The organism is Claveliimonas bilis, assembly GCF_030296775.1.
GTDB lineage: Bacteria > Bacillota > Clostridia > Lachnospirales > Lachnospiraceae > Claveliimonas > Claveliimonas bilis.
Genome location: NZ_AP027742.1, coordinates 1,901,375 through 1,959,045 on the forward strand (window position 1 = coordinate 1,901,375; position 57,671 = coordinate 1,959,045).

Sequence of the window (57,671 nt, forward strand, 5' to 3'; positions counted from 1 at the left end):
AGGGTAAGTCCGGAAACTTCAGAAGCTGCCCCGGAAGCTGCTGAAATATTCCCATACTGACGGATATATTCTTCACAGTTCTTGTCATAATTCATCAGCGCACAGTAAGAATAGTAAGAGCGCATCATTTCTTCTGATGAAGGATTGATAATACCCGCACTCAAACCTTTCTGCATTGCCATAGTAAAGAAATTGGAATTAACTGCCGGACGGTAAGGAAGACCGAACGAAATATTGGATACTCCCAGCACTGTACGGACGCCATAGGTTTTTCTCACCAGTTCCAGCGCCTCCAACGTCGTCTTTGCACCTTCCGGATCAGAGCTGATCGTCATGGCAAGTACGTCGATAACGATATTCTTTGCCTCGATTCCGTATTTTTTCGCTTCACGAATAATTTTCCCCGCAATTGCAAGCCGCCCTTCTGCTGTATCCGGTATCCCATTTTCGTCCAGCGTAAGTCCAACGACTACTCCACCGTATTTCTGTATCAGAGGAAATACCTGATCCATTGATTCCTGTTTCCCGTTGACAGAATTGATCATAGGCTTTCCATTATACAGACGCATAGCCGCCTCCATAGCTTCGGCGTTTACAGTGTCGATCTGAAGAGGAAGGCTGGTAATGCTCTGGAGACTGCTTACCACATCCATCATCATTTCTTTCTCATCAATATCAGGAAGTCCCACATTGACATCAAGAATATGCGCGCCCTTATCCTGCTGTGTCACTGCTTCTTTCAAAATATAATCAAGGTCATGCTCTTTCAAAGCCTGACGGAATTTCTTCTTCCCGGTAGGATTGATCCGTTCTCCAATGATAACCGGCTTCTCTCCGATCACAACAGCCTTTCCGTAAGAGGATACGATGGTATCTGTTTTCGGCACAGGTGCTTTTACCGGCAGATCACGGCATCTCTTTGTCATACGGAGGATATGTGCCGGAGTTGTTCCGCAGCAGCCGCCAATGACACAGGCACCTTTTTTTACAATATTTTCCATAGCTTCTGCAAAAGCTTCCGGCTCCACGTCATACCATGTCTTTCCATCCCTCTGCTTCGGGAGTCCGGCATTAGGCTTCACGATCACAGGCAGGGATGTATAGCGCATGATCTCTTCCAATACGGGCATCATCTGCTCCGGTCCCAGACCGCAGTTAATACCCAGTGCATCTACCCTAAGTCCTTCCAGCAATGCTACAACAGATGGAACATCCCCTCCTGTGAGAAGTTTGCCCTTTTCATCAAAAATCATTGTCGCAAAAACAGGCAGAGAAGTATTCTCTTTCGCCGCAAGGACTGCGGCTTTGATCTCGTAGGTGTCACTCATAGTCTCAATGTGGATCAGATCAGCTCCTGCCGCCTCTCCATACACCGCCGCCTCTTTAAAGGCGTCATAAGCTTCCTCAAAACTCAGATCTCCAAGGGGCTTCAAAAGCTTTCCCGTAGGGCCGATATCCAGAGCCACATAAACTTCTCTCCCGTCATGAACACCGAAATTGGCTCCTTCTTTCGCGTTCACTACTGCTGCTGTAATAATGTCCTCCAACTCATACTGGCTGCCGTGAAATTTCAGAGCATTTGCTCCAAAGGTATTGGTAAGGACAATATCGCTGCCCGCCTCAAAATACTGGCGATGGATATCCAATACCTCTTCAGTGTGTTCAATATTCCAGTTTTCCGGCAGTTCTCCCGGTTTTAATCCTTTTTCCTGAAGGAGAGTTCCCATTCCTCCATCAAAAAACAGCAGTTCCTTTCCAAGCCGATCTAATATCATCCTTCGTTCCTCCGATACATACAGTCTCTTTTTTCACATTCCTCGCAGCCTTTTCTGTGGCAAGGTTCCCTGTGGGTACTGACTCCAATCACCGCTGTCACTGATTTTATAGGAGTCAGCATATTCCCCTCTGTCATGGTAAGGCCGATCTTTTTCGGTGCATCCAGCATTCCAAGGATCTGCCCCTGATGCTCAATGGAAAAATCCCCATACCCCGGACTGAACCTGGGGCGCAGGTATTTCCCTTCCTTCAGAAGTTCTTCTGCAATCTGATCTTGTCTCTCATCCAGATACTCCTCCAGCATAGCGGCCGCACAGGCCTGCAGAACCACAGCTTTGGCCATATCAGTCAAAGAAGCCCGGCGCATAAGGATATCCACTCCTGTTCCCAATGTAGCTCCCAGCATAACCGCTTCCTGACACCCCTTCATATTTTTCCCGAGACTTTTGCTTTTTATTTCCATTCCACCAATCTTTAACCGGTCATCTGTTATGTCAGATACAAGAAAAATGCGGTAGACGATCCGGGCGTTTGCTACCTTCTCCAATTCCTGAAAGGAATGTTGGATCAGGTTCAGTGTCGCCTCATCTACCGCATGTCTGCCATAGCCAAGATACCGGACTGCTTCTTTTGTCCTCGTATCCATATATCTCCTCTTACGCCTTTATAATTTCTGACAAGTTTTCCATGATAGCTCCTGCAATTTCCGGCTTATTCATGGAATAAATATGAATATTGCGGATTCCATTGGCAATCAGATCTACAATCTGATCTGTTGCATAGGCAATGCCTGCCTGCTGCATAGCAGCCGGATTGTCTCCAAAGCAGTCTACCACTGCACGGAAGCGCTCCGGAAGAATTGTTCCGGAAAGCTGGCAGATTCTGGCAATCTGCTTTCCATTTGTCACCGGCATAATTCCCGGAAGTACCGGAATTGTAATTCCCTGCTCCCGAATACGGTACAGAAAATTGTAGAAGATATTATTATCAAAAAACATTTGCGTTGTCAGAAAATCTACTCCGCAGTCCACCTTCTTTTTCAGATTCCGGATATCATCTTTCTTATGTTCTGTGTCAACATGTCCCTCCGGGTAGCATGCTGCCCCGATACAAAAATCGCCCTGCTGCTTGATATCTTCAATCAACTCGCTTGCATATTTATAGTGATTCGGAAGAGGGAACTCTGTATCTGCCGGTATATCTCCCCGAAGAGCCAGTATATTTTCTATTCCCTTTTCTTTCAGATTTTCTATCACCGTATGTACTTCTTCTTTAGTAGAAGATACACAGGTCAAGTGTGCCAGGCTTGTTACATGGAAATCATCCTGGATCTGTGAAGCGATACTGGCTGTATTTTTGCTGGTTCCTCCGCCGGCGCCGTATGTCACGCTCATAAATGCCGGTTTCAGCGCTGCGATCTTCTCGGTAGCTCTTAAAACCGATTCATATCCGGCGTCTGTTTTTGGCGGAAATACCTCAAAGGAAATATGTACTTTCTCTTCTTTCAAAATATCTTTTATCTTCATGTCCGTCCTCTCCTAATGCTGTGTAATTTTTCTTTCATTTTTTATTTCATTTTTATGGTTACAGTTCATCATAGAGCTGCTCATACTGTTTCGCTGAACTGTTCCATGAAAAATCTTTTTCCATGCCTCTTTCCACAATCTTATTCCAGTCCCTCTTGCGGTCATAGAAGATCCTTTGTGCATAGCGCACTGTGGCAAGCATTTCATGTGCATTATAATTCATAAAACTGAATCCTGTTCCGGTTTTCTCATATTCGTTATAGGGCTCTACCGTATCTTTCAGTCCACCGGTTTCACGTACGATCGGCACTGTCCCGTATCGAAGGCTCATAAGCTGGCTTAAGCCGCATGGCTCAAACAGCGACGGCATGAGAAAAGCGTCGCAGGAAGCATAAATCTTGTGAGACATAGGCTCGGAATAATAAATATTGGCCGATACTTTTCCCGGGTATTTCCATGCAAAATGGCGGAACATATTCTCATACTGTGCTTCTCCGGTACCGAGAACCACGATCTGTACAGCATCCTGACAAAGCTCGTCCATCACACAGGAAATCAGATCAAATCCTTTCTGATCTGTCAGACGGGAAACAATACCGATCATCATAACATGATGATCCTGTTCCAGGTTCAGTTCCTGCTGCAGAGCCATTTTATTTTTGATCTTTTCTTTACGGAAATTATCTACCGAATAATTTCTTGCAATATGCTTGTCTGTCTCCGGATTGTAATCATCATAATCAATCCCGTTTACAATACCTGACAGACAGTTTGACCTGGCATTCATGAGACCGTCCAGCTTTTCTCCGTAGAACGGCATTTTAATTTCCTCTGCATAGGTATTACTTACAGTTGTAATGCGGTCTGCATAGACAATACCGCCCTTCAGATAATTTGCATCCTTATAGGCTTCCAGCTTGTCCGGTACAAAATAGTAGGGCGGAAGTCCTGTAATATCCTGTACCCTCTTTGTGTCCCATGTACCCTGGAATTTCAGGTTATGTATTGTCATGATGGTCTTGATTCCTCTGTAATATTCGTTCCCATAGCGGAAATTATCCAGATACACCGGCACAAGTCCTGTCTGCCAGTCATGACAGTGGATGATATCCGGACGGAAATCAATCACCGGAAGGGCCGAGAGCACTGCTTTTGAAAAGAATGCAAATTTTTCAATATCAGCATAAATATCTCCATAGGGAGCCCAGCCGCTGAAATAGTATTCATTATCTATAAAATAAAACGTTATCCCTTCATACTCCAACTCCAGAATCCCAACATATTCCGTTCTCCAGTTCAGATCCATGTAAAAATGTGTCCGATACTGCATCTGGTTTCTCCATTCTTCCTTGATGCAAAGATACTTCGGAAGCATCACCCGGACATCATATTTTTCTTTATCAAAATATTTCGGCAAAGAGCCGACTACATCTGCCAGTCCTCCCGTCTTTATAAACGGTACAGATTCTGACGCCGCAAAAAGTATTTTTTTCATGATCAAGATCCTCCCATCCTCACAATATACGCTATAAAAATATTATATCGTATTTTTTTTCAGATGAAAAGAGTTATCTGTTTTTATATTCCAATCTGAGTGTGTCTGCAATAAGCGCAATAAACTCCGAATTGGTCGGTTTTCCCTTTCCATTGCTTACAGTATATCCAAACAGTTCATCCAGGGTATCCAGTTTTCCTCTGCTCCATGCCACCTCGATCGCATGGCGGATGGCTCTTTCTACTCTGCTCGCGGTGGTTTGATGGTGTTTGGCCACAGTGGGATACAATACTTTTGTCACCGCATTGAGCACATCCATATCTTCCACGGCCATCATAATAGCATCTCTAAGATAGTGATATCCTTTGATATGGGCCGGTATACCAATTTCATGGATCATATCAGTCACCCGGGTTTCCAGACTTACCTGCGGATCTTCTTCTTTAGAATGGCCGGCTTCGCTGATATGAGAAAATGCATTTGTCCCTTTCTGCCCCACCTGCTTGATCCTATCCAGTATCATCTCATTATTAAAAGGCTTCATCACATAGTACACTGCCCCTTTATTAAATGCATCTTCCGTAATTCTTTCCTGCCCCACAGCTGTTACTACAATAAAATTCGGTCTCTTTTTCAAGGTTTTGTCATGATTCACATGGTCCATCACACTTAGACCATCCATCTTTGGCATGATCAGATCAAGAAGGACAACATCCGGCTCCTTTTCCCTTATGACACTGCACATGTCTTCCCCGTTATTTGCCTTTCCCACCAGATTTAACTCCCGGTCGCTGTTTATAATTTCGCCAAGCAGTTCCAGGATTCTTTCATTGTCGTCGGCGATCGCTACGCGAATCTCTCCCATTCCATAATCCTCCTATCTTTTTCTTGAAAAACTGTCAAGGAAAATTATAGAATCCACAAGTCGCGAAATCAAGAAATTAAGGTCGTAAAATCTCGACAGGGTTCTTCCATTTTCAGATTATTCGATATGTTTCAACATATCCTGTATAAAAATTCCGTATCCTTCTTTGGGGTTATTTACAAACACGTGCGTCACCGCTCCAACGATCTTATTGTCCTGAATGATGGGACTTCCACTCATCCCCTGCACAATTCCTCCAGTCAGCTCCAAAAGCTCTTTATCTGTCACTTCAATCTGCAGTTTTTTATTGGATTCTTTGGCGTTTTCGTCGACTTTTGTAATACGAATCTCATAATCTTTTACGCTGCCGCTTACTGCGCAGTGTACCACGGCTTCTCCTTCTTTCACCTCTGACTCGTCAAGAACCGGTTCCATGGGCGTGGTATCCGTAAAAAGCGTATCTACCCGGTCAAGTTTTCCGTATATTCCCTCACTTGTATTCTCCTGTATCGTCCCCAGAATATTATAATTATTGTACACGATAATTCCTTCCATGCCACCCGGTGTTCCATTTTCTCCTTTCTGTATATCTTTGATGCTTGTGGTATACAAAAGACCGTCTGCTGCATTCAGAAGCTGCCCTGTATCTGTGTCGCGAATACCGTGTCCCAGAGCGCCGAACTGACTGTCGGCATTTAAAAATGTCACTGTGCCAAGTCCCTGTGCATTGTCTCTTACCCATATCCCGAGCTTATATTCGTTCCTTTCACACCGCACGGCTTTCATACGAATATCAATCTTTTGATTATTCCGCAGTACAGTCAGAACAATATCATCGCTTTCCAGAGCTGCCACCGCCTCGATCAGCTGGGATTTATTTTTAATCTCCTCGTCATCCAGGGCAATAATATAATCACCCTCTTTTACAAGATGAGCGGCCGGTTCATGTTCCTCTCCATCTTCACCGGTTACTCCTTCTGTTCCCAATACAAGAGCTCCTTCCGTTTCCAGGTAAATCCCCACCGGCATTCCTCCGGGAATCAAAAGCTCATTGGAAGTATCGGCCCCCACCTCTTTCTCCAAAGCTTTCTGATTTGTTCGGATCACATACCAGCTGCCTCCTACAGAAAAGGCAAATACCAGTATCATCACAATCATTCGTCTGTACCAAAATCTTCTCATACTGTCTCTCCACTATCCATCTGTCTTTTTTCATCGTATAGAAAAGTTCATTTCCTATGTTAGTATGCGAAGAAGGAAAACTTTTACACTGGTAAAAACTGGTATCCCCTCACTTTATATATCATATGTTACATCTCTTTCAGGATTTCCTCTGCAATTTCTATTTTCCGGACACAGCGGTCCATTGCCTTTCTTTCAATGTATCTGTGGGCGTCGGGTTCGCTCATTTTCCTTTGATCCACCAGGATCCATTTTGCACGGTCAATGGTGCGAAGCTCCTGCATCTTTTCTTTCAGCCGTCTGGATTCCTTTTCCATCCTCTTTATTTTCATCTGCAGAGCGCTTAGCATTTTAACCGCTATATACAGGTTCTGTTTTGTCGTCGGCTTGGGAAGCGCTATAATTCCATAATCTTCCACCTGACAGACAACCTGCTCGTACATTTCATTTTTTACAAGCAGAAGAATCCCCATATTGTGATGCTGCTCTGACAGATCAATTGCTGTGCGCACGCCAAAATCATCGGCCAGAGGTGTGTTTATAATAAGAATATCGTACATATGGCTGACACAGAGACGTTTGGCATCTCCGGCAGCCGCCGTGCATGATACATCCTTATATTGCGGCCCCGGAAATGTCTCTTTAAAGAGGTCAGCCATTTTTTCTGCCCTGGACACGATCAATATGCGGTATCTTTCTTTTTCTGTGAGCATGTCCTCTCTCCTTTTCTGATCGTTCTAGGCTTTCAAAGGTTTCTTGTATACTTCCAGGTAAGCTTCCGGTAAAACTTCTTTTATAAGCGGACTTGCACTTGCCGCATCCCATGCTTCACCTCTGCTCTCCGGCAGCTTTTTCAGATGGTCGGTTACTTCATTTCCGGCTCTGTAAAGGTTAACGTTCGCCGGCTCCATCAAAGGAAGATCATTCTCTATTCCATCCAGACCTGCATAGATCAAAAGGGCAAATGCCAGATATGGATTGGCTGTCGGATCCGGTGAGCGCAGCTCGATTCGTTTGCGGCCGTTTTTTACAGCCGGAATCCGGATTAACTGCGACCGGTTTTCCGGCGACCAGGTAATATATTTGGGTGCTTTCTTTTCCCCAAGTCTCATATAAGAATCTTCAGACGGATTTAAAAACAGAGTGATTTCCCGGATATGCTCCAAAATTCCGCTCATAAACTGCCTGTTATAATCCTCACCATCTTCGCTTTGTACCGACATGTTAATATGCATCCCGTTTCCTGCATATTCTTTCACCGGTTTTGGCGAAAAATCAGCGCTAAGCCCATTCCCCATTGCCGCTGTTCGCACGATCCATTTAAAAGAAGATGTGTTGTCAGCAGCGCTCAGAGCATCGCTGTACTGAAAATCAATCTCATTTTGCCCCGGTCCTTCCTCATGGTGAGAAGCTTCCGGCTCGATTCCCATATCAATCAGTGTAAAACAGATCTCCCGCCGTATATTTTCCCCTTTATCCTCCGGCGCAATATCCATATATCCTGCATGATCAAATGGAATCCTGGTAGGTCTGCCCTTTTCGTCTGTCTCAAACAGATAAAACTCTACTTCTGTACCAAAGTAAACTGTCAGTCCTTTCTCTTTTGCCTTCTCTACAGCCTTTTTCAAAATATACCTGCTGTCTTTCTCGTACAAAGTACCGTCCGGATACCGGATGTCACAATACATCCTGGCCACTCTTCCCACAGACGGTCTCCACGGAAGAATGGAAAATGTAGATGGATCAGGATGGAGGAAAAGGTCGCTTTTCACTTCATCTCCAAAACCTTCCACCGCTGATGCATCAAAAGAAATCCCCTCCCGGAACGCTCTCTCCAGCTGTCCCGGCATAATGGAAATATTTTTCTGTATTCCGAATACATCAAAAAAGGCAAGTCGGATAAATTTCACATCCTCCTCGTCCACAAAATCCATGACCTTTTCATATTCATATGCACTCATAAAACCCTTCCTTTCACGGATAAAATAAAAAGGTATTCGTCCACAGGGCAAGCTGACCCCTTTTTGCCATCTTCCCCCGTGAAGAACACCTTTGCCCTTACTCTTTTTATTATAGGTGAAATATAACGGATTTCCTGTTATTTGTCAACTTTTGTCTGCCTCCGGCTAAAGATTGTATGGAAATAAATACATAGAAATCATTTGACAAACTTGCTTTTGAGCAGTATAGTCATAGGCATAGAAACGGCAAAGGCGCTGTTTTCCCTTCATGTAAGGGAAGGCGGCGCTTTTGTCGTTTCTGTTCTTTTACAGAAAAGTCTAAAGACTTTCTTCGTTTAATAACGTTAATAAAATGAAAAAGGAGATGCAGAGTATATGAGTACAGTTACAGAAAAATTCGGTTCCATGGTTTTCGATGAATCTGTCATGAAAGAGCGGCTTCCAAAAGAAACATTCCGCCAGCTGCAAAGAACAATGAAAGACGGAAGAAGCCTGGACATCAATATTGCAAATGTAGTTGCAAACGCCATGAAGGACTGGGCCATCGAAAAAGGCGTAACCCATTATACCCACTGGTTCCAGCCTATGACAGGAAGAACCGCTGAAAAGCATGACAGTTTTATTTCGCCTGACCAGGATGGAAAAGTGATCATGGAGTTCTCCGGCAAAGAACTGGTACAGGGCGAACCGGATGCTTCTTCCTTCCCTTCCGGAGGACTTCGGGCAACCTTTGAGGCCCGCGGGTATACTGCCTGGGATCCCACTGCTTATGCGTTCATTAAAAACGGCGTGCTTTGCATCCCCACTGCTTTCTGCTCCTACAGCGGCCATGCTCTTGACAAAAAGACCCCTCTTCTTCGCAGTATGCAGGCAATCAACCGCCAGGCTATGCGTGTAATCCGTCTGTTTGGGAACGAGGATGTAACTTCCGTCAAGACAACCGTAGGACCTGAGCAGGAATATTTCCTGGTAGATAAAAAATTTTACGAAAAACGAAAAGATCTCATCTACACAGGAAGAACACTTTTTGGCGCTCCTGCTCCAAAGGGGCAGGAACTGGAGGATCATTATTTCGGCACTATCAAATCCCGCGTCCAGGCCTATATGAAAGAACTCAATGAAGAATTATGGAAACTGGGTATTCTTGCCAAAACAGAACACAATGAGGTGGCTCCCGCTCAGCATGAACTGGCCCCCATTTTTACTACTACCAACATTGCGACCGACCATAACCAGCTGACTATGGAGCTGATGCAAAGGATTGCGAAAAAGCACGATCTTGTCTGTCTTCTTCACGAAAAGCCATTTGAAGGAATCAACGGAAGCGGAAAACACAACAACTGGTCTATTTCTACAGATACCGGCATGAACCTTCTGGAACCCGGAGACACTCCGTCTGAAAATGCCCAGTTTCTTCTGTTCCTGTGTGCAGTCATCAAAGCAGTAGATGAATATCAGGATCTTCTTCGTTTATCTGCCGCTTCCGCCGGAAACGACCACAGGCTGGGCGCAAATGAGGCTCCACCTGCCATCATTTCCATGTTCCTTGGCTCTGAACTGACTGATGTCCTTAATGCTATTGAAAAGGAAGAATCTTATGACGGACGGGAAAAAGAACTGATGCGGGTCGGCGTACATGTGCTTCCTAAATTCCCGAAAGATGCAACTGACCGGAACCGTACTTCTCCTTTTGCATTTACAGGAAATAAGTTCGAGTTCCGCATGCTGGGATCTTCTGAATCCATCTCCGGTCCCAACATCATCCTGAACACTGCAGTGGCGGAAGAACTGAAAGAATTTGCAGATATTCTGGAAGGTGCCGACGATTTTGACCTCACACTCCATGATCTGATCCGCAAGACAATCCGGGATCACAAACGCATCATTTTCAATGGAAACGGTTATGATGATGCGTGGATCAAAGAAGCTGAAAAACGGGGACTTTTAAACTTGCGTACAACTCCAGATGCCCTGCCCCGCTTTTTGGATGAGAAAAATATCCGGCTTTTTACCTCTCACAAAGTATTCAGCAAAGAAGAAATGGAAGCACGGTATGAAATTTTAATGGAAAACTATGTCAAAGTTCTGCATATTGAAGCCCTTACTATGGCAGATATGGCAGAAAAGGATATTCTTCCTGCTGTGTCCGTTTACTGTCATTCCATGACAGATGCGGTCCTCGCCAAACAATCGTTCGGCGCTGACATAGATTGCAGCTATGAGTATACATCCGTTAAAAAGCTTTCTAGTCTGACTGCTTCTGCCTACATGAAACTGGAGAGTTTGAAAACTGTATTGGAAGAAGCAGAAGGAATCTCTGATTTTGAGAAAGAGGCCTTCCATTACCGCGATTTTGTTATTCCGGCAATGGAAAAACTCCGGACAGATATCGATGCGCTGGAATCTATGACTGCATCTTCCGCATGGCCATTCCCGTCTTACGGGGAGCTTTTGTTCGGCATTTTATAAAAATAAGTTCCTGGAGGTTACTGTTATGTGTTCAATTATGGGCTATTGTACAGCCGATGCTGATTATGATTTGTTTAAGGAGGGATTTGACCGTACGATTTCCCGTGGTCCTGACGACAGCAGGATCACAGATACCGGCTTTGGACTTCTTGGTTTTCACAGACTTGCAATTATGGGACTTACGGGAGAAGGGATGCAGCCCTTCTCCCTTTCCCGCCATTATCTTGTATGCAACGGGGAGATTTACGGCTTCCGTTCTTTAAAGAAAAAACTGGAAACAAAAGGATACACATTTAAAAGTGACAGCGATTGTGAAATCCTTCTTCCCCTTTATGAGGAGTACGGCACTGATATGTTTCGCATGCTGGACGCCGAGTATGCCCTCGTCCTTTTTGATGGAAACACGCGCTCCTATCTGGCTGCAAGGGATCCTATCGGTATACGTCCCCTCTATTACGGGTATGATAAAAAGGGCGCCATTGTTTTTGCCAGTGAGCCCAAAAATCTTATAGGAATCGCAGACCACATCCTTCCGTTTCCTCCCGGTCATTATTATAAAGACGGCAAATTTGTCTGTTACCGTGACATGACAAAAGTCCCTTCCGTCTGTATGGATGACACAGAAACTGTCTGCCGGAATATTCATGACAAATTAACGGAAGGAATCCGGAAAAGACTGGATTCGGACGCACCTCTCGGCTTTCTGTTGAGCGGAGGACTGGATTCTTCCCTGGTCTGCGCCATTTCCGCCCGCATACTGGATCGTCCTATCCGCACCTTTGCCATCGGCATGAGCGAGGACGCTATTGATCTGAAATATGCAAAAGAAGTGGCCGACCACATTGGAAGCGAGCATACGGAAATCATCATCACAAAAGAGGATGTTATCTCTTCTCTGCCTGATGTGATCCAGGCTCTTGGCACATTTGACATTACAACGATCCGCGCATCTGTCGGCATGTATCTGATCTGCAAGGCAATCCATGAAACTACCGATATCCGTGTCCTGATGACCGGAGAAATATCCGATGAGCTGTTCGGCTATAAATATACGGATTTTGCCCCTTCCAAAGAGGCCTTTCAGGAGGAGTCCGCAAAAAGAATAAGGGAACTTCATATGTACGATGTCTTAAGAGCTGACCGCTGCATCAGCGTCAACTCTATGGAAGCAAGGGTTCCCTTCGGCGATCTGGACTTTGTTTCCTATGTAATGTCTGTCGATCCCGCTAAAAAGATGAATATCTATCAGAAAGGAAAATATCTTCTCCGCCATGCTTTTGAAGGCGACTATCTTCCCTATGATATTCTCATGCGTGAAAAGGCTGCATTCTCAGACGCTGTCGGTCATTCCCTGGTAGATTATCTGAAAGAATATGCCGAAAACTCTTATACAGATGACGAGTTTGAAAAAAAATGCAAAACATTTACACATGCTGCGCCTTTCACCAAGGAATCTCTTCTGTACCGGGAGATTTTCGAACAATTCTATCCCGGTCAGGGCGAAATGATCAAAGATTTCTGGATGCCCAACCGTTCCTGGAAAGGCTGTGATGTGGATGATCCCTCCGCAAGGGTACTTTCCAATTATGGTGCCAGCGGTATATAAAAATAAAAGGAGTTTACTATGAAACAAAATCAATCAACCCTCTATCAAGATCGTTTTGAACACGATGCCTGTGGTATCGGTGCCGTTGTCAGTATTGACGGTATTCAAGAACATAAAGTCCTGGATGATGCTCTTACGATTGTAGAGAAATTGGAGCACCGTGCCGGGAAAGACGCAACGGGTCAAGTCGGTGACGGAGTGGGAATACTCACACAGATTTCCCACTCCTTTTTTAAAAAAGCTGCTTCTTCGCTGGGAATCAGTCTTGGAAAAGCCGGTGATTACGGAGTCGGCATGTTCTTTTTTCCGCAGGATACGTTAAAACGCAATTTTTCGCGCAAAATGTTTGAAGTCATATTGCAAAAAAACAGCCTGCATTTACTTGGCTGGAGAAAGGTTCCTGTCCATCCGGAAATCCTGGGAGATTATGCAAGAGAGAGAATGCCCTATATCACACAGTGTTTTATTGAGCGCCCGAAAAACTGCCCGGCCGGACTGCCCTTCGACCGCCTTCTATACATTGCGAGACGGGAATTTGAACAAAGCTGTGAGGATACCTATGTGGCTTCTTTATCCTCCCGGACAATCGTATATAAGGGCATGTTCCTTGTAGGCCAGCTTCGCCGCTTCTATGACGATATGCAGGATCCCTGCTATCAGACGGCCATCGCTATGGTCCACTCACGTTTTTCAACCAATACAACCCCCAGCTGGGAGCGGGCTCATCCTAACCGGCTGATCCTCCATAACGGGGAGATCAATACCATACGGGGCAATGCGGACCGTATGCTGGCAAGGGAAGAAACCATGCATTCTCCCGTGATCTCTGACAACATTGACAAAGTGCTCCCTGTGATCAACAGCAGCGGTTCCGACTCTGCCATGCTGGACAATACCTTAGAGTTTCTCTACATGAACGGCATGGAACTTCCTCTGGCTGTCATGATCACGATTCCGGAACCGTGGAAGCATGACCGGTATATGGATTCCTCCAAAAAAAATTTCTATCATTATTATGCCACCATGATGGAACCCTGGGACGGACCGGCTGCTATCCTTTTCTCTGACGGTGACATTATGGGCGCTGTACTGGATCGGAACGGTCTTCGTCCCTCCCGCTATTATATTACAGACGACCGCCATCTGATCCTTTCTTCCGAGGTTGGCGTACTGGATATTCCATCCGAGCATATTGTGGAAAAATCCAGGCTTCAGCCCGGACGAATCCTCCTGGTGGACACGAAACAGAAACGGGTCATCTCTGACGAGGAATGCAAAAACTATTATGCCTCCCGCCAGCCTTACGGGGAATGGCTGGATCTGAACCTTTTATATCTGAAAGATATTCCCACTCCTAACAAGAAGGTTCCTACCTATGATCAGCACAGACGGGATCAGCTCTATAAAGTATTTGGCTACACTTATGAAGATATCAAAAACGTGCTTCTTCCCATGGCTCAAAATGCTTCTGAAGCGATCGCATCTATGGGAACGGACATTCCTCTTGCCGTGCTTTCCAGGAAACACCCTCCTCTTTCCCACTATTTTAAGCAGCTGTTTGCACAGGTAACAAATCCTCCTATCGATTCTCTTCGAGAAGAAATCGTTACCGATACCACTGTTTATATCGGATCGGACGGTAACTTATTGGAAGAATCCAGCGAAAACTGTACAGTTCTGGAGGTACAAAATCCTATCCTGACCGGCGTTGACCTGATGAAGATCAAATCTCTGGATCGCCCCGGCTTTAAAAGCGCTGTCATTTCTCTTTTATACTTTAAAAACACATCGCTGGATCGGGCTTTGGATCAGCTTTTTGTCAGCTGTGACCGGGCCTATACAAAGGGGGCAAATATTCTCATTCTCTCTGACCGTGGCGTGGATGAAAATCATGTAGCCATTCCTTCTTTACTGGCTGTCTCTGCCATGGAGCAGCATCTTGTGCGCACAAAGAAAAGGACAGCTGTTTCCATCATTCTGGAAAGCGCTGAACCAAGAGATGTGCATCAGTTTGCAGCAATCCTGGGCTACGGCGCAAGAGCAGTACACCCCTATCTGGCTCACGAATGTATTTCAGAAATGATCGACAAAGGTGTGCTGGACAAAGACTACCACACAGCCATCCACGATTACAATGAAGCTATCCTTCACGGCATTGTCAAAATCGCGGCGAAAATGGGAATTTCCACCCTTCAGTCTTATCAGTCTGCCCAGATTTTTGAAGCCGTGGGAATCAGCCGGGAGGTCATTGACCGCTATTTCACCAACACTGTAAGCCGTGTGGGCGGAATCGGCCTGAAGGAAATCAATGAGGATGTCATTGCACGGCACAACCATGCCTTTGACCCCCTGGGTCTGGGTGTGGATACCACTTTGGACAGTACCGGCTTCCACCGTTTAAGAACCGGCGATGACAAAGAAGATCACCTCTATAATCCGGCTGTTATCGTCGCTCTGCAGCAGGCAGTCCAAACTGGAGATTACAAACGCTTCAAGGAATATACTGCCATGGTAGATGATGAAAATAAACCGCATACACTCCGAGGACTTCTTAAATTTCAGTATCCGGAAAACGGCGGGATTCCCATTGAAGAGGTGGAGCCTGCATCCGAAATTGTAAAACATTTTAAAACCGGAGCAATGTCCTACGGCTCTATCTCCGAAGAAGCCCACGAATGTCTGGCAATCGCCATGAACCGCCTGGGCGGAAAATCTAACTCCGGTGAAGGCGGCGAAAAACCGGAACGGCTGGGCACAGAAAAAAACAGCGCCATCAAGCAGGTCGCTTCAGGACGATTTGGAGTCACCAGCGAATATCTGGTCAGCGCCAAAGAAATTCAGATCAAAATGGCACAGGGCGCAAAGCCCGGCGAAGGCGGACATCTGCCCGGTAAAAAGGTGTATCCGTGGATTGCCAAGACCAGGCACTCTACCCCCGGCGTATCCCTGATCTCGCCTCCGCCTCATCACGATATTTATTCCATTGAAGATCTGGCGCAGCTCATTTATGATCTGAAAAATGCAAACCGGAAAGCACGTATTGCAGTAAAACTTGTCTCTGAAGCAGGCGTCGGTACCATTGCATCCGGTGTTGCAAAGGCAGGCGCACAGGTTGTTCTTATCTCCGGTCACGACGGAGGAACGGGCGCCGCTCCCCAAAGTTCCATCCATCACGCCGGACTTCCCTGGGAACTGGGACTGGCCGAAACTCATCAGACGCTGATCCGAAACCATTTAAGAAGCCGTGTCATCCTTGAAACGGACGGCAAACTCATGAGCGGCCGGGATGTTGCCATCGCATCTCTTCTTGGTGCAGAGGAATTTGGATTTGCCACCGCACCCCTTGTTACACTGGGCTGCATGATGATGCGCGTCTGCAATCTGGACACCTGTCCTGTCGGTGTGGCTACACAGAATGAATGTCTGCGGAAGCGTTTCCGCGGGAAACCGGAATATGTCATGAATTTTATGCTGTTTATTGCAGAGGAATTACGAGAGATCATGGCAAAACTTGGCTTTGCAACTCTCGCTGAAATGACAGGTCATACAGAATGCCTGACTATGCGTCATGAACCGGACGGTTCCTCCCGCCGCGGCATTGATCTGTCCCGCATTCTCTCCTCCTTCCCAGAAGAAAGTGCGATCCATTTTCATCCGGAAGATGTTTATAACTTTGAACTGGAAAAAACCATTGATGAATCCATCTTACTGCCCCGCTTTGCAAAGGCACTGAAAACAGGCAAAAAGCACAGTGAATCCATCCAGGTGAACAGTGTAAACCGTACTGTCGGCACGATTCTCGGTTCTGTCATTACAGAAAACTTCCAGGATACGCTGAAAGAAGACACCTTCACTGTACACTGTCAGGGCGGAGGCGGACAGTCCTTTGGCGCTTTTATCCCAAAAGGCCTGACCCTTACTTTGGAGGGTGACGCCAATGATTATTTCGGCAAGGGACTCTCCGGCGGAAAACTGGTTGTCTATCCGCCCAAGGGAAGCACCTTTTCTGCTTCTGAAAATATTATTATCGGAAATGTTGCTCTCTACGGGGCCACTTCCGGGAAAGCTTATGTATGCGGCGTAGCCGGAGAACGTTTCTGTGTCCGCAACTCAGGGGCCACAGCAGTATCCGAAGGCTGCGGCGACCACGGTCTGGAATATATGACCGGCGGATGTGCAGTGATCCTGGGACCAACCGGGAAAAACTTTGCCGCCGGAATGAGCGGGGGCATTGCCTATGTCCTGGATCTTGAACATCAGCTTTATAAGAAACTGAACAAAGAAATGGTTACCATGTCCGAAGTGACAGAAAAACATGATATTGCAGAATTAAAAAATATTTTGAAGGATTATGAAAAAGAGACTTCCTCTCTTCTTGCCAGAGATATCCTGGAACACTTTGACGCTTATCTTCCGGGATTTAAGAAAATCCTTCCCAATGATTATCAAAAGATGCTTCATGCGATCAGCAAATATGAAGAAAAAGGGCTCTCACACGAGGATGCCGCACTGGAAGCATTCTATGAAATCCAGAAATAAGCCGAAGGAGGAACTGATCTTATGGGAAAACCAACTGGTTTTTTAGAATATCAACGAACAGAAAATCCATCCTCTGCTCCAAAAGAGCGGATTCAGGATTATCATGAATTTCATCCGCCCCTTTCCGCAGAGGAACGGCAAAAACAGGGGGCGCGCTGTATGAACTGTGGCGTTCCCTTCTGCCAGTCCGCCCTTGTCCTTAAGGGAATGGTTACAGGTTGTCCTCTTCACAACCTGATCCCGGAATGGAACGATGAAGTCTATCATGGAAATTTTTCACAGGCTCTTTGGCGCCTTAGAAAAACAAACAATTTCCCGGAATTTACCGGACGCGTATGTCCTGCACTCTGCGAAAAAGCCTGCATATGCGGTCTGAATGATGATCCGGTTACCATTAAAGACAATGAACTTTTCATCATCGAAACCGGCTTTGCATCAGGAAATATGCAGCCTGTCATTCCGCCCGTACGCACCGGAAAAACCGTAGCTGTCATCGGCAGCGGTCCTGCAGGGCTTGCCGTTGCTGATCAGCTGAATCAACGTGGGCATCAGGTTACTGTATTCGAACGGGAAGACCGTCCCGGCGGACTTCTTATGTACGGCATTCCAAATATGAAGCTGGATAAATCCATCGTGCTCCGTCGTCTCTCTCTTATGGAGACAGAAGGGATCCGCTTTGTTACAAATGCAGATGTAGGGAAAAATATAGACGCAAAAAAAATCCTGAAAGATTATGATGCCGTGGTTCTTTGCTGCGGCTCCAAAAAGCCGCGGGATCTGGTCGGTGAAAACCGCCAGGTAAAAGGGATTTATTTCGCCGTGGACTTCCTGACTGCCGCCACCAAACATCTGATGGATCAGACATCTCCCATCTCTGCCAAAGGGAAAAAGGTAGTCATTGTAGGAGGCGGTGATACCGGGAACGACTGTGTCGGCACCTGCATCCGCCAGGGCTGCACCTCTGTCACCCAGATTGAAATGATGCCGAAACTTCCGGATGAACGCCTGGCATCCAATCCATGGCCTGAATGGCCCAGGATCTGTAAGACAGATTACGGTCAGGAAGAAGCCTGTGCTCTCTTCGGACATGATCCCCGTATATATGAGACAACAGTCAAAGAATTTTTATCCGACGAAAAAGGCCATCTGACAGGCATTCGCACAGTCAAAGTCCGGTTTGAAAACGGTAAGATGACAGAAGTAAAAGACAGTGAACAAATCATAGAAGCTGATCTTCTGCTCATTGCAACCGGCTTTACCGGATGTGAGGATTATATCACTGACGCATTTCAACTGGAGCGCACAGCCCGTGGTACGATTTCCACTGCCCCCTCCTCTTTTGCAGCCGGCAAAGAAAAAGTATTCACAGCCGGGGATGTGCGCCGCGGCCAGTCACTCGTCGTCTGGGCCATCGCCGAAGGCCGGCAGTGCGCCCGTGAGGTGGATCAGTATCTGATGGGATATACGAATATGTAGATTATAGTAAACAACTCCGGCTCACAAAGAGCTGGAGTTGTTTTTGCCTCACCTGTTATACAGCTGTCTTGCCTTCGGAAATCCACTTCTGAACCATACCAATGCTCTCTTTTACTACCGCTGCGATCTGCTCCACCGGCATGCCCAAATTAGCCATAGATAAAACAGTTTCCTGTTTCATTTCCATTTTTCCTTTCTCCAGTCCTCTCTCAATTCCAATCTCAATTCCTTCATTGTAAATCTCGTCCATCTCACGACACATACTGTCCACTCCTTCCGGCGTTTCCTTTAACTCTCTGACACGCTCTGCCAGAATCTCGCTAAACATTTCGTCTGCAGTTCTGCATTGCAGATCATACATCAAGCGCCCCAATGCTGTCTCTTTATCCTTGATTTTTGCATTCACATAGATAATGTGAGCATCGTCTTGGAAATCCTCCCGCACTTCTTCAACCTTTTTAGTAATATGATAAATGGGAAGTCCATAGCCAAGCACATCGTTTCTCGCAATAAAAATCACATAACTCTCTGGTAGCTCCTCAAAAGTCTGTCCTTCCTTCAACTCGTTTACATCTAGCAGGCTACTGTGATATCTCGCTCTTTTTACGGAAGCCCCTTCGTTTTCCTGCTGAATTTCTACATTATACCGTTTCTCTTCCATATCACAAACAACGCTGTCAAGAATGGCTGATCTTCCCTGCAGATTCTTATAATCCTTCTGCAGCATCTGCTCCTTCACTTCCAAATCTTCTCTGTCCATAATGATTCGCAAAATATACTCTGTGCATTCCCGCTTTTTCAAGACATTCCGCATGAAAATATCACTCATGATCGTAAGTCCTTCAAGGATTCGCTTGTACTTTTCATATCGGTTCTCAAGCTCATGCTCTTCCGTCGATTCATTAATTCTTCTGACGTCTTGTGTCGCTTTTTCCATAGGCAGCCTCCTTTTCTTGATCATATGAAGAGGCTCTTTCTCCCTCTGGTTCTGTTTGTCCTGCCTTATTCTATTTTCCATACCATCCAGGAAAGAACCTCTTTACTGTATATAAATCAGTCGTAAAAGCATTGAGATATCTTTCCTGATGTGTATTTAGAAAATAAGATACAGGAAACAAGTCTAAGATGCTTACAATTTCCTGCAGAAGACACAAAAGATTGTGAAGATATAATGCTTTAGATATATGTTAACATATGTATGGCGGTTTGTCTATATATTTGACATAATTTTTATTTTTTCTAAAAACCTTTCAAATGGCGCTTTCTTACTGCTGTCTCCCCACAGAAAAGCGACCCCTTTGCTGTGTAAATAGTTACAAAAGCATTGAAGTCCCTTTCCTGATGTGCATTTAGAAATTGAACTATAAAGAGCCGCTGCTGGAATATTGCCGATTCCTACTTTTCCCTTTTCTTCCTCTCATCGATCATCTGATGAAGCTTCTTCAATGCGTCGCTTAGACCGCCCACTTCATCGATCAGCCCTTCCCGGACGGCATCTTCCCCTTCCAGCAAAGTTCCCACATCTTTGACAAGCTGTGTTGAGTTCAGCATCAGCTTTTCAATCCGCTCCTGTTTCATATGGGAATGTCTTGCCAGAAAACCTGTGATGCGGTCCTGAGTTTTCTCTATATTACGAAAACTCTGCATTACGCCAATGAACATACCATTGGAACGCACCGGATGAATGATCATCGTACCACTTGGAACAATAAAGGAATAGTCTGCAGATACTGCCAGAGGGCCGCCGATGGAATGACTTCCTCCCAGCACAAGAGACACCGTCGGTTTACTTAAGGATGCAATCAGTTCTGCTATAGAAAGACCTGCTTCCACATCTCCTCCAAGGGTATTTAAAAGGATCAAAAGTCCGTCTATCTCCTGATTGTCCTCGATTTCCGCAAGCATAGGGAGAAGATGCTCGTATTTCGTCGCCTTTGTACTGCCGGACACAGACTCATGCCCCTCAATCTCTCCAATAATCGTAATCAGCTTAATCCTGTGGCAGGAAGAATCTTCCTGAAGATCCAGGCTTCCCATTTCCTTGATCTGTTCATTCTTTTGTTCTGTCTCATTTCCTGTACTGTTTTCTATACGATCGCTTATGTTATTTTGCTTCCCGTTACTTTCGTTCACATTTTCCACGACAAAAAACACCTCCATACTGCTTTCCCATCAATGTACAGAAGCATTTTCCCATGTACACCGATGTTATTAGTATGGAGGTGGCTTTTCTTTTTATACTTGAAGTTTTATCCGATTTTTCCAGAAAACAGCAAGCAGTTATATCTGCTTATACCTGCGCCAGCGCCTGCTCCAGGTCAGCGATGATATCGTCTGCGTTCTCGATACCGACGCTGAAACGGATCAGATCCGGCTGAACGCCAGCTTCCAGAAGCTCCTGATCGTTCATCTGGCGGTGGGTATGGCTCGCCGGATGAAGGACGCATGTTCTGGCGTCTGCCACATGAGTTACGATTGCTGCCAGCTTCAGGCTGTCCATCATTTTTACAGAAGCTTCTCTTCCGCCTTTCAGACCGAATGTGATAACGCCGCATGTTCCGTTTGGCATATATTTCTTTGCAAGGTCATAGTAAGGATCTCCTTCCAGAGACGGGCAGTGTACCCATGCAACCTTTTCATGACCCTTCAGGTAAGAAGCAACTTTTACGGCATTTTCACAATGTCTCGGCACTCTAAGATGGAGTGTCTCCAGCCCGATATTCAAAAGGAATGCATTCTGCGGAGACTGAATGGAACCAAGATCTCTCATAAGCTGTGCAGTTGCCTTGGTGATGTAAGCGCCTTTTCCAAACTTCTGGGTATAGACAATTCCGTGATATGTCTCATCCGGTGTGGTAAGGCCCGGGAATTTTTCTTTATGAGCTTCCCAGTCAAAATTTCCGCTGTCAACAATTGCCCCGCCCACTGCAGATGCATGTCCGTCCATATACTTTGTTGTAGAATGAGTCACGATATCAGCCCCCCATTCAAAAGGACGGCAATTGATGGGAGTTGCAAATGTATTGTCAACGATCAACGGTACGCCGTGATCATGAGCCGCTTTTGCAAATTTTTCGATATCCAGCACCACCAGCGCCGGGTTGGCGATCGTCTCACCGAATACTGCCTTTGTATTTTCCTTAAATGCAGCATTGAGTTCTTCCTCACTGCAGTCCGGATCTACAAAAGTAGCTTCCACACCCATTTTCCGAATGGTATGCGCATAAAGGTTATAAGTTCCTCCGTAAACCGCAGAAGCGCATACGATGTGATCCCCCGCTTCTACAATATTCATAATGGCGTAAAAGCTTGCTGCCTGTCCGGATGAAGTCAGCATTGCTGCAACTCCGCCTTCCAGATCGCAAATTTTCGCTGCAACCGCGTCGTTCGTCGGATTTTGCAGACGTGTATAGAAATATCCGGAATCTTCCAGATCAAAAAGACGTCCCATCTGCTCGCTTGTATCGTATTTAAACGTAGTGCTCTGATAGATGGGAACCACTCTTGGTTCGCCTGTTTTCGGTGTGTACCCGGACTGGATACATTTTGTCTCTATTTTGTAATTGCTCAATTTGACTCCTCCTTCTATGAAAATAAGTATTTTTTCTCCAGCTCTTCTACCATTTCAGCATAAATCTCTCCGCATTTTTCCATCCTCCCTGTTTCGATCAGATGGACGCACTTCTGAAGATATTCCTGATAAATGTTCTCGTAAATTTCACCGGCATTTTCCTCTTTGTTAATACGGTTTACGATAGTGGGCGCCACATTGTAATACTCCTCGATCAACGCCTCTCCTTTTCTGTCTGCCGCAAGATATCTGTCCCGATAATCTCTCAAAAGATTCAGTTCATAACAGTCATCCCTCTGATTTCTGCTTGCGCACACAGCAGTTGTGATATAACACAGGCGAGATTTGAAACCGTTTTTCATCTTCTCATATTCTGACTTCTGGATTCTCATTGTCATAGGCTTGACATTCCACTTTTTGATCATGAGATCGATCAGCCTGTCGCAGGATTCGTTCCTGCTGTAGCCAAGAATCGGTATAACAAATGTCACCATGGACATATTGTAATCTACCATGAGGCCTTCCTTTTTACCTCTATTTTTCTGGACATTGATCTGACTATGAGCATACTCTGGAATTGCGCCGGACAATTCTTCTAAGACAGCGTCCTTGTCCTCGGCTTTCTCACAGACCTCAATGATCTTGGCAAGCATCTCTCTATGATTTTCGTAACATTTCTGAAATGCTTCTTCATAAAGTTTTCTTTTAAAATACTGGCGGTATTCCTGCATCTCTATGAAAAAGTCGACCAATTCTTTTTTTAATTCTCCGATATATTCCAGTTCCATAAAAGCCACCTATGCGTCCCAGTTATGGTAAACGTCCTGTACATCGTCATCGTCATCCAGAAGGTCCAGGGTTTTCTGAATATTCTGGATATCCTTTTCCTCTGTCAATTCCACCCATGTCTGCGGTATCATTGTCACTTCCGCCTGGGCCATGACAATCCCTGCTTCCTCCAGAGTAAGACGCACTGCACTGAAATCATCCGGTGCTGTCAGGATTTCATAACTGTCTTCCTCTTCTGCAAAATCTTCTGCTCCGGCATCCAGCGCCTGCATCATCAGATCATCTGCATCTCCATCGTAATCTTCCTTTGCTACAATGATCTGTCCCTTTTTGTCAAACATAAAGGAAACACATCCCGGAGTACCTACGTTTCCGCTTCCCTTTGTAAAGGCGCTCTTTACGTTGGACGCTGTACGATTCTTATTGTCTGTCAGCGCTTCTACAATAATCGCCGTTCCCCCCGGTCCATATCCTTCATATGTAATATGTTCATAATTGGCAGAGTTTGCATCTCCATCTGCTTTCTTGATATTTCTTTCGATCGTGTCATTAGGCATATTATTCGCTTTCGCCTTTGCAATGACATCCCGAAGTCTGCTGTTATTCGCCGGATCGGCGCTTCCGCCCTCTTTAACGGCTACCGCCAGCTCCTTACCGATTTTTGTAAAAATCTTTCCTTTTGCCGCATCGTTTTTTTCTTTTTTATGTTTAATATTGGCAAACTTTGAATGTCCTGACATGTTTTTCTCTCTCCTTGCATTTATCCTTTTTATTCACACTTTTTCTATTTTATCACTCCTTGGATATTTTTTCAATCTTAACTGTCTGAATTGCATTGTTGTCTACAGAAAGAACTGTGAAACAATATCCTTCATACTCTATCACACAGTGCTCATCTTCTGCCGGTATACGATCCAGCTGATCGATGAGAAAACCATTCAAAGTCTCATACTCCTCTTTATCAAAGCTGATTTTTAAACTTTCTTCCAGATCTTCCAGGTCCATAAATCCCTTTGCCAGCATAGAACCATCGGGACTTAAGGTCAGCATTTCCTCTTCCTCATCATATTCATCTAAAATATTTCCCACGATCTCTTCCAGAATATCTTCCATGGCAACAAGTCCTGCTGTCTGTCCGTATTCATCCAGTACAATTACCACATGCTGTTTTCCGGCCTGCATTTCTTTAAACAGTGTGTCAATACTCTTTGTCTCCGGGATAAATGTAACCGGGCGTATGTAATCCTTCAGTTCTTTCACTGACTTTTGCCGCTGTTCTTCATTAAAGTAGCATCTCATCGCTTCTCTAAGATGCATGGTACCTATGATCCCGTCAATATCTTCCTGATAGATTGGAAACCTGGAATGGCTCTCTTCCAGCATAAATTTCAGTGCCTCTTCCAGCGTTTCTTCTCCGTCTATTGCAACAATGTCACGCCTGTGGGTCATGATATCTCTTGCATCCTTATCCATATACCGGAAAATGTTCCGTATCAGCTCTGCCGCCTCCTGGCCCAAAGCTTCTTTTTCTTCATCATCTCCTTGAAAAATCTGTTTCATTCTCTGAAACAAACTGCCTTCTTCCATAGCTTTTCTTCTCCTGCTCCTTTGTTATTATGTATGAAGCTCAAAACTGATCTTCAGCGCTTCATCAACTTTATTCATTAGTTCTTTGTCCAGATGGCATACCATATCTTTCAGCCTTCTTTTATCAATCGTCCTGATTTGTTCCAGTAAGATCACTGAATTTTTGACAATCTGATATTTACCTGCATCAATTTCCACATGCGTAGGCAGTTTTGCCTTATTCATGCGGGAAGTAATGGCCGCACATATCACAGTAGGACTGTGTCTATTTCCAATATTATTCTGTATGATCAGTACTGGCCGGACTCCTCCCTGCTCTGATCCCACCACCGGACTTAGATCTGCATAATAAATGTCTCCTCGCTTTACCTGCACCTTTGTTCACACTCCGATTTGCTTAAGATATTTCTAGTATTGCCAGCTTTTTCGGATGTATTCCAAAGTATGCATCACCTGAATTCTATGCAAAATAATCCATCTGTTCCACAACTTTACCGTTCCGGATAAATTCTCTTGGTATTCGTTTTCCAAGATCACATACAAACTCATAATTGAATCTGCCGGAAAGATCACTTAACACTTCCACGGGGAGATCCTCTCCTCCGTCCGTCCCTACCAAAGTTACCCTGTCTTGGAAGGTTACCGCATCTATGTCTGTGACATCAACCATAAACTGATCCATACATACCCGTCCCAGAATGGGCGCTTTCTTTCCACGGATCAGGACATATCCTTTATTGGACAGACTCCTTGGATAACCGTCTCCGTAACCTACAGGTATGGTCGCAATGCGTGTTTTCCTTTTTGTCACGTATGTGCATCCATAGCTTACAGGCGTTCCGCTCTCCACCCATTTTACATGAGCCACATGACTGATCAGCTGAAGCGCCGGCTTCAGGGGAACATTCTTCTTTTCCACTTCATTGGAAGGATAAAGCCCATAAGTGGAAATTCCCGCACGGACAAGATCCATATTGGCTTCCTTTACATCAATAATACCCGCACTGTTTGAGCAGTGATAATAAGGAAATGTGACCTTCCGTTTCTCCAGCTTCTCTTTCATCCACAGATAGCGCTCTAACTGCTTTTTTGTAAATGTCTTATCTGCTTCATCTGCTGTGGCAAAATGAGAGTACATGCCCTCCAATACCAGATTCGGCAAAGAAGCAATCCGGCAGATCTCTTCCACACTCTCCTCTGTAATCTGAAAGCCCAGCCTGGACATTCCTGTATCCAGTTTAATGTGGATATATGCCTTTTGATTCAATTTTTGTGCCCTCTTGGAAATATCTTCTGCCATTTCCAATGTATAGCAGGTCATACGTACTTCCTGCTCTATCATAATATCCCGCTGATCCGGGAAAATACAGCCCAGAACCAAAACCGGCTTCTTCACCTGATTTTTCTTCAATAGAACAGCCTCATCCAGAGTGGCAACTGCATATCCCCATATATAATCTTTTTCTTCCATTACATATCTGGCAATCTGCACGGCGCCATGGCCATATCCGTCCGTCTTGATCACGCCGATCATCTTCGTTTCTTCTTTGATGTTTTGCTTCATCATATCCAGATTATATTCCACTGCGTCCAAATCTATTCTGGCGCAGACTCTGCTGTATTTTTTCATACGATCATTCCTCCAGTCTTTTCAGAACAGTCCCGATATTTTCCGCCAGGTCTCTTGCAAGCACACTGTAGCTTCCCTTCTCCCTTTTTGCCTCATCTCCTGCCAGTCCGTGAAGGTAAACACCCAGGACCGCTGCATCAAAACAGGACATTTTCTGTGCAAGAAGACCTGTGATCACACCTGCAAGAACATCTCCGCTTCCTGCCTTTGCCATAGCCGCATTTCCTGACAAATTCACAAAAGGATGCTCCCCGGGACTGAAAATACACGTGCGCGCATCTTTCAGTACACATGTAACATCATATTCTCCGGCAAACTGCTTTAATATTTCCATTCGGCTGTTTCGAAGTTCTTCCACTGATTTCCTTGTTATCCTGGACATTTCTTTCATATGGGGAGTAAAAATAAACTGACCACGGACAAGATTTTTCATATAGCGGCTGTGCGCAGATAAAAGATTCAATCCGTCCGCATCCACAACACAGGGAACCTCTACATTTTCCAGTGTTGCCTGTAAAATCCTCCGTGATTTGTCGCTGGTTCCAAGCCCGGAACCAATACTCACCACATCCGCCCATTTCAGCAGCTGCAAAAGTTCCCGTTCGTCAAAGAAATCATAACAGCGAACGATTGCCTCCGGAAGAAGCGTCTGCAGTACAGCCCGGTTATCCTCTGACGTATAGATCTGTACCAGACCTGCCCCCGTCTTATAGGCCGCCAGTGCGCCCAGATAAGCTGCTCCGGCCATTCCTTTGCTTCCGGCGATAATAAGAACCTTTCCATAAGTCCCTTTATGAGAATCCTCTCTGCGCTTCGGCAGCATTTTCGCCGCATCCTCCTGCTCCAGCGCATAGGCTACATCTCTGTCCCCCGGCATCTCTGAGACATCGACTCCTATATCCGTTACCTTTACTTCTCCGGCAAACTCCTTCCCCGGATAAAGTACACAGCCAAGTTTTTCACACTGAAAACTGACTGTCAGCTCTGCCCGGAAAGCGTCGGTTACAACCTCTCCGGTAGATGTGGAAACTCCGGAGGGTACATCTACTGCCACTTTTTTCCCCTCAGACCGGTTCATCGCCTGAATACATTCCAGGTAATGCCCTTCCACACGCCTGCTAAGCCCTGCCCCGAATATGGCATCGATAAGCAGGCTGCATTTTCTCTCCGTAAAACCTTCCTCTATGGTTCCTCCTGCCTCCCGGAAAAGCTGAATCTGCCTCTTTGTCTCTTCGGTACAATGATCAGGGTTTCCCACCATACAGGCTGATACTCCCGCTCCTCTTTCCAGAAGAAGTCTGGCGATAGCAAATCCATCTCCGCCATTATTTCCGGATCCGCATACAACACATACATCTGACAGATCTGCATCTGTTTCACATACCGTTTCTACAAAAGTTCTTGCCGCCCTTTCCATCAGGATAAGAGACGGCATTTTTTTCTCCCGTATCGTATACCCATCCGCTGCCTTCATTTGTCTTCCATCCGGCAAATATCTCATACTGTCAACCCCCTTTTTATTTATATAGAACAAAGAATCCGCAACAGGAAACGAAGTTTTCTATTGAAAAAGCGTGTAAAGAAAGCCTGTCCTTTCGCACACGCTTACTTCACACGCTGTCATATCCCCGCTATTTTTCAGCCCTATGTTCCTCGTTGTAACGGCTGATATTATAGGATAATCTCATCAGACTTTCCGATAAGTGTACATTTTCCACGATCACGTTATCCGGCAAATTCAGATCTGTATGAGCAAAGTTCCAAATCGCCTTTATCCCATAGTCCACCAGCTGATTTGCCACTTCAATTGCCTTTGCCTTAGGTATGGTGAGGATTCCGATCTCAATATCACTGTTCTTCATAAAATCTTCCAGCTCATCCATCATATAAATAGGCACTCCACGAATTGTCATTCCCTTTAAAGTAGGATTAACATCAAAAATGCCTTTTAATACAAATCCCCGCTTTTCAAATCCTGCATGATTCGCCAGAGCATGACCCAGATTTCCTGCCCCGATGATGATCATTCCATGTTCTTCCTCCAAACCGAGGATCTTTCCTATCTCTGTATAAAGATATTTCACATTATATCCATATCCCTGCTGGCCAAATCCGCCGAAATTATTTAAATCCTGCCGAATCTGGGATGCAGTTACCTGCATTCTCTTACTCAGATCATTTGAAGAGATACGTTCCACCCCATTTTCAAGCAGTTCTCCTAAATACCTGTAATATCTTGGGAGCCTCCGTATGACTGCCTGCGAAATTTCTCTGCTTTCCACTCTTTTCACCTTCCCAATCTTTTTCTGTCTACATTATATAGAATTGTTTGTTCAAAGTCAAATTTTTGTTCGGAAAACTTTGGAATATTAGATTTTATATAAAGAATTGCAGAAAATTGACACCTTCACAAATCACCGATATAATAGTCCCGGAGGTATATATTTATGATACTAGCATGTCATTCAATTGAAAAAGCATTTGGTGAGGATGTCATTGTAAAAAACGGCTCCTTTCACATAGAAGAATATGAAAAAGCAGCACTTGTTGGGATCAACGGGGCTGGAAAATCAACAATACTGAAAATGATTGTGGGAGAACTGCCACTTGACGGCGGCAGCATTACTTTATCGAAAGGAAAATCTCTTGGCTATCTTTCCCAGCACCAGAATCTCTCCGGAGGAAACACTATTTACGAAGAAGTACGCACTGCCAAAGCGGAGATCATATCACTGGAAAAAGAGATCCGCCGAATTGAACAGGAAATTCCCAACCTTGCGGGTGAACAACTTACTGAGCGTCTGAATACTTATCACCGTCTGTCTGACCGGTTTGAACGTGAAAATGGCTATGCCTACGAAAGTGAAATTGTGGGAGTACTCAAGGGGCTTGGTTTTGACGAAGAAGAATTCTCCAAACCGGTAGACGCTCTTTCCGGTGGTCAAAAAACACGTGTAGCATTAGGCAAACTTCTTCTTACAAAGCCGGATGTCCTTCTTTTAGATGAGCCTACCAACCATCTGGATCTTAATTCGATCTCCTGGCTGGAAACTTATCTTCTGAATTATTCCGGTGCCGTGCTTATCGTCTCCCATGACCGCTATTTTCTCAATAGAGTGGTAACAAAGGTCATTGAAATTGAACAGGGTTCCATTATGACCTACCTTGGCAATTACACAGATTACTCCCGTAAAAAGCAGCAAATCCGTGAAGCAAGGATGAAAGAGTATCTCAATCAGCAGCAGGAGATCCGCCATCAGGAAGCCGTGATCGAAAAGCTCCGCTCTTTTAACAGGGAAAAGTCAATCAAGCGTGCAGAAAGCCGGGAAAAAATGCTGGAAAAAATGGAACGCATAGAAAAGCCTGCGGAGCAAAGAACAGATATCCATCTGGTGCTGGAACCTTCCTGTGTCAGCGGAAATGATGTTCTTTCCGTAGATCACTTAAGCAAATCTTTTCCGTCCCAGCCCCTTTTTGAAAATGTCAGCTTTGAAATCAAAAGAGGCGAACATGTAGCGGTAATCGGAGATAACGGAACCGGCAAGACAACCCTCCTTAAAATCCTGAACCGGGTTTTGCCTGCTGACAGCGGAAGCTTTACACTTGGGACAAACGTACATATCGGATACTATGACCAGGAACATCATGTTCTTCATATGGAAAAAACTATATTTGAAGAAATTTCAGATGCATATCCTTCTCTTACAAACACGGAAATCCGCAATATGCTGGCTGCTTTCCTCTTCACGGGGGATGATGTTTTTAAGCTTATCGGAGATTTAAGCGGCGGAGAGAGGGGACGTGTTTCCCTGGCAAAGCTTATGCTTTCGGAAGCAAATTTCCTCATTCTTGATGAGCCTACCAACCATCTGGATATCGCCTCCAAAGAAATTCTGGAAAACGCTCTGAATAATTACAAAGGCACCGTCCTCTATGTGTCCCATGACCGATATTTCATTAACCAAACGGCCACCAGGATCCTGGAACTTGTAAACAAAACATTTGTCAACTATATCGGCAATTATGACTATTATCTGGAAAAGCGGGAGGAATTGACTGCCGCATACGCGTCAGTTCCATCCTGTGATAATGCCCCGGCTGCCGAAGCAGCCTCCGAAGCCAAGTTAAGCTGGCAGGAGCAAAAAGAAGAAAAGGCACGGGAACGGAAACGACAGAATGATCTGAAGAAGACAGAGGAACGCATAACTTCTCTGGAGGAACGAGACGGACAGATTGATGAGCTGATGGCGCTGGAGGAAGTATATACCAATTCTATACGCTGTCAGGAACTTGCAAAAGAAAAAGCCGACATCGCTGCTGAATTGGAGGAACTGTATGAAAAATGGGAGGCTCTCGCCTCCCAGGAATAAAATCAGAGAATTTTTTTCTTTTTAAAGATTAAAATACAGACAACAATAACGATCAAACTTAGTGCAATAACGCCGGGATATCCGTTTTTCAGCTCCGGCATATTTTCAAAATTCATACCGTACCATCCGGTAATTAAGGTGAGGGGGAAGAAAATGGTGGACAACACAGTCAGAAACTGCATATTACTATTCTGTTTTGCATCCACCTGTGCCTGATACAGATCTCGCACCTGCTGTGCGTATTCCAGCAAATGGGCAGTCCTCCCCATCAGCCGGTCTGCCCGATTGGAAAGTGTCCCGAAATATTTGAGCTGTTTCTTGGCGAAAAATCCATTTTCATTTTCCTCTAGCTCTGTTCCCATATCCATCATTTCATCATAATAGCCGCGAAGTGTCAGAAGTTTTCTTCGTATCGGCATCAGTTCCCTCTGGAAATTTTCAATTTTCCCCTGCATGACGTCTTCTTCCATGCGCATAAGGATTTTCTCATACTGCATCAAAATTTCCTGATCTCTGCTCATAAATTCAGCAATAAAATTATATATGAACCGTTCCTTTGTTTCTCCTTGATGGGTCTTTTTTCTTTTGATCCTTCGGATCAGCCTCATAGAAAAATCTTCATCATCTACAAGTACAACATGATCTTGATTCACAAAAAAGTAAATGCGGTATCTGCTTCCAAGCACGTCCAAAAGCCTGGGGATACAAAGTGTACCCGCCAGGCATTCCTGCTGTGTTTCCAGTTTACAAAATCCTATCTTGTTGGTCTGTATTTCATTTTCATACTGTATACCTGCCAATTCCAAATCCCGGCGGGCATTTTTGGAATCAGTGAGAAATACAGCCGGAGGCCTTGTCTCCTTCCATGTTTCTGTCTCAATCTGCTCCAGCCTCTCTCCGAGTTTCCATATCATTCTACCACCACTCTTATCTTACATTTGTCCTGCCTTTTCGTAAGCCTCCTCATAAAAGTATTCCTGTGAGTTTACTTTAACTGTGTCAGGATCCTCGATGCGAACAAAAAGGTAACTGCCGTCAGCCGTTTCGTGCCGGGCCTTCTGATTGTCCCTCAACATAAGATCAAACATAGCCTGAAGTCGTTCTTTCAGATTCTGCTGCTGCACAGGCGCCGCCACTTCTACCCGGCGCACAGTATTCCGAGTCATAAAATCTGCAGAGGCAATGTAATATCTGGCCCGCTCACCGCATCCGAAAATATAGATTCTGGAGTGTTCCAGAAATCTTCCGACAATACTGATGACACGGATATTTTCTGTTTTTCCCTCTACCTGTGGAACCAGACAGCAGATACCGCGAATCACCATATCGATCTTCACTCCTGCTTCCGACGCTTCTATCAGTTTATCAATAATTTTTTTATCTGTCAAAGAATTTAACTTTAATCCGATATAAGCCGGCTGTCCTTCTTTTGCCTGCCTTATCTCTTCGTCCATCATTTCCAGGACCCGGGACTGAAGGCATTTTGGCGCTACTAAGAGGTGACCGGAACTTTCCACAGTCTCACCTTTTGACAACGCCTGGAATACAGCTGATGCTTCCATGCCAATATCCGGATCTGCCGTCATAAGAGAAAGGTCTGTATACAGTCTGGAGGTCTTTTCATTGTAATTTCCTGTTCCGATTTGAGTGATATATTCAATCTTTCCTTCATTTTTTCTCGTGATGAGACAGAGTTTGGAGTGCACCTTATAGCCTTCCAGACCATAGATCACCTGACAGCCTGCCTCTTCCAGACGTCTTGACCATTCGATGTTATTTTCCTCATCAAATCTGGCACGCAGCTCTACCAAAACAACAACTTCTTTTCCGTTTTCCGCTGCTTCCACCAATGCCTCAACAACCTTACTTTGTTTTGCCAGACGATAGAGTGTCATTTTAATGGAAATCACGTTTTCATCCTCTGCCGCCTCATTTAGCATCCGGAGGAACGGACGAATGGATTCATAGGGATAGGAAAGCATTTTATCCGACTCTCTTATCTGCTCTATAATTCCTCTTCCATCTTCAAAAGAGGAAGATTTCTGTGGCGTGCGCTTTTCAAAAAACAATTCCGGGTTCTTTCTTAGCATATCCTGGATTTTAGAAGAAAAAGACAGATCAAGGGGTGTGCTTTGACGAAATACTCTGGCTTCCTCTAAATCAAGGTATTTACAGAGAATACCTACGATATCTCCGTCCATCTCCCTGGACAGTTCCAGCCGGACCGGAGAAAGTTTTTTTCTTTTTTTAATTAAATCTGCCATAAATTCCCTATAATCCAAATCTTCATCATATAAGGCGTCAGCATCTATATCTGCATTTCTCGTTACGCGGATCAAGGATTTGGCCCTGATCTGATAGCCTTTAAAAACTCTCGGCATGTAATGCAGAATCAGTTCTTCAGCCAGCATATATGTTCCTGACCTGTCCGGAACTGCAATCAGCCTTTCTACCATGCTATTTGTACAGGGAATGATACCGATCCTCTGCTTCTTACTCTTTGTTTCCAAAACAGCTACCGCGTAAATTTCTTTATTTCTAAGAAACGGAAATGGCTGACGCTTTCCTACTACGGTAGGTGATATTAAAGGCTCAATCTCCATGGCAAAATATCTTTCCATATACTCACTTTCGCTTTTTTCCATACTTCTGAAATCTGTAAGGGAAAATCCCCACTCTTTCAGACGTGACATCAGTTCTTCATAAACTTTGTCACGGCGTTCATTTAATATATGAACTCTTCTCAAAATTTCCTCAATCTGCTCCTTTGCAGTCATATTGGTCTTATTATCTTTGATTTTTTTGCCAAGAAGGCTTTGGTCCTGCAAAGAACCAACCCGGACCATAAAAAATTCATCCAGATTAGTCTGATAGATAGACGCAAAAGAGAGCCTTTCACACAAAGGGACCTCTTTATTCTCCGCTTCCTCCAGCACTCTTTCATTAAATTTCAGCCAAGATAACTCTCGATTCATATATACATTATCCATTTCTCTTCATCCTCTATTCTTGTGTATTTTCCCATTTACTGATCTTCCCAGTGTAAATTTTCTCCACTGTATCCATTGAAATATCTTCTGTCGGATTTTCTTCATTTACGATTACACGGATCCCGTCTTTTGCAACTGCTTCTGCTTCTAATACTTCTGTCTCATATTGATACAGCTGCCGGGATACCATAGCAATATCACATTTTCCTGTCAGTACATCTGTAATTCCTTTTGAAGAATCTGATACTTCCACCTCAATCTGTGCATTGGAATTTTCTTTCTCATAGTCATCTGCCAACTGCTCTATCACCGGTGCCAGAGTTGTGGAGCCGTGTATTTTTAAAGTACCGGATGCCTGATTAGATAAAAAGACTTCTTTACCTCCTATGGGCACAAAAAACTCTGATACGGTTTCCTGTCCCTTCCCCGTCACATAGTTTATAAAATCTGTTTCCAGATCCTTGTCTTCACTTGTGTGGGCAAGATAAAGCGTTCGTGTAAGCGGATAGCTGTCTTCTTCAATAGTTTCATCCTCTGCTTTTTGTCCATCTATCGTAATTTCTTTTGCTCCATCCCCTTCCTGAAGATCCGTACTGTAAGTGACATAGCCGATACCATTCTTTTCTCCTGCAACAGCACGGAGCATATCTTCTCCGGATGTCTCTGTCTGCGCAGATTCTGTGATCTCATCCTGGTCATCTACCCCTTCTATATTCAGACCAAGTGCCTCTGCAAAGCTGCTTCTGGTACCTGATCCATTCTCCCTCGTTATCGGAATCACTTCGCCCATTTCCTGCCATTTTGACGAATCAGATGAACCGGATCCAGACGTACTTCCACATCCTCCTATCACTCCGGCAATGCAGGCAGCCGCCAAAAAGTATACTACATTCTTTCGTTTCATGATTTCCCTGTCCTTCTTTACTTATATTCCATTTTATTATAAAGGAGTTATGTAAAAATAGTTTTCATCTTTTTGTTAAATTTATGTAAAAATACCCGGGGTTTTGCGCAGTTTTACCCACCACTAAAAGCAATCTGGGACGTAACAAAGTTAAACTTTGTTACGTCCCAGATTGCTTTTATGCCAGCTTCTCGGCAATTGCTTTAATGAAGTTTTCGCTGTTGAGTACAGTCGGATTTTCTATTGTTGTAATGAGTGCCAGGTCTTTTGTCATTTTGCCTTCCTCGATCGTATCGATAGTGGCTTTTTCCAATTTATCTGCAAAATCCTGAAGTTCTTTATTTCCGTCCAGTTCACCTCTCTTGCGAAGCGCTCCTGTCCATGCAAAGATAGTTGCCACAGAATTTGTAGAAGTTTCCTCACCTTTCAGGTGCTTATAGTAATGACGCTGTACTGTTCCATGTGCTGCCTCGTACTCATAATAGCCTTCCGGGGATACGAGAACAGAGGTCATCATAGCAAGGGAACCAAATGCAGAAGATACCATATCGCTCATGACATCACCGTCATAGTTTTTGCAGGCCCAGATATAGCCGCCTTCTGATTTCATTACACGTGCCACAGCATCATCGATCAGAGTGTAGAAATATTCAATGCCTTCTTCCTTGAATTTTGATTCAAATTCTTTCTCATAAATTTCCTGAAAAATATCTTTAAATGTATGGTCATATTTTTTGGAAATTGTATCTTTTGTCGCAAACCAGAGATCCTGATGAGTGTCCAGCGCATAACTAAAACAGCTCCTTGCAAAACTTGCGATAGAATCATCGATATTGTGCATTCCCTGTACAATACCTGCACCGGTAAAGTTATGTACAAGCTCTCTTGTCTCGCTTCCATCTTCTGCTGTATACACAAGCTCTACTTTTCCGGCTCCCGGAATCTTCATCTCTGCCCCTTTATAGACGTCACCATAAGCATGTCTTGCGATGGTGATCGGTTTCTTCCAATTTTTCACACAGGGTTCAATCCCCTTTACAACAATAGGTGCTCTGAATACAGTGCCGTCCAGGATTGCACGAATGGTTCCGTTAGGACTTTTCCACATTTCCTTCAGATCATATTCCTTCATACGCGCTGCATTAGGTGTGATTGTCGCACACTTTACGGCAACTTTATATTTTTTTGTCGCGTTGGCAGAATCCACAGTCACCTGATCATTTGTTTCATTGCGGTGCTCAAGACCCAGATCATAATACTCGGTGTTCAGTTCAATAAATGGTTCCAAAAGATTCTCCTTGATCATTTTCCAGAGAATCCTTGTCATCTCATCTCCATCCATCTCTACAATAGGGGTGGTCATTTTGATTTTTTCCATTTTTTGTATTCTCCTTTTCTTCTTTCTGGTTTACATTTGCTTTCCCATCTCCACTGCTCTTCTGTCAGCTATTCTTCAATATGAAGATTTTCCATCGCTTTCATTACATGAGCATTGGCAAGTCTTTCTGCCTGATCTTCGTCTTTCCCTTTGATGGCTTCCAGAATGGCCCTGTGCTCCTCGATAGATTTTTCTGCACGTTCCCTGGATTCCACGGAATGTGTACGGGCCATTTGTACATATTTGTGAAAATCAGATAATACATGTTCCAGTATACGACTATTGGAAGCCTCATACAAGACCTTGTGAAATTTTCCGTCCAGTTCAGATACCTGCACTGCCTTCTCTTCATTTTTCCGTTTCAAATGAAATTCTGACAGAAGGATAACTTCTTCCAGCTCTCCAATCTGTTCCGGCGTAATATATCTTGTCGCCCACCTGGCACACATCCCTTCCAGCATGGAACGGATCTTATAAATATCATGCACATCTTTTTTGGAAATCCCTGTCACATAAGCACCTTTATTTGGAACAATCGTTACAAGTCCTTCCAGTTCCAGCTGGCGGAGCGCCTCCCGGACCGGAGTTCTGCTGACCCCCAGCTCTTCGCCTATGGTAGTCTCGCGCAGCTCATCGTGTTCCTTGTAAACTCCTGATAAAATGTCATTTCTAAGCCTTCGGAACACTCTCCCCCTAAGAGACTGATCCTGATATTCCTCCATCTTTATTCCTCCTGTGCAGTCAGAGTAGTTCCTGTCTTCCGGCATGCATCATCAATTACCTTCAAAAGTTCTTCGTCTGTCAATACAGTAACACGGCCGCTTTCATATTCCTGATCCACCCATGTTTTTACCATAGCCACAACTTCTGAATTTTTATCTACCTGCTTTGCCTCCGGCAAGTGGAAATATGTATTGATCCAGTGGGCGATTCCTGCCAGTCCGGATGTATTGGATACTGCCACAAGAGGCGGACGGTTCAGGAATTTATCTGTATCAAACACATTATAGATCTCTTCATTTTTCAGAAGTCCGTCTGCATGGATCCCGGCTCGGGTTACATTAAAATTTTTCCCTACAAAAGGTGTTCGGGAAGGAATGTGGTAACCGATTTCCTTCTCATAATATTCAGCAAGCTCAGTGATCACTGTCGTGTCCATACCATCCAGTGTTCCTCTAAGCTGGGCATATTCAAATACCATTGCCTCCAGAGGCGTATTGCCGGTTCTCTCCCCGATTCCAAAGAGAGAACAGTTGACTGCACTTGCTCCGTACAGCCACGCTGTAGAAGAATTGCTGACTGCCTTATAAAAGTCATTGTGCCCGTGAAATTCAATCAGTTCACTGGGTACCCCTGCATGAACTCTAAGTCCGTAGATAATGCCCGGGATCGATCTTGGAATCACAGCCCCCGGGTAATTCACTCCATATCCCATGGTATCACAGACTCTGATCTTGACCGGAATCTGATACTCTTCCATCAGATTCATAAGTTCCAGACAAAACGGGATCACAAATCCATAAATGTCTGATCTGGTAATGTCCTCTAAATGGCACCTGGGACTGACTCCTGTCTCCAGACATTCTCTTATGACAGAAAGATAGTGCTCCATCGCCTGCTTTCTTGTCATTTTCAGCTTGTAAAAAATGTGATAATCCGAACAGCTTACAAGGATTCCCGTTTCTTTCATGCCGATTTCCTTTACCAGCTCAAAATCTTTCTTACTGGCCCGGATCCAGCTTGTGATCTCCGGAAATTTGTATCCTTTTTCCATACACTGATACACGGCATCTCTGTCCTTCTTACTGTACAAAAAGAACTCACACTGCCGGATCTTTCCGTTTGGGCCTCCCAGTCTGTGAAAATAATCGTAAATATCTACAATCTGTTTTGTACTGTAAGGCGCCCGGGACTGCTGTCCGTCCCGGAAGGTTGTATCTGTGATCCAGATCTCTTCCGGCATACTGTGGGGCACAATCCTGTCATTAAATGCAATTTTCGGTATCTCATCATAATGGAACAGATTTCTGAACACATTGGGTTTCTCCACATCTACAAGGGGATACATGTGCTCTTCCAGCTGTAGCAAATTCGTATGTCTGTCCAAATAAACCTTCCTGTCTTCCATTTTTCATCTCTCCTCCAGAATATTCTTGTATAATTGTATACAATCATACATTTAAAGTCAAGCAAAAACACTCTGAAGTAACAAAATCTTCCTGATTTCTTGTCACTTCAGAGTGCTCTCTTATATGCTGCGGCCTGGATGTAGGCTCCTGCACCCAGGCTTTTGCCACTTAATATAATTTTGCTCCAATCTCCTTCGGACTGTATCCTACATCTTCCAGCGCTTTGATAATCTCACGCTTATGTTCTGTACCAAAAGCCTCTAATGTGATACGAAGTTCTACTGCGGCATTACGGTTTGTGCTGACAAACTGATTATGCTCCAATTTAATAACATTTCCCTGGGCATTTGCAACGGCTGTCGCCACATTCACCAGTTCTCCCGGCTTATCCGGAAGCAGAACAGAGATAGAGAAAATTCTGTCTCTCTGGATAAGTCCATGCTGGACGATAGAGGACATAGTAATCACATCCATGTTACCGCCGCTCAAAACAGACACCGCCTTTTTGTTCTTAAGATCCATTTTCTTTAAGGCTGCAACTGTGAGCAGGCCGGAATTTTCCACGATCATCTTATGATTTTCCACCATATCGAGAAATGCGCCGATCAGCTCATCGTCCTCTACTGTAATGATGTCATCTACATTTTCCTGTATATATGGAAATACTTTTTCTCCCACACGCTTAACAGCCGTGCCATCTGCAATAGTATTAGCGCTTGGCAGCGTTACCGGCTCACCTGCTTCCAGCGCCGCCTTCAGGCTTGCTGCAGCTGCAGGCTCAACGCCGATCACTTTGATCTTGGGATTCAGCATTTTTGCAAGAGTAGATACACCAGTGATGAGTCCGCCCCCGCCTACAGGTACCAGAATATAATCTACTGTAGGAAGTTCCTGGATGATCTCCATAGCAATCGTCCCCTGTCCTGTTGCTACTTCAAGATCATCGAACGGATGAACGAATGTCAGTCCTTCTTCCTCTGCCAACTTCAGTGCATATGCGCAGGCATCATCATAGACATCCCCATGGAGTACCACCTCTGCGCCATAACTCTTGGTCCGGTTTACCTTGATAAGCGGCGTTACTGTCGGCATTACAATGGTTGCCCTGCAGCCGAATTTCTGTGCTGCAAAAGCAACACCCTGTGCGTGATTTCCGGCAGAAGCTGTAATCAGGCCCCTCTCTCTTTCCTCTTCCGACATTGTACTGATCTTATAATAAGCACCTCTCACTTTATAAGCCCCGGTATACTGCATATTTTCCGGCTTCAGGTAAATCCTGCCGCCTGTCTGCCGGCTTAAATACTCGCTGTACACCAGCTCTGTAGGAAGAGTTACCTTTTTTACCAGTTCGCTTGCCTGCTCAAAATTTTCCAGTGTCAGTTTTTCCATTTTTCTCTCCTGCCTTTCTTTATTCATTGTCATTTGGTGATGCAAAAAGCGCGTCTACAAAAGTATCAGCGTCAAATTTCTGAAGATCCTCAATCGTTTCTCCCACTCCGATATATTTTACAGGGATACCAAGCTCCGCCTGAATAGCCACTGCAATGCCGCCTTTGGCAGTGCCGTCCATTTTTGTGAGAATAATTCCGGTAATATCAGCTACTTCTTTGAACTCTCTGGCCTGCTGAAGTGCATTCTGTCCGGTCGTGGCGTCCAGAACCACCAAAGTCTCACGAAATGCTTCCGGATATTCCCGATCTACAATGCGGTTCATCTTGCGCAGCTCTTCCATCAGATTTTTCTTGTTGTGAAGCCGTCCTGCCGTATCGCAAAGAAGCACATCCGCATGTCTTGCCTTCGCTGCCTGAACAGCGTCATAGACAACTGCCGCCGGATCAGATCCTTCCTGGCCTCCGATCAGCTCTGCCTGGGCACGGTTTGCCCATTCTTTCAGCTGTTCTCCAGCCGCTGCACGAAAAGTATCGGCGGCAGCCAGCACAACTTTCTTATTCTGTGCCCGGAGCTTTCCTGCCAGTTTTCCTATGGTAGTGGTCTTTCCCACTCCATTAACTCCTACCACCATAACTACGGAAGTCTTTTCCTCAAACTCATAGGCAGTCTCTCCTACATCCATCTGTTCCTTAATACTGTCAATTAAAATCTGTCGGCATTCCTGCGGTTCTTTAATGTGGCGCTCTTTAACTTTGGCTCGCAGATCATCCAGAATTTCTTCTGTGGCCTGTACGCCCAGATCACCCATAATCAGAACTTCCTCTAATTCTTCATAGAAATCCTCATCAATATGGGAAAAGCCATGAAATATACTGTCCATCCCGGATACGATATTTTCTCTTGTCTTGGCAAGCCCGGATACCAGCCGTTTAAAAAATCCCTTTTCCTCTGCCATTTCTTTCCTCCTTTTCCCTTTTATCCCGCCTTATGCTGTTTCTCCATCTCTGCCAGCTCATTTTCAAGAAGACTGACTGAAACCATAGTAGAGACGCCCTTTTCCTGCATGGTGATTCCATACAGACGGTCCGCTGCTGTCATTGTTCCACGGCGGTGGGTAATCACAATAAACTGTGTATTCTTTGTCAGCTTATGAAGATATTTTGCAAATCGGGTCACGTTAGAATCATCCAGCGCTGCTTCAATTTCATCCAACAGGCAGAAGGGTGACGGTTTCAGATTCTGTATTGCAAACAGAAGCGAAATTGCCGTCAGAGCCTTTTCCCCTCCCGATAACTGCATCATATTTTGCAGCTTCTTGCCCGGCGGTTGTGCAATGATCTTAATTCCCGCCTCCAGAATATCTTCATCTTCCATCAATTCCAGCGTACCTTTCCCTCCGCCAAACAGCTCTTTAAATACTTTATCAAACTCTGCGGCAATCCTGCCGAACTGTTCGGTAAACTGTCTGCGCATTGCCTCATCCAGCTCTGCAATGATCTTTTCTAAGGTTGCTTCTGCTGTCGTCAGATCATCGTGCTGGCCTTTGAGAAATTCGTACCGCTCTGATACATTTTTGTAATCCTCGATCGCGTTGACATTAACAGAACCAAGTGCACGGATCTCATTTTTCAGCGTCTGTATCCTCTTTTTCATAAAGGCAAGATCTGTCAGATTCTTATCTCTAAGTTCCAGTGCATGATTGTAGGTGATTTCATATTCTTCCCACATATAATTGATCTGTCTCTCTGAAGACTGTTCATAATCTTCCTTTCGGCTTTCCAGACGGAAAATTTCTTTATCCAGGTCTGACATATGTCTGGAAAGTTCTTCCCTTTTGCTAAGAAAGGTCTTATGCTGTCTGTTCAGCTCATCCCTTTGGAGGACATCCGCTCGTATCTGTTCTTCAATTTCTTCAAAAAGTTCTTTGGAATCTTCTATTGTTTTACGGATATCTGCAATCTGCTCTTCCTTTTCCCGAATTTCTCTGGACGTATCTTCCTTACTCTCGCCAAGTCCGCTTTTCTCTTCTTCGAACTTTGCAATTTCCTCCTGAATACGTTCAATATTTTCCAGTATAAATGTATTTTTCTGTTCCAGAGAGGCATATGCCAGATGTACTTCCTCCGAGATTTTCTGGCACCTTGTCTCTTCTTCCTTTACTGCTTCAAGCTGTTCCTGTGCTTTTTCCGTTTTTCTTGTAAGCTCCTCTTCCAGACTGGTAGACGTATCCAGTTCTACCGTAATAGACTCCTGATTATTGCTGATATCTGTAATCTGCTGATCCAGTTCGTCTGTTTCCCGCCGGACGCTCTCCGAAGTCTCTCTAAGTATCCGGATTCGGTTTTCTGCCTGATCCAGATTCATCTTTTCTGTATTTTCAATCACATAAGCCTTCTGAAGCTTCTGCTGGATTTCATCTACAGCTGCATAACAGACTGCTCTTTCTTTTCGCAGTGCCTCGCAGTACTGTTCCATTTCCTCCATTTCCTTTTTCAGCTGCTTCACGGTTTTTTCAAATTCTTCAATCTCCCGGCGCCTGCTCAAAAGATTGCTGGAATTCCGGAACGCCCCTCCTGTCATGGACCCTCCCGGACTTAAAAGTTCCCCTTCTGTCGTAACAAGCCTAAGACTCTGATGATATTTTCTTGCAATGGCGATCCCATGATCAATAGTATCCACCACGATAGTCCTTCCAAGCAGATGGTCTGCAATTCCCCGGTACTTTTCTTCCACCTGTACAAGGCTGCTGGCAAGTCCGATCACTCCCGGTTCTTTCAATGCCTCAGGCCGTGAAAATCTCTGTCCTGAACTGACGCTGGTCAGAGGGAGGAATGTTGCCCGTCCAAACCGGTTTTTCTTTAAAAAGGCAATCATTTTCTTGGCAGTTTCCTCACTGTCAGTGACAATATTCTGAATACTGCCTCCAAGTGCAGTCTCAACCGCCACTTCATATGCCTTTTCTACTTTAATAATATCCGCTACCACCCCAAGAAGTCCCTGTTCCTGTTCCTTATGCTCCATAACCTTGCGGATGCTGTTTCCATACCCATCATACCGCTCGGTAATATTTTTCAGAGATTCCAGGCGTGACTCCTCACGGTGATAGGCGGTCTGCCCGATCCGGAGTTTCTCTGTCTGCCCGGCAAGCTCTTTTTGCAGTATTTCAATCCGCTGCTCATGTCCCCTGCTCTCTTCCTCAAGAGTCCTGATATGGTCGGAGATTTCTTTTAACTTCTCTTCATGCTCCTTCTTATTCTGTATCTGGAGCGCCGCTTCGCTTTCTGATGAGATGAGCCGCTTGTGCATCTGGGATTTCTGCACCTGGATCTGTTCCATCATCGTATCATAGCGCTGTATTTTCGCCCGGGTTGAAGCGCGGTTATTCAGAATCTCTATAATATCGTTTTTATTCTTTTCAATTTCATCGGTAAGAGCGGCAATCCTGCTCTGTACATGTATCAGTGCTTGCCCTGCCTCTTCCTCTGATTTTCTTTTTTCCTTCAGCTCTCCGGAAATTGCGTCCTTTTCCCGCTGAAACTCTTCCAGCTGGCGGGTTCTTTCCCCTATTTCAATCTGAATAGCATGAAAACGCTGGCCGTAATGTTCATCTGACATTTTTGCACTGTTGATCTGTTCTTTCAGAAGCTCGATCTGGTTTTCCAGCTGCTGTTTCAGAAGATTTGTTTCATTCAGCTGGCCTTTTGATTTTTCAATCGCCGCATCAATCTCATCTACCTGCTTTTCAATCGCCTCGTATTCCTCTTTCATATCATCGTACGAAGTTCCGGCCACCTTAAGCTCTTCTTTTGCAGTGTCTAAATTTTGCTGGATCTGCTGAATCTGCTCTTTCAGTCGTTCTGTCTCCAGCAGAAACATGTTGATATCAAATGTTTTCAGCTCTTCCTTTTTATTCAGATATTCCCTGGCTGTTTCCGACTGACGCTTCAAAGGTCCGATCTGCTTTTCCAATTCCGCAAGAATATCATTCACCCGGAGAAGGTTTGCCCTTTCATCCTCCAGCTTTTTGACCGACATATTTTTCCGCCTTTTAAATTTGACAATCCCGGCCGCTTCATCAAAAAGTTCTCTTCGCTCCTCCGGTTTTCCGCTTAAGATCTTGTCAATCTGTCCCTGTCCGATAATGGAATAGCCTTCTTTTCCAATCCCGGTATCATAAAAAAGCTCATTGATATCTTTCAGCCGGCATGTCGATCCGTTCAGAAGATATTCGCTTTCTCCGGAACGATACAGTTTTCTTGTAACCGTCACTTCCTCAAAATCAACAGCAAGCTGATGATCTGAATTATCTAAAGTGATGGCAACTGAAGCATAGCTTAGCGGTTTACGGTTCTCTGTCCCGGAAAAGATCACATCCTGCATGTTTCCGCCACGCAGCTGCTTTACGCGCTGCTCGCCAAGCACCCAGCGCACTGCGTCAGCCACATTGCTCTTTCCGCTGCCGTTTGGCCCTACAATACCTGTAATCCCATTATGAAAATCGAATACAATCTTATTGGCAAAGGACTTAAATCCCTGCACTTCAATGCTCTTTAAATACATGTAACACCTACTTTATATTCTTCTTATGCAGCATAAGGATCGTCTGGTAGGCCGCCTCCTGTTCCGCCGCCTTCTTGGCCCTTCCTTTTCCCTGGCCGAATGCCTGCTCTCCTATATACACCATGACCCGGAATGATTTATCATGATCCGGACCTTCTTCTCCCAGCAATCGGTATTCCACAGGATCCTGAAAATTAGCCTGCACGATTTCCTGCAGGATAGTCTTGCTATCATAAAAGAGTTTTTTATGCTCCAGATCATTTAAAACAACCCGATGGATAAACTCTTTTGCATTAGCAAAACCACCATCCATATAAATTGCGCCTATAAGAGCCTCCAGAGCATCCGATGTAATCGAATCTCTCTTCCTTCCTCCGGTGGCGTCCTCTCCTTTGCCCAGCAAAAGATAATCTCCCAGACCGATCTGACGTGCGCAGAACGCCAGAGCCTGTTCACAGACCATGCTGGCTCTTGTTTTAGTCAGCTCGCCTTCCGGCATCTTCTTATCCTCATGAAACAAAAATTCACTTGATACAAGTTCCAGGACCGCATCACCCAGAAATTCCAGCCTCTCGTTACACTCATATTTCTGAAGATGATTTTCATTGGCATAGGAGCTATGTATCATTGCCTGCCGAAGGATCTGCGGATCTTGAAAATGGTATTTAATTTTTTCCTGCAATTCTTTCAATTCTTTTACTTTATGATTCATATTTTTCCTCATAAAAGGAAAAAGCCCAAACCTGGGCTTTTCCTTTTTCCGCCTAGTTAGTTGCGTTTTTAATCTGCTCTACTGCATCCCCTACAGTTACGATCTTCTCTGCATCATCGTTGTCGATCTCGATATCAAATGCTTCTTCAATTCCCATAATAATCTGGAAAATATCCAGGGAATCCGCTCCCAGATCATCTACAAAGGTAGACTCCATTGTAATTTCATCTTTGTTTACGTTCAGAACATCTGAAACGATTTCCTGTAATTTTTCAAATTCCATAGCTTTCATCTCCTTTTTGTTGCTTAATATCTATTCATCGGACCCCTGATCCGCCTGAATACACTCCTGAATCTTTTCGTTGATTCGCTGTTCCTTGAAGGTAAGGCATTGAATGATCGAATTGGAAACCTCTTTTGCCGTAGAACTTCCATGTGTCTTCACCACAAGACCTTTCAGCCCAAGCAGTGGCGCCCCGCCATATTCGCTTGTATCAAATCCTTTCAACGTCTCTTTCAGAGCCGGTTTTACAAGCAGCGCGCCGATCTTGCTTCTCAGACTTGTCATCATCCCCTCTTTTACCTTGCTGATGAGCACTGCGCCTACTCCTTCAAAAAGCTTCAGAATAATATTCCCTGCAAATGCTTCACATACAATGACATCTGCCTGTCCATGAGGAATTTCCCTTGCCTCAATACTTCCGGTAAAGTTAATCCCATCTGCCTCTTTCAGAAGCGGAAATGTTTCTTTGACAAGTGCATTTCCCTTCTCTTCCTCAGCTCCAATGTTCACAATTGCCACTTTGGGATTTCTTACTCCCATAACGTGTTCCATATAAATAGAACCCATCTTGGCAAACTGTACCAGATGTGAGGGTCTTGCATCTACATTGGCTCCACAGTCAATCAGAAGAGACACCCCTTTCTCTGTAGGGATCAACGGCGCCAGCGGAGGTCTTTCCACTCCTTTGATCCTGCCGACAATGGTCTGTCCTCCTACAAGCACAGCACCGGAGCTTCCTGCAGAAACAAAGGCGTCTGCCTCTCCGTTTTTTACCATCTTCATTCCCACTACGATTGAGGAATCTTTCTTTTTGCGGATCGCGTTCACCGGCGGTTCCGCAGTCTCTATCACTTCTGAAGCATGGACAATTTCTATCTGCTGAGAACTGTAAGTATATTTTTCCAGCTCTTTCTTTATGACATCTTCCTGTCCTACCAGAAATACTTTGATAGATTTTTCTCTTCCAACTGCATCAACTGCACCTTTTACCATTTCTTCCGGGGCATTATCCCCTCCCATGGCATCCAGTGCTATTTTTGTCAATTCTGCCATTTTTATCTCCTCCAACGCTACTAGAATCATTCTACTAGACATTGTAATAAAAATCAATATTGTTTTTCTTCTCTTCCGTCAAAGCACCTCGCCTTTGTCCTCTGACAATTTTCCGGGATTTCACATTTGCGCCACACTTTTTCTGTATAATATCAGCAGAAAAAACAAAGGAGTACTACAGACATGAAAAAAGAAAACCGGAAAATGGCTCAGGAACGAAGAGCCCGCGAACGTGCAAGAAAAGCCCACAGGGCACGTGTAAAAAATATTCTCAAAATCGCTGTCCCCATACTGGCCATTGTGATTTTGGCCGCTGTCATCATATGGGATGCGCTCCGGTCAGAAAATGATGATTCTTCTTCAGATACCCAGCAGTCAGAAAACCAGCAGACCGAAGAGCAGTCTGAAACTTACCAGACGGATACTTCTTTGACTGTTGAAGATGGGGACACTGTCAATATTGACTACGTCGGCACTGTGGACGGCGTTGAATTTGAAGGGGGAAGCACAGACGGAAACGGAACAGATCTGGTGATCGGTTCCGGCGACTATATTGACGATTTTGAAGATCAGCTGATCGGCTCCCATCCCGGGGATACGGTAGAAGTACAGGTAACCTTCCCGGATGATTACGGCAATGAGGAGCTAAATGGAAAAGACGCCGTTTTTACTGTTACAGTAAACGGAATCTATGAATAACGCTCTCTCGGCGCCGGCCATCAGGCCGGCGTCATTTCTTTTGCAGGAAGGGCGTAAATTTCTTCTTTTTTTGCCAGCCAGCTTGTAAAAGCGGTCGCGCTTCCGGCAGCAACGCCCAGTTCAAGCGCTTTTTCATAATCTCCTGTCTGCAGATACCCTGCCAGAAATCCGGCAACCATGGAATCTCCGGCGCCAACAGAGTTTACCACTCTTCCCTTCGGGGCGTTCCTCTGATAAATCTCTCCTGATCCTGTCGCCAGAACTGCCCCCTCTGCATCCATAGAAACCAGTACATTGACCGCCCCCATTTCCTGGAGCAATCTGGCATGTCTAATAATTTCTTCCTGTGTTTTCAGTTCTTTTCCAAACATTTCTTCCAGTTCGTGATGATTTGGCTTTATAAGAAATGGCTTATATTTCAGAACATCCATCAAAAGCTCTTTTTCTGCATCCACAATACAATGGACACCCTTTTTGTACAGTCTTTCTATGATCCTCTCATACACATCACGGGGCACTGATCCTGGAATGCTGCCGGCAAGGACCAGCCAGTCTCCCCTCTGAAGAATATCCAGTTTTTGGTAGAGCTTTTCCATATCCTGACCTGTGATCGTCGGACCCTGTCCGTTAATCTCTGTCTCTTCCCCGGCATTCAGCTTTACATTGATTCTTGTCTGTCCCTCTTTCACCTCTATGAAGTCCGGAGGACAGCCGTGATACTTCAGCATATCCTGCAGGCTTCTCCCGGTAAATCCCGCTGAAAATCCCAGGATCCGGCTCTCGTATCCCAAGTGGGAAAGCATAACCGAAACATTGATTCCTTTTCCTCCCGGATAAATATGCTCGCTGGCTGCCCGGTTCACCGTCCCCGGGATAAATTTGTCCAATCCGACCACATAATCCAGGGAAGGATTAAATGTCACCGTATAAATCATCTCTCTTACCTCCTTAAGGAACTCCCGCGCCGAGCGCGGTCGCTTTAGCGGCAAATTTCCATTTGCGCGAGTGCGCATCCCGCGGAGCGTTTTATTTAACAGGAAACTTCGTTTCCTGTTAAATGAAAAAGGAGATCCTGAAACAACAGAATCTCCTTACTTCCAATTTCTCCAATTAATCCTGAGCAATGATCTCCTTCTTATTGTAAGATCCGCATGCTTTGCACACTCTATGAGGCATCATCAGTTCGCCGCATTTGCTGCATTTTACCAGATTTGGTGCGCTCATTTTCCAGTTTGCTCTTCTTTTATCTCTTCTAGCTTTGGATGATTTATTCTTTGGACAGATGGACATACTTTACACCTCCTTAAACTTGCTGAATATATCGCTAAAGGCTGCCATTCGCGGGTCTAATACCTGTCTGTCACAGCCACATTCACCATGATTCAGATTAGCACCACAATTGCTGCAGATTCCTTTACAGTCCTCTTGGCACAGCACTCGAATCGGCCAGTTGATCAGAAGCTCGTTTTGTATCAGCGTGTCTGTATTGATGCACATTTCTTCCAGGAAATTGTATTCCTCATCTGATCCCTTCCGCTCTTCTTCCGTAAGCTTCATATCCGCTTCCCGCTCAAAATTGAGTTCGAACACATAGGGGACATCTTCCAGACATCTGTCACATGGAATGATAGTTCTCACTTTTGCACTTCCTGTAATCCGGATTACTTTCTTTCCCAGATTCGTGATTTCCAATTGTATCGGCTCCAATTCCTGAAGCTTATACGGATTCCCGAATATTCGGATATCTTCCAGTTCAAGATGCGCTTCCCGGCGAATGGTCTTCCCATCCTGTTCCAGGAGTTTCGTTAATTCTATCAGCATGACGTTCTCCTAACCACACTTTTTAAAGTATATCTTTTCTGTTCTTATTTGTCAAGGCTTTTCTGTACGAGTTCTACTGTTTCTTCACAGATCGCAATTTCCTCATTTGTAGGAATGACACAAGCCATAATCTTGGATTCCGGTTTGGTAATGATCATTTCCTTGCCGCGGCAGTTATTTGCCTCATCATCAAATACCAGTCCCATATATCCGAAAGCTTCACAGATTGTCTTACGCAGCGGAATTGCGTTTTCTCCCAGACCTGCTGTAAATGTGATCACATCTACTCCGCCCATAGCTGCAATATAGGAGCCGATATATTTGATAATACGGTAAGCATATGCTTCCAGACAGTTGATGGCATCCTGATTTCCTTCTTCTGCAGCTGCAGCCACGTCACGATAATCGCTGGAGATTCCTGTCATTCCAAGCATACCGGATTTCTTATTTAAAATGTTCAGTACTTCGGATACGGAAAGGTTTTCCTTGTTGCAAAGGTACTCAACAAAAGCAGGATCAATATCTCCGGAACGTGTTCCCATGATCACACCTTCCAAAGGTGTCAGTCCCATGGATGTATCCACACATTTGCCGTCTTTTACTGCGGACAAAGATGCTCCGTTGCCCATGTGGCATACGATGATCTTAAGATCCTTGATATCTTTTCCAAGAAAATCTGCTGTTCTCTTGGAAACATATTTGTGAGAAGTTCCATGGAAGCCGTATTTACGGATCGCATATTTCTCATAATATTCTTTCGGGATTCCATACATATAAGCTTTTGGCGGCATTGTCTGATGAAATGCGGTGTCAAATACAGCCACATTAGGAACGCCCGACATCAGCTTCATACATGCATTGATTCCCATAAGGTTTGCAGGATTGTGAAGAGGTCCAAGATCCGCGCACTCTTCAATAACCTTGATCACTTCCTCGTCGATAATAACAGAATTTGTGATCTTCATTCCTCCGTGAAGTACACGGTGACCGATGGCATCAATTTCACTTAATGATTTTACAACGCCGGATTTTTCATTTACAAGAGCGTCCAGCACCATCTGGATCGCTGTTGTATGATCCGGCATTGCTGCCTCTGTTACTTCTTTTTCTCCTCCCTTTGGCTCATACACAAGGCGTCCGTCAATTCCGATACGTTCGCAGATTCCTTTTGCCATAACATCTCTGTTATCATAGTTAATAAGCTGAAATTTCAGAGAAGAACTTCCACAGTTTACTACTAATACATTCATTTCTTTTTCCTCCGGAATTATTATTTTTATCCTGTTTTCCTCGTCTTATTGATTCTGTGCCTGTACTGCTGTAATCGCAACCACACCCACAATATCATCAGCAGAGCATCCGCGGGAAAGGTCATTAACCGGCGCTGCAATTCCCTGTGTCATTGGTCCGTATGCTTCTGCCTTTGCAAGTCTCTGCACTAATTTATAGCCGATATTTCCGGCATCAAGATCAGGGAAGATCAATACGTTGGCATGTCCTGCCACTTTGCTGCCCGGAGCTTTGGATTCTCCTACACTCGGAACAATTGCAGCATCCAGCTGAAGTTCTCCGTCAAGCTCAAGATCCGGATTTGCCTCTTTTGCGATTCGCACTGCCTCTGTCACCTTATCAACATCTGCATGTTTTGCGCTTCCTTTGGAAGAATGACTAAGGAGTGCAACTTTTGGCTCTTTTCCCACCAGCATGCGGAAAGATTCTGCAGAAGACTCTGCAATAGCAGCCAGCTCTTCCGGCGTTGGATTCTGGTTCAGCCCGCAGTCACCGAATACAAATACTCCGTCCTCTCCAAACTCACAGTCCGGAACGCACATAACAAAGAAAGCAGATACCAGCTTTGTTCCCGGTTTTGTTTTAAGAATCTGCAGACACGGCCGCAGGGTATCTGCTGTAGAATGGCATGCTCCGGAAACCATTCCGTCTGCATCCTGCATTTTTACCATCATAACGCCGTAGTACAGATAATTTGTCAGAAGGATTTCTCTTGCCTGTTCCTCTGTCATTCCTTTTTTCTGACGAAGTTCTACAAGTTTTGCAATATAGCTTTCTGTTTTCTCACTTTTTGCAGGATCTACGATCTTTGCTCCGCTGATATCGAAGTTTCCTTTATTCTTTGCAACTTCCTCTTCGCTCCCGACAATGACAACATCTGCAATTCCCTCTTTTAATACAGCCTGTGCAGCTTCATAAGTACGGATATCCTCGGATTCCGGAAGCACAATTGTCTTTTTGTCGGCTTTTGCCTTTGCTTTGATTTCATCTATAAATCCCATGATTTAAAGACTCCTTTCCATTTTTTCTCACTATTTTTATTATAATACAAAGAGACCTTACAAACAAGGTCTCTTTTGGGAATCAAATGTCTCTTTTTCCGTACAATTTCAGCCTTTTGCAGCTGTCTGGCAGCTATATTTTAAACACAGCGCTGACAATAGCAAAATAAACAGTAACTGTGCTGATATCCACCAGCGTGGAGATCAGAGGCGTCGCCATGATCGCCGGATCCAGACCGACTTTTTTTGCCACAAGCGGTAACGTACAACCGACAATTTTAGCTAAAATAATCGTGCACGCCATCGTCATACCAATAGTAAGCGCCACCAGGATATCTCCCTGCCCCATAATAAGAATGCGTATGCCGTTTACCGTAGATAAGATCAAACTGATCAAAACTGCAACACGAACTTCTTTAAAGATCACTTTAAACAGATCTCCGAACTCGATTTCTCCTACAGCCAGTCCTCGTATCATCAAAGTTGAACTCTGTGATCCGCAGTTTCCACCAGTTCCCATCAGCATAGGAATGAAGCCTGCCAACTGCGGCATCACAGCCAGGGCGCTCTCATAGTGATTCATGATCATCTGCGTCACCGTTGCAGAAAGCATCAGGAACAAAAGCCAGGGGAGACGGCTTTTCACATGCTCCAGTACTGTTGTACCGAAATAGGACTCATCATTGGGACTGACACCGGCCATGATGCTGATGTCCTCTGTCGTTTCCTCCTGCAGGACTTCCATTGCGTCGTCTACTGTTACAATACCAACCATGCACATCTCATGATCTACGATTGGAAGGGCAATCAGTCCGTATTTCGTAATGATGTTGGCAACATCTTCCTGGTCGTCTGTAGTATGGGCGTAGAGCATATTAGTATCCATGATCTCTTCAATCGTCTTGGACTCACTGGTCGTCAAAAGTTCCTTGACATCCACAACACCGATCAGCTTTCTTTTTTCTGTGACATAGCAAGTGTATATCGTCTCTTTATTCAATCCCACCTGCCGTATCTTCAAAATGGACTCTGCCACCGTCATCTCTCTTCTAAGCGCAATATACTCTACATTCATTACGCTTCCGGCACTGTCCTCCGGATATTGAAGAAGCTGGTTGATCTGCTGACGCTTCTCTTCATCTGTTGCCATCAAAAGACGGTCTACTACATTGGCCGGCATCTCCTCCAGGACGTCAACGGTATCATCCAGATACATTTCTTCCATAACTTCTTCCAGCTCGGAATCTGTCAGGCCATTGATAAGCATTTCTCTTAAGTCGCTGTCCATATAGGTAAAAGTTTCTGCCGCCTCTTCCTTGGCCAGAAGCCGGAATACCATCACCAGCTGTTTCTGGTTGAAATCTTCCATCAGATCCGCCAGATCCACCGGATACATATTATTTTCCAGCTCTTCTTTAAGCTCCTTAAACCGACGCTCCTCCAGCATTTCGAGGATACGTTCTTCTGTCAGCTCTTCCCGCTCTTCGTATTCCTTTTCATACATTTCTTTTTCTTCCATTGAAACGTACCCTCCTTTCCTCTTTTGTCCGTTGCCGGAAATATTCTAATATAGTATAATCAATTCCAGAAAGATATACAAGGAGATTTTCATGAAAATTGTCGGATTAATCACAGAATATAACCCCTTTCACAATGGACATTTGTACCATCTGCAAAAGACAAAAGAAATTACCGGAGCCGACGCTGTTATTGCCGTTATGAGCGGAAATTATGTGCAAAGAGGTGCACCGGCCATTATGCCGAAACATATCCGAGCCGAGGTTGCTCTGGAAGCAGGCGTCCCCCTTGTTTTGGAACTCCCGGTATGTTATGCCTGCGGCAGTGCAGAATATTTTGCTGAAGGCGCTATCTCCATTTTGGAAAAACTGGGCTGCATTGATGCCATCTGCTTCGGAAGCGAGTGTGGTGATCTCAACATTCTGGAGAGGATTGCTTCCATTACCGCTGACGAACCTGCCGAATACCGCGCCTTTCTTCAGGAGGAATTGAAAAATGGGCTTTCTTATCCCAAAGCCAGACAAAATGCCCTGAAACGTTATACAAAAGATGAAGAAATTGATCTTATCCTGTCTGAACCCAACAATATCCTTGGCATTGAATACATCAAAGCGCTGATGCGCCGCAAAAGCGGTATGGCGGTTTATACCATCAAACGCCGCGTATCCGGCTATCACGATGAGGAGCTTTCTGAAAATTACAGCTCCGCCTCCGCTATCCGCCGGCTTTTGTGGCACGCCAGCAACGCCATCCATCTGGAAGGAGAACGGCTGTATGATGAGCCCCCTCTTTCCGATGCCCTGACCCGCCTGGAAGGCCAGGTCCCTTCCGCCTGTATTCGCATGCTGGAGGAAACACATCGGACAAGATATCCTGTATACGCCAATGATTTTTCTCTTCTTTTGAAGTATCAGCTGATGTGTGAAACAAAAGAAAGCCTGACACAGTATGCAGATGTCACCCCGGATCTTGCCAACCGGATCTTAAACAGACTGAATGATTTTGTCACTTTCGATCAATTCTGTGATCTTCTCAAAACAAGAGAGGTCACTTATACAAGAATCAGCAGAGCCCTGTTCCACATTCTTCTTCATATAAAAAAGGAAGATATGGAACTGTACCGGCACCATGACGACTGCGGCTATGCCCGCATTCTTGGCTTCCGCAAAGACGCTGCTCCTCTTCTGAAACATTTAAAAAGACATACCGAGATCCCCCTCATCACAAAGCTGACGCAGCAGGAAAATCTTGATATGTCCGCAAAAAAAATGCTGGAAAATGAAATTTTCGCATCTAATCTTTACGAATCTGTCATAACCGAAAAATTCCGTCTTCCATTTATTCATGAATATCAGCAGCAGCTTGTTCTCATATAAGCTGCTGCTTTTTACATTTGCCCGTAAAATACTCTCTTCCTGGTTATCGTTCTACCACTCTGGTGCAGGCAACAGCCAAAGATCCGGGACCGATATGGCAGGATACACTCAGCGACAGAGCATCCATGTGGATGTCGTATCCCGGAAAATGCTCTTCCAACTCTCTTTTCCATTGCTCTGCCACTTCCGCTTCACAGGTGTGAGCTGCCTGCAGGCAGACTTTATGCCCTTTAAATCTTTCTGTAATATCTTTTTCCATGGCTTTCATCATAACCTTTTTTGCAGCCTTCATTCCTCTGACTTTGGAAAAAGCATCCAGTTTTTCTCCCTGGATCGTAAGTACCGGCTTTAAGTTGAGCACTGTGCCAAGAGCCGCTGCCGCCGGAGTGATCCTTCCGCCCTTTTTCAGATATTTCAGTGTATCCACTGTAATATAAATGCTGGCTTCCAGCTTTTCCCGCATAAGAACATCATAGATCTCTTTTCCGCTCATTCCGTCCGCCGCCATCTCTAATGCATCCAGAACTGACTGTCTCTGTGTAATAGAAATACGCTGGTTATTTACCACAAAAACTTTTCCATCAAAATCTTACGCCAGCATCATTGCCGTCTGGCAAGAACCGGAAAGACCGCTGGACATAGGAATATATATCACCTCATCCGCTTCCTGCAGGGCTTCCTCCCATAATTCCATCACATCAGCCGGCGCCGGCTGTGAAGTGGAAATATCTGCATCATCTGTCAGCCTCTCATAAAATTCTTTCTGTGTCAGAGTAATATCTTCATAATAGACCTCACCGTCAATATAAAACGGCATAGGAAGTACTCTGATCCCCAGTTCTTTTGCTTCTTTTTGTGTAATACCGCTGTTGCTGTCTGTAATTACCGCCACTTTTCCCATATCATTTTATTCCTCTCAATTTCATAATTTTAAACAGTAACAATATCAGAGACCGCATCCCGTCTGGCTACCATTAAAGGAATGTCTTCTCCCCTGTATGGGTTGTCCCCCACGGTCACTTCAAGCTTCACCGTTTCATAAGCCAGCTCTGCGTAATTATTTTCCTTGCTTAAATGCCCCAAAACGACCTGTTTTAGATTGTCGTGGAGAATATCACACAAAAGTCTTCCGGACACTTCGTTGGATAAATGGCCCTTTTCCCCCATAACCCTTCGTTTCAGTGGATAGGGGTAAGGCCCGACCTCCAGCATATGGATATCATGATTTGCCTCCAAAAGCACAGCGTCCAGTCCTTTCAGATTGTCTACTGTATAATCATCATAAACGCCCAGATCAGTAGCCACAGCCACAGACCGTTTGCCACATGCGATCCGGTATCCGGATGGTTCATAAGCATCATGAGAAATTGCAAACGGATGAATGGTCAGATCTCCCAGAAGAAAATCGGTATCAATTTCAATTTCATGAAGGAGCCCGTCCGGCATCTTCCCCAGGCTTTTGTATTCCCGTATCCCCTTTAGTGTTCCTTTCGTTGCATACACCGGAATACCATATTTACGGCTGAAAACCCCCAGCCCTTGTATATGATCGGAATGTTCATGCGTGATCAAAATGCCAGAGAGCTCTTCACCCTTCATTCCCAGTGTATGTAATCCTTCATCAATCCGTTTTTTGCTGATTCCTGTATCCACAAGCAGGTGGGTATGATCGCTCCCCACATAAATACAGTTTCCGCTGCTTCCGCTTGCTATGCTGCATAATCTCATATTCTCTTCTCCTAATTTTGGTTTTTTGCATCAGTATACGCCAATGCTATCCCTTTTTCAGGCCTAATTGCGTCATAATATCATCAATCTGCTGGCATGCTTCCTCAAAGGAGTTGCAATTATCAATCGCCCGGTCACAATGCTCAAAAAAGACAGATGAGGGAAGCTGGGAAGAAAAGATCCCCTGAATCTTCTTCTCATCATATCCTCTGGATGCGATCAGACGCTTTTTCCTCGTTTCATCATCCGTATAAATGTACCATAGTTCATCGCAAAAAGCATCATAATGGTCTTCAATAAGAAGAGCCGCCTCAAGCACAAACACAGGACTTTCCTTTTTCTCTTCCCGGCGGATCTGTTCTTTTATTTTTTCTTTGACCGCCGGATGGACGATTTCATTAAGGATCCGGAGTTCTGCAGGATTTGAAAAAACAATCCCGGCAAGGCGAGATCGATTCAGCCTGCCTTCCTCGTCCAGGATCCCTTCTCCGAAATGCTCTACAATCCTTTTATAGCATTTCGTTCCCTTTCTCTGCAGGCGCTTTGCCACTTCGTCTGCCTGACAGCAGACCGCTCCATAGGATTCTTTCAGATAATCCAATACAAGACTTTTTCCTGTTCCGATTCCACCGGTAATTCCAATTATTTTCATCTTACTCGCACCTCTATTTTGCCTCATACCAGCTTTTTCCGGTATGCATATCAATTTCCAGCGGTACCGCAAGGGATGCCGCCTGCTCCATTTCTTCCTTCAGTATCTTTTTGACTTCTTCTGCCTCACTCTCCCAGGCTTCCACCAAAAGTTCATCATGCACCTGCAAAACAAGCCGGGATTTCATATTCCCGGATTTCAGCCGGTCATTTACACCGATCATGGCAATTTTCATAATATCCGCCGCCGTTCCCTGGATAGGTGAGTTCATTGCCACCCTCTCTCCAAAGGAACGCTGCATGAAATTGCTGGAAGAAAGTTCCGGCACAGGCCTTCTCCTTCCAAAAAGAGTGACGGCATATCCTTTGTCTTTTGCCTGTTTCACAGCATCATCCAGGAAAATTTTGATTCCCGGATAAGTGTGAAAATATTGTTCTATATACTGTGCCGCTTCTTTCCGCGTAATGCTCAGATCCTGGCTTAACCCAAAAGAGCTGATTCCATATACAATCCCAAAATTGACTGCCTTGGCATTTCTTCTCTGGAGATCCGTCACCTGGTCAAAAGGGGTATGGAATACCTGGGAAGCGGTAATTCTGTGGATATCCTTTTCCTCTCTGTAAGCCTCAATAAGCTGCTTATCCCCCGAACAATGGGCCAGCACTCTAAGTTCAATCTGGGAATAGTCTGCATCCACAAAGACAAATCCCTCTTCCGGAACAAATACTTTCCTTATCAGCCTTCCCAGCTCCATCCGAACCGGAATGTTCTGTAGATTCGGTTCAGTACTGCTGATCCGCCCGGTCGCTGTAATGGTCTGATTAAATTTCCCGTGAATCCTTCCATCTTCCGAGATAAAGGCTGCAAGGCCGTCGGCGTAGGTGGATTTCAGTTTTGCCAGTTGCCTGTATTCCAGGATTTTAGCTACAACAGGATAATCCGGCGCCAGCTTTTCCAGCACATCCGCTGCAGTAGAATATCCGGTTTTTGTCTTCTTTCCGCCTTTAAGTCCCATTTTTTCAAAAAGGATGACTCCAAGCTGTTTCGGAGAATTAATGTTGAACTCTTCTCCCGCCTCCTGCCAGATTTCCTGTTCCAGCCTGCTGATCTGAACTGCAAGTCTGTTTCCGTAATCTTTCAGTTCGTCCGCTTCTACCCGGACTCCATTTTGTTCCATATCAAAAAGCGTAAATACAAGCGGCATTTCTATTTCTTTGAAAAGCTTCCACATTCCCGCCTCTTCCAGCTTATCCTGTAAAGGAGCAGCTGACGCATAGGCGGTATAAGCTTCATAGCATGCTTTCTTTTCATCTTCCATCTTCTCTTCCAAAAGAAGATCCAGC

The 57,671-nt window shown here is 44.8% G+C and carries 46 protein-coding genes and 1 pseudogene (2 of these 47 running past the window's edge); 7 read left to right on the top strand and 40 right to left on the bottom strand.

Annotated features, from left to right (window positions below):
* The 8 genes from R2J37_RS09440 to R2J37_RS09475 all read right to left on the bottom strand — a co-directional run.
* Positions 1–1,775: the 5' portion of a homocysteine S-methyltransferase family protein gene (locus R2J37_RS09440; protein WP_316264720.1), read on the bottom strand. Its footprint begins 613 nt before the window's first position; 1,775 of the gene's 2,388 nt are visible here — the first part of the coding sequence; the start codon lies at positions 1,773–1,775; its stop codon lies beyond the left edge, outside the window.
* Complete coding sequence (locus R2J37_RS09445) at positions 1,772–2,422, bottom strand: Vitamin B12 dependent methionine synthase activation subunit (RefSeq protein WP_316264722.1); 651 nt, start codon at positions 2,420–2,422, stop codon at positions 1,772–1,774. The genes R2J37_RS09440 and R2J37_RS09445 overlap by 4 nt, the downstream gene beginning before the upstream one ends.
* 10 nt (positions 2,423–2,432) lie before the next feature.
* A complete protein-coding gene (gene metF, locus R2J37_RS09450; RefSeq protein WP_256193583.1) occupies positions 2,433–3,302 on the bottom strand; it encodes a methylenetetrahydrofolate reductase [NAD(P)H] in 870 nt (289 codons plus the stop codon).
* 58 nt (positions 3,303–3,360) lie between these two features.
* Positions 3,361–4,797, bottom strand: coding sequence for a glycogen synthase GlgA (gene glgA, locus R2J37_RS09455; protein ID WP_230106006.1), 1,437 nt, complete (start codon positions 4,795–4,797; stop codon positions 3,361–3,363).
* Positions 4,798–4,870: 73 nt separating this feature from the next.
* Complete coding sequence (gene spo0A, locus R2J37_RS09460; RefSeq protein ID WP_230106005.1) at positions 4,871–5,662, bottom strand: sporulation transcription factor Spo0A; 792 nt, start codon at positions 5,660–5,662, stop codon at positions 4,871–4,873.
* 117 nt (positions 5,663–5,779) lie between these two features.
* Complete coding sequence (spoIVB, locus tag R2J37_RS09465; RefSeq protein WP_230106004.1) at positions 5,780–6,844, bottom strand: SpoIVB peptidase; 1,065 nt, start codon at positions 6,842–6,844, stop codon at positions 5,780–5,782.
* Between the two features lie 128 nt (positions 6,845–6,972).
* Positions 6,973–7,557 carry an ANTAR domain-containing response regulator gene (locus R2J37_RS09470; RefSeq protein WP_316264725.1) on the bottom strand — a complete coding sequence of 195 codons (585 nt, stop codon included), beginning with the start codon at positions 7,555–7,557 and terminating at the stop codon, positions 6,973–6,975.
* Between the two features lie 24 nt (positions 7,558–7,581).
* Entirely contained in the window at positions 7,582–8,805 is a 1,224-nt protein-coding gene (locus tag R2J37_RS09475; protein ID WP_230106002.1) for a glutamine synthetase family protein, read from the bottom strand.
* A 375-nt stretch (positions 8,806–9,180) separates the two neighbouring features.
* Between R2J37_RS09475 and R2J37_RS09480 the strand changes: the two genes are divergently transcribed.
* The 4 genes from R2J37_RS09480 to R2J37_RS09495 are packed head-to-tail and all read left to right on the top strand — an operon-like array spanning position 9,181 to position 18,895.
* On the top strand, positions 9,181–11,274 hold the full coding sequence (locus R2J37_RS09480) for a glutamine synthetase III family protein (protein WP_316264728.1): 2,094 nt from the start codon (positions 9,181–9,183) through the stop codon (positions 11,272–11,274).
* Positions 11,275–11,299: 25 nt separating this feature from the next.
* Complete coding sequence (gene asnB / locus R2J37_RS09485) at positions 11,300–12,880, top strand: asparagine synthase B (RefSeq protein ID WP_316264730.1); 1,581 nt, start codon at positions 11,300–11,302, stop codon at positions 12,878–12,880.
* Between the two features lie 18 nt (positions 12,881–12,898).
* The gene (gltB, locus tag R2J37_RS09490; protein ID WP_316264733.1) at positions 12,899–17,419 is read left to right on the top strand and encodes a glutamate synthase large subunit; all 4,521 of its coding nucleotides are present in this window, start codon (positions 12,899–12,901) and stop codon (positions 17,417–17,419) included.
* Positions 17,420–17,440: 21 nt separating this feature from the next.
* Positions 17,441–18,895 (top strand): glutamate synthase subunit beta, encoded by a 1,455-nt coding sequence (locus tag R2J37_RS09495; protein WP_316264734.1) that lies wholly within the window; start codon positions 17,441–17,443, stop codon positions 18,893–18,895.
* Between the two features lie 55 nt (positions 18,896–18,950).
* On the opposite strand, the gene R2J37_RS09500 is transcribed toward R2J37_RS09495, so the two are convergent.
* The 10 genes from R2J37_RS09500 to R2J37_RS09545 form a co-directional block, all read right to left on the bottom strand.
* Entirely contained in the window at positions 18,951–19,832 is an 882-nt protein-coding gene (locus R2J37_RS09500) for an Rpn family recombination-promoting nuclease/putative transposase (protein WP_316264736.1), read from the bottom strand.
* A gap of 458 nt (positions 19,833–20,290) precedes the next feature.
* Positions 20,291–20,932: a ClpP family protease gene (locus R2J37_RS09505; protein ID WP_316267023.1), complete on the bottom strand. Its 642-nt coding sequence runs from the start codon at positions 20,930–20,932 to the stop codon at positions 20,291–20,293.
* 253 nt (positions 20,933–21,185) lie between these two features.
* Complete coding sequence (locus tag R2J37_RS09510; RefSeq protein WP_230105992.1) at positions 21,186–22,466, bottom strand: O-acetylhomoserine aminocarboxypropyltransferase/cysteine synthase family protein; 1,281 nt, start codon at positions 22,464–22,466, stop codon at positions 21,186–21,188.
* Positions 22,467–22,480: 14 nt separating this feature from the next.
* Positions 22,481–23,254: a CFI-box-CTERM domain-containing protein gene (locus R2J37_RS09515; RefSeq protein WP_230105991.1), complete on the bottom strand. Its 774-nt coding sequence runs from the start codon at positions 23,252–23,254 to the stop codon at positions 22,481–22,483.
* A 9-nt stretch (positions 23,255–23,263) separates the two neighbouring features.
* Positions 23,264–23,995 carry a YebC/PmpR family DNA-binding transcriptional regulator gene (locus tag R2J37_RS09520; RefSeq protein ID WP_230105990.1) on the bottom strand — a complete coding sequence of 244 codons (732 nt, stop codon included), beginning with the start codon at positions 23,993–23,995 and terminating at the stop codon, positions 23,264–23,266.
* Positions 23,996–24,047: 52 nt separating this feature from the next.
* Complete coding sequence (locus R2J37_RS09525) at positions 24,048–24,842, bottom strand: hemolysin family protein (RefSeq protein WP_230105989.1); 795 nt, start codon at positions 24,840–24,842, stop codon at positions 24,048–24,050.
* 27 nt (positions 24,843–24,869) lie between these two features.
* Positions 24,870–25,217: a type II toxin-antitoxin system PemK/MazF family toxin gene (locus tag R2J37_RS09530; protein ID WP_230105988.1), complete on the bottom strand. Its 348-nt coding sequence runs from the start codon at positions 25,215–25,217 to the stop codon at positions 24,870–24,872.
* A gap of 85 nt (positions 25,218–25,302) precedes the next feature.
* Positions 25,303–26,472 (bottom strand): alanine racemase, encoded by a 1,170-nt coding sequence (gene alr, locus R2J37_RS09535; RefSeq protein WP_316264741.1) that lies wholly within the window; start codon positions 26,470–26,472, stop codon positions 25,303–25,305.
* A gap of 4 nt (positions 26,473–26,476) precedes the next feature.
* A complete protein-coding gene (locus tag R2J37_RS09540) occupies positions 26,477–27,973 on the bottom strand; it encodes an NAD(P)H-hydrate dehydratase (protein WP_230105986.1) in 1,497 nt (498 codons plus the stop codon).
* Between the two features lie 130 nt (positions 27,974–28,103).
* The gene (locus R2J37_RS09545) at positions 28,104–28,754 is read right to left on the bottom strand and encodes a redox-sensing transcriptional repressor Rex (RefSeq protein ID WP_230105985.1); all 651 of its coding nucleotides are present in this window, start codon (positions 28,752–28,754) and stop codon (positions 28,104–28,106) included.
* A gap of 165 nt (positions 28,755–28,919) precedes the next feature.
* Here R2J37_RS09545 and abc-f point away from each other — a divergent pair, with 165 nt between their 5' ends.
* Entirely contained in the window at positions 28,920–30,842 is a 1,923-nt protein-coding gene (gene abc-f / locus R2J37_RS09550; RefSeq protein WP_316264744.1) for a ribosomal protection-like ABC-F family protein, read from the top strand.
* Between the two features lie 2 nt (positions 30,843–30,844).
* Here abc-f and R2J37_RS09555 read toward each other — a convergent pair whose 3' ends face one another.
* From R2J37_RS09555 to plsX, 12 genes are all read right to left on the bottom strand, one after another.
* The gene (locus R2J37_RS09555) at positions 30,845–31,756 is read right to left on the bottom strand and encodes a magnesium transporter CorA family protein (protein WP_230105983.1); all 912 of its coding nucleotides are present in this window, start codon (positions 31,754–31,756) and stop codon (positions 30,845–30,847) included.
* An 18-nt stretch (positions 31,757–31,774) separates the two neighbouring features.
* Entirely contained in the window at positions 31,775–33,832 is a 2,058-nt protein-coding gene (ppk1, locus tag R2J37_RS09560; RefSeq protein WP_316264746.1) for a polyphosphate kinase 1, read from the bottom strand.
* 13 nt (positions 33,833–33,845) lie between these two features.
* Positions 33,846–34,736 (bottom strand): substrate-binding domain-containing protein, encoded by an 891-nt coding sequence (locus R2J37_RS09565; RefSeq protein ID WP_316264748.1) that lies wholly within the window; start codon positions 34,734–34,736, stop codon positions 33,846–33,848.
* A 178-nt stretch (positions 34,737–34,914) separates the two neighbouring features.
* Complete coding sequence (locus R2J37_RS09570) at positions 34,915–36,114, bottom strand: NADP-dependent isocitrate dehydrogenase (protein WP_230105980.1); 1,200 nt, start codon at positions 36,112–36,114, stop codon at positions 34,915–34,917.
* 68 nt (positions 36,115–36,182) lie between these two features.
* Positions 36,183–36,836, bottom strand: coding sequence for a GntR family transcriptional regulator (locus R2J37_RS09575; protein WP_230105979.1), 654 nt, complete (start codon positions 36,834–36,836; stop codon positions 36,183–36,185).
* 2 nt (positions 36,837–36,838) lie between these two features.
* Positions 36,839–38,242: a hydroxymethylglutaryl-CoA lyase-like TIM-barrel protein gene (locus R2J37_RS09580; protein ID WP_230105978.1), complete on the bottom strand. Its 1,404-nt coding sequence runs from the start codon at positions 38,240–38,242 to the stop codon at positions 36,839–36,841.
* Between the two features lie 169 nt (positions 38,243–38,411).
* Positions 38,412–39,632 (bottom strand): threonine ammonia-lyase, encoded by a 1,221-nt coding sequence (gene ilvA, locus R2J37_RS09585; protein WP_230105977.1) that lies wholly within the window; start codon positions 39,630–39,632, stop codon positions 38,412–38,414.
* Between the two features lie 19 nt (positions 39,633–39,651).
* Complete coding sequence (gene ftsY, locus R2J37_RS09590; RefSeq protein WP_230105976.1) at positions 39,652–40,590, bottom strand: signal recognition particle-docking protein FtsY; 939 nt, start codon at positions 40,588–40,590, stop codon at positions 39,652–39,654.
* Between the two features lie 20 nt (positions 40,591–40,610).
* On the bottom strand, positions 40,611–44,195 hold the full coding sequence (smc, locus tag R2J37_RS09595; RefSeq protein WP_316264750.1) for a chromosome segregation protein SMC: 3,585 nt from the start codon (positions 44,193–44,195) through the stop codon (positions 40,611–40,613).
* Between the two features lie 7 nt (positions 44,196–44,202).
* Entirely contained in the window at positions 44,203–44,907 is a 705-nt protein-coding gene (gene rnc / locus R2J37_RS09600) for a ribonuclease III (protein ID WP_230105974.1), read from the bottom strand.
* Positions 44,908–44,959: 52 nt separating this feature from the next.
* The gene (gene acpP, locus R2J37_RS09605; RefSeq protein ID WP_230105973.1) at positions 44,960–45,190 is read right to left on the bottom strand and encodes an acyl carrier protein; all 231 of its coding nucleotides are present in this window, start codon (positions 45,188–45,190) and stop codon (positions 44,960–44,962) included.
* A 30-nt stretch (positions 45,191–45,220) separates the two neighbouring features.
* Positions 45,221–46,243, bottom strand: coding sequence for a phosphate acyltransferase PlsX (gene plsX / locus R2J37_RS09610; RefSeq protein ID WP_316264753.1), 1,023 nt, complete (start codon positions 46,241–46,243; stop codon positions 45,221–45,223).
* Between the two features lie 183 nt (positions 46,244–46,426).
* Between plsX and R2J37_RS09615 the strand changes: the two genes are divergently transcribed.
* Positions 46,427–46,942, top strand: coding sequence for an FKBP-type peptidyl-prolyl cis-trans isomerase (locus tag R2J37_RS09615; protein WP_316264755.1), 516 nt, complete (start codon positions 46,427–46,429; stop codon positions 46,940–46,942).
* 20 nt (positions 46,943–46,962) lie between these two features.
* On the opposite strand, the gene pfkB is transcribed toward R2J37_RS09615, so the two are convergent.
* The 6 genes from pfkB to mgtE all read right to left on the bottom strand — a co-directional run bounded on the left by pfkB (position 46,963) and on the right by mgtE (position 52,525).
* Positions 46,963–47,877: a 1-phosphofructokinase gene (pfkB, locus tag R2J37_RS09620; protein WP_316264757.1), complete on the bottom strand. Its 915-nt coding sequence runs from the start codon at positions 47,875–47,877 to the stop codon at positions 46,963–46,965.
* A 175-nt stretch (positions 47,878–48,052) separates the two neighbouring features.
* Positions 48,053–48,232 (bottom strand): 50S ribosomal protein L32, encoded by a 180-nt coding sequence (gene rpmF, locus R2J37_RS09625; RefSeq protein WP_005332600.1) that lies wholly within the window; start codon positions 48,230–48,232, stop codon positions 48,053–48,055.
* Between the two features lie 3 nt (positions 48,233–48,235).
* On the bottom strand, positions 48,236–48,763 hold the full coding sequence (locus R2J37_RS09630) for a YceD family protein (RefSeq protein ID WP_230105969.1): 528 nt from the start codon (positions 48,761–48,763) through the stop codon (positions 48,236–48,238).
* Positions 48,764–48,807: 44 nt separating this feature from the next.
* Entirely contained in the window at positions 48,808–50,013 is a 1,206-nt protein-coding gene (locus R2J37_RS09635) for an acetate kinase (RefSeq protein WP_316264764.1), read from the bottom strand.
* Between the two features lie 45 nt (positions 50,014–50,058).
* A complete protein-coding gene (gene pta / locus R2J37_RS09640; protein WP_230105967.1) occupies positions 50,059–51,054 on the bottom strand; it encodes a phosphate acetyltransferase in 996 nt (331 codons plus the stop codon).
* Between the two features lie 133 nt (positions 51,055–51,187).
* A complete protein-coding gene (gene mgtE, locus R2J37_RS09645) occupies positions 51,188–52,525 on the bottom strand; it encodes a magnesium transporter (protein ID WP_416386686.1) in 1,338 nt (445 codons plus the stop codon).
* Positions 52,526–52,664: 139 nt separating this feature from the next.
* On the opposite strand from mgtE, the gene R2J37_RS09650 reads away from it, so the two are divergent.
* Positions 52,665–53,948 carry a nucleotidyltransferase gene (locus R2J37_RS09650; protein ID WP_230105965.1) on the top strand — a complete coding sequence of 428 codons (1,284 nt, stop codon included), beginning with the start codon at positions 52,665–52,667 and terminating at the stop codon, positions 53,946–53,948.
* A 43-nt stretch (positions 53,949–53,991) separates the two neighbouring features.
* On the opposite strand, the pseudogene R2J37_RS09655 reads toward R2J37_RS09650, so the two are convergent.
* From R2J37_RS09655 to polA, 4 genes and pseudogenes are all read right to left on the bottom strand, one after another.
* Positions 53,992–54,849: pseudogene (locus tag R2J37_RS09655) on the bottom strand (DegV family protein).
* Positions 54,850–54,878: 29 nt separating this feature from the next.
* Positions 54,879–55,676, bottom strand: a complete 798-nt coding sequence (locus tag R2J37_RS09660; RefSeq protein ID WP_230105963.1) for an MBL fold metallo-hydrolase — start codon at positions 55,674–55,676, stop codon at positions 54,879–54,881.
* Between the two features lie 46 nt (positions 55,677–55,722).
* Entirely contained in the window at positions 55,723–56,328 is a 606-nt protein-coding gene (gene coaE / locus R2J37_RS09665) for a dephospho-CoA kinase (RefSeq protein WP_230105962.1), read from the bottom strand.
* Between the two features lie 13 nt (positions 56,329–56,341).
* Positions 56,342–57,671, bottom strand: the 3' portion of a protein-coding gene (gene polA, locus R2J37_RS09670) for a DNA polymerase I (protein WP_316264766.1). It continues 1,283 nt past the right edge of the window; 1,330 of the gene's 2,613 nt are visible here — the last part of the coding sequence; its start codon lies beyond the right edge, outside the window; it ends in the stop codon at positions 56,342–56,344.

Bases quoted from the DNA above. Each gene is read 5' to 3' on its own strand.
- R2J37_RS09445 (WP_316264722.1), bottom strand. From the start codon at position 2,422: ATGGATACGAGGACAAAAGAAGCAGTCCGGTATCTTGGCTATGGCAGA.
- metF (WP_256193583.1), bottom strand. From the start codon at position 3,302: ATGAAGATAAAAGATATTTTGAAAGAAGAGAAAGTACATATTTCCTTT.
- glgA (WP_230106006.1), bottom strand. From the start codon at position 4,797: ATGAAAAAAATACTTTTTGCGGCGTCAGAATCTGTACCGTTTATAAAG.
- spo0A (WP_230106005.1), bottom strand. From the start codon at position 5,662: ATGGGAGAGATTCGCGTAGCGATCGCCGACGACAATGAAAGAATCCTG.
- spoIVB (WP_230106004.1), bottom strand. From the start codon at position 6,844: ATGAGAAGATTTTGGTACAGACGAATGATTGTGATGATACTGGTATTT.
- R2J37_RS09470 (WP_316264725.1), bottom strand. From the start codon at position 7,557: ATGCTCACAGAAAAAGAAAGATACCGCATATTGATCGTGTCCAGGGCA.
- R2J37_RS09475 (WP_230106002.1), bottom strand. From the start codon at position 8,805: ATGAGTGCATATGAATATGAAAAGGTCATGGATTTTGTGGACGAGGAG.
- R2J37_RS09480 (WP_316264728.1), top strand. From the start codon at position 9,181: ATGAGTACAGTTACAGAAAAATTCGGTTCCATGGTTTTCGATGAATCT.
- asnB (WP_316264730.1), top strand. From the start codon at position 11,300: ATGTGTTCAATTATGGGCTATTGTACAGCCGATGCTGATTATGATTTG.
- gltB (WP_316264733.1), top strand. From the start codon at position 12,899: ATGAAACAAAATCAATCAACCCTCTATCAAGATCGTTTTGAACACGAT.
- R2J37_RS09495 (WP_316264734.1), top strand. From the start codon at position 17,441: ATGGGAAAACCAACTGGTTTTTTAGAATATCAACGAACAGAAAATCCA.
- R2J37_RS09500 (WP_316264736.1), bottom strand. From the start codon at position 19,832: ATGGAAAAAGCGACACAAGACGTCAGAAGAATTAATGAATCGACGGAA.
- R2J37_RS09505 (WP_316267023.1), bottom strand. From the start codon at position 20,932: ATGGGAAGCCTGGATCTTCAGGAAGATTCTTCCTGCCACAGGATTAAG.
- R2J37_RS09515 (WP_230105991.1), bottom strand. From the start codon at position 23,254: ATGGAACTGGAATATATCGGAGAATTAAAAAAAGAATTGGTCGACTTT.
- R2J37_RS09520 (WP_230105990.1), bottom strand. From the start codon at position 23,995: ATGTCAGGACATTCAAAGTTTGCCAATATTAAACATAAAAAAGAAAAA.
- R2J37_RS09525 (WP_230105989.1), bottom strand. From the start codon at position 24,842: ATGGAAGAAGGCAGTTTGTTTCAGAGAATGAAACAGATTTTTCAAGGA.
- alr (WP_316264741.1), bottom strand. From the start codon at position 26,472: ATGAAAAAATACAGCAGAGTCTGCGCCAGAATAGATTTGGACGCAGTG.
- R2J37_RS09540 (WP_230105986.1), bottom strand. From the start codon at position 27,973: ATGAGATATTTGCCGGATGGAAGACAAATGAAGGCAGCGGATGGGTAT.
- abc-f (WP_316264744.1), top strand. From the start codon at position 28,920: ATGATACTAGCATGTCATTCAATTGAAAAAGCATTTGGTGAGGATGTC.
- R2J37_RS09555 (WP_230105983.1), bottom strand. From the start codon at position 31,756: ATGATATGGAAACTCGGAGAGAGGCTGGAGCAGATTGAGACAGAAACA.
- ppk1 (WP_316264746.1), bottom strand. From the start codon at position 33,832: ATGGATAATGTATATATGAATCGAGAGTTATCTTGGCTGAAATTTAAT.
- R2J37_RS09565 (WP_316264748.1), bottom strand. From the start codon at position 34,736: ATGAAACGAAAGAATGTAGTATACTTTTTGGCGGCTGCCTGCATTGCC.
- R2J37_RS09570 (WP_230105980.1), bottom strand. From the start codon at position 36,114: ATGGAAAAAATCAAAATGACCACCCCTATTGTAGAGATGGATGGAGAT.
- R2J37_RS09575 (WP_230105979.1), bottom strand. From the start codon at position 36,836: ATGGAGGAATATCAGGATCAGTCTCTTAGGGGGAGAGTGTTCCGAAGG.
- R2J37_RS09580 (WP_230105978.1), bottom strand. From the start codon at position 38,242: ATGGAAGACAGGAAGGTTTATTTGGACAGACATACGAATTTGCTACAG.
- ilvA (WP_230105977.1), bottom strand. From the start codon at position 39,632: ATGGAAAAACTGACACTGGAAAATTTTGAGCAGGCAAGCGAACTGGTA.
- ftsY (WP_230105976.1), bottom strand. From the start codon at position 40,590: ATGGCAGAGGAAAAGGGATTTTTTAAACGGCTGGTATCCGGGCTTGCC.
- smc (WP_316264750.1), bottom strand. From the start codon at position 44,195: ATGTATTTAAAGAGCATTGAAGTGCAGGGATTTAAGTCCTTTGCCAAT.
- rnc (WP_230105974.1), bottom strand. From the start codon at position 44,907: ATGAATCATAAAGTAAAAGAATTGAAAGAATTGCAGGAAAAAATTAAA.
- acpP (WP_230105973.1), bottom strand. From the start codon at position 45,190: ATGGAATTTGAAAAATTACAGGAAATCGTTTCAGATGTTCTGAACGTA.
- plsX (WP_316264753.1), bottom strand. From the start codon at position 46,243: ATGGCAGAATTGACAAAAATAGCACTGGATGCCATGGGAGGGGATAAT.
- R2J37_RS09615 (WP_316264755.1), top strand. From the start codon at position 46,427: ATGAAAAAAGAAAACCGGAAAATGGCTCAGGAACGAAGAGCCCGCGAA.
- pfkB (WP_316264757.1), bottom strand. From the start codon at position 47,877: ATGATTTATACGGTGACATTTAATCCTTCCCTGGATTATGTGGTCGGA.
- rpmF (WP_005332600.1), bottom strand. From the start codon at position 48,232: ATGTCCATCTGTCCAAAGAATAAATCATCCAAAGCTAGAAGAGATAAA.
- R2J37_RS09630 (WP_230105969.1), bottom strand. From the start codon at position 48,763: ATGCTGATAGAATTAACGAAACTCCTGGAACAGGATGGGAAGACCATT.
- R2J37_RS09635 (WP_316264764.1), bottom strand. From the start codon at position 50,013: ATGAATGTATTAGTAGTAAACTGTGGAAGTTCTTCTCTGAAATTTCAG.
- pta (WP_230105967.1), bottom strand. From the start codon at position 51,054: ATGGGATTTATAGATGAAATCAAAGCAAAGGCAAAAGCCGACAAAAAG.
- R2J37_RS09650 (WP_230105965.1), top strand. From the start codon at position 52,665: ATGAAAATTGTCGGATTAATCACAGAATATAACCCCTTTCACAATGGA.
- R2J37_RS09660 (WP_230105963.1), bottom strand. From the start codon at position 55,676: ATGAGATTATGCAGCATAGCAAGCGGAAGCAGCGGAAACTGTATTTAT.
- coaE (WP_230105962.1), bottom strand. From the start codon at position 56,328: ATGAAAATAATTGGAATTACCGGTGGAATCGGAACAGGAAAAAGTCTT.